Consider the following 57,671-nt stretch of genomic DNA (forward strand, 5'->3'; position numbering starts at 1 on the left):
GCTAAACAAACGCTTCAGGACCAGTATGGGATGCTCGCTACGAGTCTCAACGGAACTAGCGAGATCGAGATCACGAACTACGATTTCCAGAACCAATCGAGCGGCCAGTCCCAGCTCGAGATTTCGTACACCGTTGCGTACACCGGCATCGACAGCGGTATCGAAGAGCAGCTAACCGACCAACTGGTGTCAGATGAGTCAGCCGATCTGACCCGCTCGGAAGCACGGGAGATCGCGACCAGTGTCACTGAAGTCAATCTTGAGACGATCTCGTTCATGGTGGACGTGAACGAGGGCTCGGTTGACGCCGACTGGGATATTGCGATCGCGAACTACGACGAACTGACCCTCTCGATGTTCGATCTGATGAAAGCGACCGATACGACTGGTCAGCTTCCTCAAGAGCAACTCGAGAATGCGCGAAAATCCATCGAGGCTCAGCAGGCGGCGAACCTCGAGTCGACGTTTACCTGGGACGGGTCGGTCGAACAAGCGTCGTCCGGTGATTTGTCGTTTAATGCGACGATGACGGGCGATACCAAAAACTGGAACGCCTACATCGACGAACTCGAGTCCCGCGACATCGAGCCGCCGAACGATGTCACGTTCGATCTCACGGCCGAAACCGACGGTGACGAACTCTCGATGGACGGCGAATTCAAACTCGAGGCAAAAGACCTGGCTGGACAGACGATTAAGAGTTGGGCACAGTCGATCCAAAACAGTCAGTCGTCGACGACGATGTCCCCGAAAACAGAAGAGTTCGTGTCGGCGCTGAACGAATCCGAACTCAAGGTCGCTCGCATCGACGCTGGGCTCAAGGACGGCACGGTGCGCGTCGAAGCCGGAGCACAGTTCGAAAACATGAGCGAGATTACCGACACAGTCAGTGAGAGTCTGTCCGTCAGTGGCGTCGCGACCGAACAGCACAACGAGACGACATCGATGTACGTCTACGTCGACGACATGGACGGGATTGACACCGCCTCGGCAACGAAGGCAGATCTCGAGCAGTTGAGCGTGGTCGGGCCCGAGACGACCGTCCATCAGGCCGGCGAGTGGGAAGACGACTTCCCACGACCCGATACTGACGCGATGAGTGAATTCCTCGAGACTGAGACCGAAGACGCTGCTAAAGACGACGAGAACGCGGATGGCACATCCGGCTTCGGGATCGGTGCTGGACTCGCGTCGATTGCAGGACTACTGACGGCGCTCGTGCTCCGACGGCGAGCATAGGCCGATCGCACGAACGGAAGTACCGCTCGAGAACGTGTTAACACACATACTATTTTAATTTCGAGCGAGAATACTCTCTTGATGCCCTCCAGTATCAACGAAGTCGTGTTTAGTAAGCCGTCTGGCCGCCTTACGGCGTTAGTTCAGTTCGCTGGATCGCTTATCTTCCTGGGGCTTTACGTATACTCTTGGATTGAGGGCAACGCTGACTCAAGCAACTGGTTGCTTATTATGGTGGTCGGGTCCGCGTTGGCTGGTATTGCCGAGGTCCTTCCAGAGAACCGGCGACAGACAGCCGGCGCATTACGTTTAGCAGCAATCCTCGTATTACTGTGTCTCATCGGTGCTATTATCTTCACACCAGAGGCCAGTCATTAGATGACCGTCAAGACTTTCGCTCATCCCGATAGATCGTAACGTCATGCCCGCTTCGTTAATCCACTGATCGCTCACATATACCGCTGAGACGTGGGTTCTGGGCTATTGCTCTGACATCACACGATGTTACAATCTACAGGCGGAGCAGGCCGAGTGCCTCGGGGCTTGACCCCGAGGCGGCTCACCGGGAAGAGCGACTCTGAAAACTGTGCCGAGATAGGCTGAAATACAGGTTCTTATGTCACACCTGAGTGGTTCGTCAACCCTGACTTTGCGAGTCGAACCAGATAATCGCGATCGGTTCGACCCGCACGTCAACGCTTGACGAAGTACTCAGAGAATATATCGTTATATGTTTACACTTGAAGCTACACTGAGTTACCCGTAATTTCATTTGTAGGGTTCCAAACGCCGAATCCCTGGCTCGGGTTTGATAGAATTTTATGTAGCGATATATGGTTTACTCCAATTCAGCTGACTTTCTCGGCTATAGGGTGTATTTTAGTTGTCCCACGACGACAACAGAGTACACGATAGCTTTTAATTACTGTCATGAAAACAGAGACGTACAGAAATGGCAGTCTTAGAATCACCACAACACGGAGCAAACGGGGTTCTCGAGTGGGTGAGCCGATGAGTAACGAACGAATCCGCTGGTCGCACAAGTCGCTCGACGAACTCAGGTCGTTCTGGAACAAGCAAATTGAACCTGACCTCCGACACGCCGGCCATGATCTCGACGAGTGGCCGGCCTATCAGGATCTCCTCGAGATGGGCTACGGCGCCTCGTTGGATTCCTCGAGCCAGTCGTCTAGACCCTCGAAACCATCGTCGACGCCGGCCCCTTGAATCGCTGTCTCGATGCCATCGGCCATATCTGATTCCCGTCGTCATGTCGTTTGTTCTTCGACGGAAGCTCGGGGCCGGTGTAGCGCTTGAGGGCATCGCGATAGTCGTCGGCCTTGTTGCCCGACTCGAGGAAGTCGTCGATAGCGTTCTCGAGGAGATGTTTACAGGTGTCGCCGCCAAGTCGCTTGAGTCCATCTATTCGGTTTCCCGTACAGTGTCGGGGTGTAGAAATTCACTGTGCATTGTTGGTGTTTAACCAAGTAAATCTGAAACACCTCTCGCGGTTGATTTCGGTGGTCTCGGGTACTCGAGACTGTTAAACTCACATCCATAAATCATATTGGGCTATATCTTCTGCGGGCCGTGCTGCTGCGAATACCCCGAAATCCGTGCACGGGATTCGCGTCTGTCGGTTTGAATCGGTCCAGAATACAGGCCGATCAAGGAATCACGACCGCCACTCACCACCCGTGAGTGGCGGTCAGGTGGGCGAGAACGGTATAATCAGTCTATTTAGACAGTGATGCCTCTCGGAAAGGGCAAGCACGGAGCAGGGTCTACAGCAATGCGCTCACCTCTCTCCGGAGGAACGCACGAAACCGCGGGGCGGTCACCCGCGGTTTCGTGCGAAACTGATGACCTCAATCAACGTCTGGACAAGGAAGTCCACGAGCAGCCACAGATCGTACAGCAGGACTGCAAAGCCGAAGTGGAACAACCTCACTGAGAAGTTCGTCGACGTCGTCCACGGTGCGAACTCCTTGATTTTGCTATAAGCCGTTTCAATCCCGCCTCGGCGTCTGTAGCGATTGACCTGCTTTTTCGTCAAGCGCCGGTCAAGACCAATCTCGTCGTTTACGTCGAGATTGGTCGCAAATACCTGCACCTCGTCGCGGTCCTCGTCTGGCGGGAGTCCGACCAGCGTTGTCTCGGCTCTGGTGTTGGGGACACGGTGTTTTACCGGCCCGTACACTGCGTGCTCGGATTTGACTGTCACTTGCTTTTGTCCCTCTACATCCTCGTCCGTGCGCGCGATGAACCGCTTGACGCGGTCATCGCGCAGTGTCGGGATCACGTAGAAAAGGTCTCGCTGTTCGAGCACCGAAAATACGTCCGTGGCGTAGAATTCCCGATCAGCGTAGAGGCGCCGCGTATGAACCCGACAGACGTCGCTGACGTGGTCGACGAGTTGGCGAACAATGTCGCCGACTGAATAACTCTTGTCCTCGCCAGGATAGCTCTCTGGATCGCGATAATCGGCGTGCCCAACTGAAAGCATCGCAGCTGCGAAGTGAACGTTGTCTCCAACAACGTTCGCGGTTGCGAACTTGTAGCACCAGTCGTAGGACTTGTCCTTTGGCGCATCCTGAACACGTACGAGTTCCTCACGCTCCCCGTAGAAAGCGACGTAGGTTATGTCGATCGACAGCATGACAGGCGTCTCGAACTTCAAGTGAGGCTTGGCCCGCGTCAAGACGCGGGCCGCGCTTTGGTTGACCATCTCCGCGATTTGTGTCGGTGAAAGGTCCTTGATCGCCTCCAGAAGCGTCTCTCCACTCGGTCCATCCTCGTAGAAGGGATCGTCGAGATCCGGGTCAGGATTGACGAAATCGCCGTAGGTTTCGGCACCGCCGTTAGCGGCGGTGCCTGTCACCCCGAGACAGGCCTCCAGCATCAGGAGTTCCTCGTCGTCGTAAACCGGGTCATCAGGCCGGTCAAAATCGAAGGCAGGCAACACGACAGTTTGGAGTTCGTCGAGGAGGTCACGTGTTTTCCCCCGAATGAGACGGTTGACTGTGCGCTTCGAGGAGCCTGTCGGCTCCTCCGAAGCGCTGTCTTCGTACGGTGTCCCGATGGGACTGCCGCGTTCGGCGGCCAACGCCTGGATCTGACAAGTAGCGGTCTCGATCGTCGACTGGAGGTCCGCAAACCGGTTAGTCTGTGCCCGAGAAATCGTGCTTCGTGAGGGTGTGTCGTCGGGATTGAAGCCAAGAGCGTCAGCAAGTTGAGGGTCACTGTCGAGCGTCCGATGGAGCCAGCCATCGGACGCGTCTTCGAGTTCTTTCAGAAGGATCGCCCGGAGCATCGGTTCGAACGGTTTAGAGTCGTGCCAGTGTGGAATGGGATCAGCACGGCAGTATCGGCTGACGTCGAGGTGAGTGACTAACTCGACCGCAGAGGTCGTCTTGTCGACGACCTCGGCGGCCTGCTCGGTTAGGGGCAGCCACCCGCCCGAGAGTGGACCGATATCTTGTAGGCGCTCGTCAACTGACCGTTGAGTGCGGTTGTCATCAGCAGCCGCAATACGGTCTGACCAGTTGTTTGTCACAGTGGGGGACGAATCGTCCCCCACCGGTTAGTCAATCGATGTTGAGATTCCGTGCACGGGTTCTATCATTCGTAGCTACAGCTGTGGCCCGGGAGATGAGATTATGAGGCCGTTGGCAGGGCTGAAACGCATTATCTCAGTCGAATCGTTAATCGTATTTGACCCGAAAAGTCACCCCACAGTCCGTAATATGGCTACATTTCTAACTACTTTGGGCTTCACACGTGAAGTAGAATTGCTGCTTGCGCAGAGGCATTCATATGGAAAGTGCAGCGTGCCTTAGCCGATTTCTGTCTGCTTTTTCAGCAGTGTCAGCGCATTTTCTGCCGTTATCAGCGATTCTTCTTCGTATTCTCTAGTGAGCGCAATTTGGACGAGGGGATCAACTGTTCGCCAGATCGAGTACAAGAAGCACACGAAGTAGGAAAAACAGTAGTACGAAGTTCTTCGATGTCGTGTTTTGACCACTATCCGCCTGGCAAGCAAACCGTCGTGGCGTAAAAAATAGACCACGAAACCTGCTTAGATCTCTGTGATCTCGTTGTGAGGTTCTTCAATCGCCTGTGCGTCCTCGTCCAACAGTGCCACGACGAGATACGGGACGTACGATTCGAAGTACTCGACGAGCGCTGCGATCCGTTCAGAGTCGATTGCCTCGAGGGAGTCAAGCAGCATAAATGGAACTGTCTCGTAGACGTCGTGAACCAGATAGCCCGCAAGCGCGAACACAAGGCCAGTCACTTCTCGCTCACTTTCGCTTAGGTGATCGATCGTGTCCTCGTAGGCTGTGCCATCGTCGGTGCTGCGCACGATTTTGAGGTCGAACGACGACTTCGTGACCTTGCGGCGCCCCTCCCGAACCTCACGACGGGTCCGATCGATCCAAATCCGATCGAGATTATCGTATCCGAGCGTCGCACGGAGATTTTCCATGTGTTCATTGAACGCTTCGACGGCGTTCGCCTCGATTTGGTCGATGCGCGTCCGGAGGTCGGTCAGTTCGTCGGTCACGTCTTCACGACGGCCCTTGAGTTCTTCGCGCTCACTGAGACGGTCCTCGATCGTGGCGATTTCGTCTTCGATCTCGTCGCGCTTGCGCTCTTTGCGCTCGAGTTTGAACTCGAGTTGGTTGACCTCTTTGTGCTGGTCGAGGATATCGCCATAGTCCTCGCTTTCGAGGTCATCGATTTCAGCTTCGAGATCGTCAATTTCGTCGGTCAAACGCTCGCGCTTGTCCGTCAAGTCGTCGATTCGGTCGCTCCGCCGCTCAATCTCATCTTCGGTCGACTCGAGGCGCTGCTGTGTCTGTCGGTATTCAGTCCGATTCTCTTTGATCGTCGACAGCGTTTCTCGCCGATCGGTCAGCTCAGAATTGATCTCGGATCGCTCCTTGAGACGCTCCTGGTGTGCCGTTCGGAGTTGTTCGATCGTCGTTTCGATCTGCTCTCGAGCGACCGAGGAGCCACAGGTCCAACACGTGACAGTCTCGGAATCATCGAGCAACTGGTCCGTTATGGGCCCGTCATCGGTTTTGGTTGTCTCGCCAAGAAACGAGTCCGGCTCCTCGAGGAGCCGCTCGTTGAACTGGATCGTACTCTTGAGTTGTGAGACCTCTTCGGAGAGATCCGCTTTCTCCTCTTGGAGCGCGTCGATTTCGGCTTCGATCTGACTCACGTCGGTCTCTTCGCCTGTCGAAAGCGATTCGAGTCGGTCTCGGATTTCGCCCCGTTCTTTTTTCAGGGCCTCGATGCTCTCGCGCTCAGTCTCGATTCGATCACGGACATGTTCGAGTTCGGATCGTGTCTCGCGCAGTTCTTCAAGTTTCGTCTCGAGTTCAGACTGCTCTTCCCGTCGCTTTTCGACGTCAACGTTCGCTTCCTCGAGTTCGACCCGGGCCGTCTCGAGTTCCTCCCGTAGCGTCTCGATCTCGTCTGTCACCCGCGTCCGTTTCGCTTCGAGGTCAGGAAGTCGCTGCTCGAGTGTGTCTAGCTCTTCGAGTTGCTCGTCGATTTCGCGTTTTCGCTGCTCGTACTGTTCGATCTCTGTCTTGATTGCGCCAGTGTCGACCGGGCGCATGATCAGTTCGCGGAGGTCGTCTCCGCGAGCAACAGCCTGGCGTGCCTCGTTCGACTCGAGCAAAAACGCAAATAAATCCGCGAGTTCTGGATCCTCCAAGTACGGATCGCCTTCGGTGGTGATCGTTCCGTTCCGACGGGAGAGGTGCCGGCGGTAGATTTCGTCGCCGAACTCGAGCGCTGCGCTTCCCTCATCGGCATCGGCTTTGAGGCTCACCTGGTCGCTTCCGAGCGCTGCCATAATCGCCTGTAGGAGTGATGTTCGATTGGTCGCATTTCGTCCGGACAGAACAGTTACTCCCTGCTGAAACGAGACCTTCGTCTCATCGATGCCACCAATATTTGTAGCAGATAGCATTGCCTGCGTCGGAACTTCCTGCTTAGCTGTCCCCAATTTAGGTTCCATGCAATGTTATAGTTCCCACTCTTACATAGGTATAACGCTTCATCCCATTGTATGGATCTCTCGCTGTGCGCAACCGATAGGACCTTTACTGTCGAGGCGCTTCTTTTACGATTGGCTTTGGCAGTTACAGGATCGTTCGTTGAGTAACTCCCTGACAGTGTACTCTTGAAGACACTCCTCGCAAGTCACGGTAATGGAGACGGTAACGTTGAACTCACCGATATCGATGAGATCCTTCTGATTGAGTCGGGCAATCGTATCCGATGTAACTGCTGCGGTTCGATTTTGGAGCGCAGCGAGCTTTTCGCCGCTTCGCTCGAGTTGTTCCTCGTCACTCGGTTTCTCGAGTTCTGTCTCGAGGCACTTCGTAAGATGATTGTAAACGGTTTGGTGGGAGACGAAATCAGATTCGACCTCTTCGACCGGAACCCCATCGCGCTGCAATTCGTTTCGCGTTTGGACCTGTGTGCCGCTGCTGACGTCGTCGTCAGTGAGCAATCGGTACGTATTCTCGATTTCGCCCTCTCTCGGCGGAATGTCTGCGTCAGCAAGTGCCGCCGACAGTATTTGCTGATTCACGTATGTCGCGAGTTGCCGTGTGCTGAGCTGTTCGTCGGCATCGCCGGTCCAGTATGCGATCAGGTCGTCGTCGAGACCCGTCAGGTCGTATTTGTCGGCAACCCGTCCGAGCTTACAGCCACATGACGCTCCGTCCGTCTCGGCATCATCGAGATTGGCCATTATATAAGTAAATGAAGAGGGATGTAAAGAGTTTTTCCCTTCCAGAATAAATCACGAGGGCGATTCAGATGTGTTATTCTGTCTCCTGCTGCTGGTTCTGGACCATATCGTTACTCTCTGACAGCATATGAATACATTGCTACGAACTCAAAGTCATCCGGTTCAATCATCTATATACATCTGTTGTCTCTCTCTGGTTTACGGTAGTACAAATGTAATAGAACGTGGATACGAACCGTTCTGGCGGCGACGGCTGATCGAGTAGAACCGATCCTCGAAGCGACCTATTTACTGATACTTATCTGCATTTGAGTACCGTATCCGTTCCATGACCACCCAATTGAACTCGAGACACTGCCGTCGGCGGTAATGAATAAACCAGTCGGTGCCGACGCCCAGGCACTCGTCGTCTCCAATCTCGAGCCCATGTCGATTGTAGCAGGAGCGCTGGCCAGACTATGAGTTGAGCACGTGTTCGTCGAAGAATTACAGAGGTACAATTGTAATACAGATGGGGTGGCATTCCCGTTTTCCCGTCGGTCCAACCGGTCGGAGTAGTTGACCATGATCCTCGATTTCTCCTGATATTGGATACACCAGTTATGTCAGGGAGATCTCCAGTTCGAACTCGTTGGCGGTTGCAAGGATTATTTCGGGGAGTTCATCTTCGAACCACTCTCCTTTCATGCGGTTAGCAGGACTTGCGACGCTGAAGGCCCCGAGGACTTGTCTGTCGGGACCGAAAACCGGAACACCGACTGCCTTAACACCATCAAGCTGTTCCTCGCGGTTGATGGCGTAGCCCTGCTCATCGATAGTGGCCAGTTCCTCGAGTAACACATCCCGTGACGTGATGGTGTTGTCCGTTTTCGGCTCGAGTCCGTGCTGGTCGATGATCTCCTCAACGCGTGCATCGGGGAGCTGAGAGAGGATTGACTTCCCGGCTGCCGTCACATGCAGCGGGAAGCGTTTGCCGACAGAAGAGTACGTCCACACGGCGTGATCTCCGGAGAACGTGTACATGTAGACGCCTCTGCCATGTTCTTCGACAGCGAAGACGGCGCGTGAGTCGGTTTCGGCTGCCAGTTGTTCCGTGTACGACTCCGCGATGGCATACGGTTCCTTACGAGTTCGAACGTGCTCGCCGAGTTCGAGAAATGCAAGTCCTAGTTGATAGATGTCGCCTTCCTGAGTCAGGTACCCCGCCTCGATGAGTGTCGCGAGGTGGCTGTGAACTGTACTTGGGGCCAGATCCAGTTCCCCGGCGAGTTCCGTCACTCGCCCGCCGCCGCGCTCTTTGAGTAACTCGATGATCTCGAATGAGGTCTGCGTCGTTGCGAGCGTGCGTGGTGCCGTGTTCTCTGTCATACCATGACTTCACACAGCAGTAATATAAATAATTCGCGATGCGCGAATCGATCTTCTCGCTGAGGGTGCCATTGTGCCTCTTCTCTTATAAAGTTCGCAGGATAGGAATTCTGTTTTTATTTGAGAAAGAGGTTGGCTAAAAATATCTGCGATCAGCGACATCAGATGGTGCCGACTACGGCGGTTTGACTTCAAAACACCCGGTTTCGGCAGTCTAAGCGGTATTTGCCAGTACTATGGTAAATAATCCTGATAGTTGAATTCGCACATGCCGAATCATGATGTAATGTTAAATATATTATGTTTTCTCCCGTCACTGCTGGATATCTGGTCCTAAAACCTGATCGGCCGAGTTCGGATGGGTTGCTGGCTCTCACGGCAACTCGTCGTATCCGAACTCGAAGATATAATTCGGGACCCGTGAAGGGGAGACTCTGAGCGCTGGACAGACTAGCTGGCGTGCAGCGTTAGCGCGATATCCCTGCGCTTGGTCGTTGCAGTACGGCGCTCAGAGGCCAAGGCGGTCTCGTGCGTCTGCGGGAGTCGCGACCGGCCGGTTGAGTTCGTCGGCGATTCGTGCAGCACGGCGAACCAACTGAGCGTTGCTCTCGGCGAGTTCGCCCTTGCGATAGTAGACGTTGTCCTCCATCCCGACGCGGACGTGCCCCCCCATGGCCATCGCCATTGTCGTCATTGGGAGTTGGTGTTTGCCGACCGCAAGACACTGCCACTCGACCGGATCTGGGAGGTTCTCAACGAAGGTGACGAGATTCCCCGGGCTCGCGGGCATCCCGTTTTGCATCCCGAAGATGACCGTCGCCCAGTAGGGGTCGTCAAGCAGTCCCTCGTCAATCAGGTGTTCGGCCTCTGGGATGTGACCCGGATTAAACAGCTCAAGCTCAGGCTTCACGCCGGCCTCGCGCATCCGTTCTGCGTACTCCTCATTCTGTTCGCGGGTGTTCACTGCGGTTCGCGTCTGGCCGAAGTTGACCGGCCCCAAATCGACCGTCGCCACCTCTGGGCGCGGTTCGGTCTCCAAGCACGGGGCGATACGCTCCTCGCGCGAGTAGATGCCCCCGCCGCCGGTCGTGAAGTTGACGATGATATCATCGCAGTACTCCTCGATCCGATCGCGCAGTTCTTGGTACCGCGTGATGTCTTTCGTGTTCTCGCCATCGTCGTCTCTCGCGTGCAGGTGAACCATTGACGCGCCGGCTTCCTCGCACGCTTGGATGTCCCTGGCGACCTCCTCGGGTTGTGTCGGGAGGTTTGGGTTCGCTTCTTTGCCGTGATGACCGCCAGTCGTTGCGACACTGATGATTACCTCTTTTGAGAAGTAATCCTCGTAGCCACTGTATGCCATACGGCTGCAGAATAAATTGACTGCTATTTAAATATTCGTGTTGGCAAGGAGAAAGATCGGCTGTCGCACAGGATCTGGGACGAATTACTCACTAGATTTATGGTGTTGAACATGAGTTCACAGTATGTGACTCACGATAGCACTGCAATTGTTACCGGCGGTGGTCGCGGTATCGGACAAGCGATCTGTGTAGAGTTAGCCAACCAAGGCTTCGACGTCGTCGTTGCGGACATCGACGACGGCGCGATGGACGAGACCGTAGCCCTAATCGAAGATGAAGGACAGACCGGCCTCCCAGTGTACACGGACCTCGGCGACGAAGCCAGCATTGAGTCGACCATCGATACAGTCGTTGAGAAGCTCGGATCGGTCGACGTTCTGGTGAACAACGCCGGCATCGCCGGCCCGACGACACCTTGTGAGGAAGTTGCGACCGACGAATGGAGACAGACCATCGCGGTTAACCTCACTGGCCCGTTCACGATGTGCCGTGCCGTCCTGCCGTACATGAAAGACGCTGGCTATGGACGAATCGTCAACATCGCATCGGTCACCGGCAAACGCCCGCTCGTTAATCGGACTCCCTACGCGGCGACGAAGATGGGATTGATTGGCTTTACCCGCACGCTCGCGGCTGAAGTGGGTGAACATGATATCAACGTTAACGCCGTCTGTCCAGGCTCGGTCGATGGCCCGCGTATCAGGAGTGTATTCGAGAAACAGGCTGAAGCGAACGGACAAACGTACGAAGAAGTACGGAGCGATGTTGAGTCAGAGAGCGCACGCGGCGAACTCGTCCAGCGCGAGGACGTCGCTGACCTTGTCTCGTTTCTCTGCTCCGACGAGGCAGACCGCATCACGGGTCAGGACATCAATGTCTCCGCCGGCAAAGTGATGTACTGACGTGGGACGACGTACTGCTCCCTGAGCGACTGTTCACGGCGGCGGCTGCACCTTTCTCCCACCACTTGGATCGGCGGGACTGCCGTGTTGGCGAGGGATACTGTCGGGAATACCAGAACGACGGTGTTGCCATCGGCGGTCACACGATCCTCGCGGAGAACGACATAGACGTCCCGATCGTCGGTATCGACGCCAGCGAACCCGGTCTCGCAAAGATCGACGAAGGCGCAATCACTGCTTCGGTCTCTGGGATGAGGCCGTGGCAGGAGGGATGGTCAGTCGCGAAGTGTCACGACTTCCTCAACGGGCACAAACTCACGCCGGCAGAGCGGATGATGTCGTTCAACGCACCAGTCTGCGTGAAAAAACCGAGTGAGTGGCGCGGAACAGTCGGGTGGCTTTCAGTCGTCGACGCCGCCGAGTATAACGAGGCGATTTTCGAAGGGCAGACACCGTACGACTGGAAGACGATGTCCGTCGTCGAAGCCGGCGAAGATAGTTGGGACCCGCAGATCGACCTGCAGCCGATGAACAAAGAGGTGATAAAGACGGTGCTTGCGTGGGATGAATCGGACAAGCCAAATGATTACTCGATACCGGACGTATACACGGACAGCGCCAAACAGCAGGAAATCACTGAACTGCACAAGAACCGCTTCACCAGCAACCCGCTAAAACAATAATTTGTTTGCCTGTTGAGAGAGAAACCATCGTGCTTGTTGGGAGTCTGACCCAGGAATAGAACACTGGCTCACGTTCCCGGATCTCTCGGAATTTCATAGATGTACGAGCGTGACCGCCAAGCGTGAGGAAGTAAGCCGAAAGACGCGGGCTCTATTGTCGGACAGGAAGTGCATGATGGGGATTGCTCAGTGGCCGTAGCCGACCTTCGTCTTGATTCTCTGTTCTGCTCATACAGACCGTATCACAGGCAGTCCTGATCTGTAATATGGGCTAGGGCAGTAATGTCCCTACTGGCACAGTGGCAGACCAACCGGTGCAACAGCAGCGTAAGCCCCTGTGTGGTTGGATGGTTTAGTGAATCTGGATCTATCCTATGAACTCGAACGGATCAATCCTTATTCTGCCCACATGAGTATGGCTGTATGTACCATAATCTATATATAGGGATTGTACAGAAACATAGGTGTGTATTCACATGGTAGGCAATCCCAGTAATCAGTCGAGACGGCGATTCATCAAACAAACAGCAGGTGCCGGGACGATGGCGGGCCTCGCTGGTATCGCAGGCTGTCTTCAGAGCGACTCTAGCGGAGGAAATACGTCGCTGGGTTCGATTGCGAATCTCCAGAACTCCTACTGGCTATCCTGGAAGAAAGGCTACGAAGAGGCTGCAGAGGCGCTCGGCTACGAGACGAACCTCCAGACGAATGACGGGAACGTCACCACCCAGCAGGAGCAGTTTGACACGGCGGTCGCCAGTAACACCGATACGATAATCGGACAGACGTACACGAACGCGGCGGCGATTTCGCTGGCGGAAACGTGTGTGGCAGCAGGTGTGCCGACGATTCTGGCGGTGACCATCGCGGATTGGTACACGCCACAGGACGCGGGCGATGAGTACGTCCAGTTCTTCGCACCCCACTTCGTCAACCACGCCTACACGGCAGCGAAGATCCTTTTCGAAGCGATGGGTGGCGAAGGCCGCTTCGTCCACATCGAAGGGAACCGGGGCACGGCACCGAACATCGGGCGAAACAAAGGTGTCGACCTGGCGCTCCAGGAGTACCCGGACATCGAGATGCTTGGTCCGCGTCTGCAGGGGAACTACATTCGGTCGGACTCACGCGACGCGATGGCAGACAAGGTCTCACAGTTCGGTGACGACATCGACGGCTTCTTCGGACAGAACGACGCCGTCGCCATCGGCGGGAACACGATCCTCGAGGAAAACGGCATCGACGTGCCGACCGTCGGCATTGATGCCAGTGAACCTGGCCTTGCACAGATCGCCGAGGGGAAGATGACCGCCTCGGTCTCTGGGATGGGTCCATGGCAGGCCGGCTGGTCGCTCGTGAAGTGCCACGATTGGCTCAACGGGCATAAGCTCGCGCCAGCGGAGCGGATGATGTCGTTCAACGCGCCGGTTTGTGTGCAAAATCCTGATGAGTGGACTGATGTCGTTGAGCGACTTCCCGTTGTCGACGCTGCCGGGTACAACGAAGCGATTTTCGAGGGGGAGACACCGTACGACTGGGAGAAGATGTCCGTTGTCGAAGCCGGCGAAGACAGCTGGGACCCACAGGTCGACCTGCAGCCGATGAGCCAGGAGGATATCAAGCAGGTGCTCGACTGGAAGGACGCGGACAAGCCGAACAACTACTCGATGCCGGATGCGTACACCGACAGCGGCGCACAGCAGGAGATCGCCCAACTCTACGAAGATCGGTTCACCAACGACCCCCTGAAGCAATGAGAGAGGGTACTTGCACGAATGTCCGAAACTGATATACATACCCTCAACACAAGTGAGGGTGTGAGTGACAGTATAGCATCAGCCGAGAATCCTGTCAAGGGAGAGATTAGCCTCCGTGTTGAGAACGTCTCGAAATCATTCCGGCACGTCCAGGCGCTTTCGGACGTGTCTCTCGACATCCGTCGTGGGGAAGTCATCGGTCTGGTCGGCGAGAACGGCGCGGGAAAAAGCACGCTGTTGAACATCCTAACGGGTGTCCTCGAAGCGGACGAAGGCCAACTACATGTCGATGGGGAGTCCGTCGAGTTCACGGGTCCGCGGGAGGCGGCCGCCCACGGCGTCTCTCTCGTCCATCAAGAACAAGACGTTATTACGAACTTCCGTGGCTACGAGAACCTGTACCTCGGCCGTGAAAAGGGACAGCTCGGCGTCCTCGACCGCGAGGAGATGAGCGAGGAGGCGCAGTCGTTCGTCGACGACCTCGGGATCAATATCGACGTCGACGAGTTTGTCAAGGAATACTCGTTCAATGAGCGCCAGATGCTCGAAATTGCCAAGGCGTTCCACGTTTCGCAGAAGTCCGATAACCCGGTTATCTTGCTTGACGAGCCGACCGCCGGACTTGAAGAGGCCGGTCGGGAACTTCTCTTCGAGTTGATTGACGACCTTAGAGACCGGGCGACATTCGTTTTCGTCTCGCACGAACTCGACGAGGTACTTTACGTCTCGGACCGCGTCTACGTTCTCAAAGATGGGAAACTCGTCGACGAGGTGTCAGCAGCGGAGGCGACGACTGATGACCTCCAGCAGAGCATGGTCGGTCGCGAGACGGCAGACGAGTACTACCGCGTCCCCGACCAGCGAACCGATTCCGAACTCGGTTCAGAGACGTTTGGTGTTGAAAGACTAACGACTGAGGAAATCGGTCCGCTCTCGTTTTCGGTCAAAGAGGGGGAGATATTCGGCATCGTCGGCGTTGAGGGCTCTGGTAAGGAGCGACTTGGACGGGTACTGGCCGGCGACGTCGCGATGACCGACGGGACGATCCGGGTCAACGGCGAGGCCGTTAACGCCACGTCAGTAGCTGACATGGTTGACGCCGGTGTCGGATACATCCCGAAAGACCGGAAATCAGAGGGCGTGTTGCTGTACCAGTCGGTCCGGACAAACACGTCGCTCGCGATGGTGCGGACGATGAACGGGAAACTCCCTCTACTCGATCGTGACGCGGAGCAACAGGCGACGGCTGACGCTATCGAGGAGCTTAGCATTAAGACACCTGGCTCGGACACACTTGTCCACGGGCTGAGTGGTGGCAACCAGCAGAAAGTCGTCATCGCTCGCTGGCTCGCCCAGGACACGCCGATTCTCGTCATGGACAACGTGACGCGCGGTATCGACGTCGGTGCTAAAGAAGAAGTATATCGCCTCTGTCGAGAACTGACCGATAAGGGCGTCTCTATCGTGTTTATCGGTGACGAACTCACGGAAGTCACCGGGATGTCGAACCGGATTGCCGTGATGAACGACGGCCAGTTCGCAGACAAGACGTTCGATGCCTCGGCTGGGAACAAGCCAACCGAAGAAGACCTAATTCAGGAGATGATCTAAATGAGCGCTGACAACACGAATCCCGTTCAAGCATGGCTCAATGAACAACGCGAGCAACGAACACTACACGACTGGATACGGGATATCGGGCCGTTCGCGATGTTGTTTTTCCTCTCTGTACTGTTCGCAGTGGGGACACGCGAGTTTCTGACGTTCCAGAACCTGATCAACAACGTGGCGAAGAACAGTGCCTTCCTGCTGTTGGTCGCACTGGCTGGCACCTTTCCGATCCTCCAACAGAGTATTGACCTCTCGGTCGAGTCCATCGTCACACTGACTGGCGTGTTGACGGTGGTTTTGATCTCCGAGTATCAGCTGGGACTGCTCGCCATCCCAATCGCCATCGGTGCCGGGATGCTCGCGGGGCTGGTCAACGGCGTCGTCTTCACGAAACTGAAGGTCCCGTCGTTCCTCGTTACACTCGGTACGCTGTCGGTCATGATGGGGGTTGCGCTCATCGTTACCGGCGGTTCGACAATCACCTTCCGCAATCAGGCGATCCGGAACATTGCCACCGGGGCGTGGATTCCGGGCATCCCGAACCTCGTGATGTGGGGCCTGCTCATCTACGGTGCGACCGTGTTCCTGGCCTGGCGGACGAAGTTCGGCCGCTACTGTTTCGCCCTCGGTGAGAACGAGCGTGTCGTCGAACTCGCCGGTGCGAAGGTCGACAGGTACAAGATCTACCCGTTCGTCCTCTCGGGGCTGCTCTGTGGGACCGCGGGCGTCCTGCTCACCCTGCGCATTTCGTCGGCGTCGCCAAACATCGCTGGCGGGATGATGCTGCCCAGTATTGCTGCTATCGTCATGGGCGGGACGGCACTGACCGGCGGCGTCGGTGGGCCACACCGGACCATCCTCGGCGTGCTGGTCATCGCTGTCCTGCAGAACGGAATGAACCTCCTGTCGATCAACCCGTTCGTCCAGGAGATCATCCTCGGCGTCGTGGTCGTCAGCGCAGTCGCGATGTCTATCGACCGCGAGAAGATTGACGTGGTCAAGTAGACGGCATCACGCTTTCGACTGCTGCATCGACATCAGCATCGATCGACGTGTGATCCGTTCGAAAAACTCGAGCGTTCGGGCGACCCAATACACGAATTGCCGTGCTGTGCCAGTGAGTTTTTGAGTCGTTTCGCTCAGTCGGGGCGGTTGCTGTATATCCGTTCGTGGCTGTGTGAGTAGATCTCGACGAGGTCCCCGTATGTATCTCGACAGTATGTCTGGGTGTATTGGTCATCGTCCTCGAATATCTGCCACACTTCGGAATAATGGTCACCTCCGGCCTCATCGATACGCGTCGCTAAACCTTCGATGTCTTCGTCGATGACACAGAGGTGGAACAGCCCCGATTGAGTGGGATCAGGGTTCGGTTTGCCCTCGGTCGACTCGAATAGCGGATGAGGTTCGCCTTCATTTGGAGTGAGGTCGGGGCCGGATTCGTACTCGTGGAGATCCGTCCCACAGATCCCACAGGCCACCACGTCGATTCGGACGGCAGTCTCGCGGAGCGTTGGTTCGTCTACTGATTCGACTCGGAGGTCCTCGGGTCCGTGATAGTGTGCAACTCACATCATCCACCACAATCTGGTGTCCTGTATTAAAAACTAGCTTATAACACTCGTACTGGCCGGGTGCGAGGCTCGAGAAAAGTCAGTGGGGTCCGATCACACAGTGAATCCGCCGTCCATCACGAGGTTGTGACCGCTGACGTACGACGACTCATCACTGGCGAGAAACAGCGTTGCGTCGGCGACTTCCTCGGGCTGACCCGCCCGCCCGAGCGGCGTCTGATCGAGGAGATTGTCAGCTGTTTCGCCGTCTTTCGTCGTCATCGCCGTCTCGATGAACCCCGGATTGAGTGCGTTCACGCGGATGTCGTTTTCTCCGTGTTCAACAGCTAGCTCTCGGGTCAGGTTCGTCACGCCCCCTTTCGAGGTGCAGTACAGCGAGGAGTTCTCTAGGCCGCGAATCCCAGCCATCGAGGACATGTTCACGATGACGCCGCCGTCGTCCTGGTCGACCATCTGCTGGATAGCTGCCTGACAGCCGAAATAGACCCCCTTGAGATTGATATCCATCAGCCAGTCGTAGTCATCCTCGTCGGCCTCCTCGATGGGAAGCTGGCGTTCGACGCCTGCGTTGTTCACCATGACATCAAGCGAGCCGTACGCGTCGACCGTTGCCTCGACAACTTCCTGTAGGTCCGCGATCGAACTGACGTCACACTCGAGGAACTGCGCCTCGCCACCCGCATTGGTGATGAGTTCGTGTGTCGGTTCTCCACCCATTCGTGGGTCCTCACGGATGTCCGCGACTGTGATACTGGCACCTTCTTCTGCGAACCGGCGTGCAATAGCACGACCGTTGCCTGACGATGCTCCAGTCACTATCGCAGCCTTACCGCTGAGTCTATCTCCCATATCTATCCGTGGTGATTTTTCACACATAAGTGTTGTCGCTTTACTGGCGGCGAGAAATCGCAGAATCCGGCGGACAGCTGATCAGCGCCGGCCGATATTCGCACAGACGTTCTTCACCTGTGTGTAGTTGTCAATGGCCTGTACGCCGTTCTCGCGACCGATCCCGCTGTCCTTGAACCCGCCAAAGGGCGTCTCGTTGCCGCCGGCGAAGTACTCGTTGATGTAGATTTGGCCGGCGTCGACCTCGCGGGCGAAGCGGTGGGCGCGACCGATGTTCTCGGTGTAGACGCCCGCGACAAGGCCATAGTCCGTCGCGTTGGCCAACTCGATGGCCTCGTCCTCGTCGGCGAAGGGCGTGACTGTCAGCACTGGCCCGAAGATCTCCTCTTGGGCGATGCGCGTGTCAATCGGCACATCGTCGAAGATCGTCGGTTCAACGAAGTAGCCATCGCGGTCCAGCGCACTTCCGCCGGCCACCGGCTCGCCGACCTCTTCGCGGCCGATCTCAACGTAGCTCATGACCTTCTCAAAATGGGCCTCGGAGACGAGCGGGCCCATGTCCGAATCCTCGAGACCGGGACCGATCTCGAGCGACTCTGCACGCTCGACGAGGTCGTCGACGAACTCCTCGTGGATGTCCTCGTGGACGAGCAGGCGCGATCCCGCCGAGCAGACCTGCCCGGCGTTGCTGAAGATGCCCGTCATCGTCCCGTCGAGGGCGGCCTCCCAGTCGGCGTCCGGAAAGACGACGTTTGGGCTCTTTCCGCCGAGCTCGAGGTGCGTCTCGGTGACGTTTTCGACCGCGCTCTTCGCGACTGCCGTCCCGGTCGGACCGGAGCCGGTGAAGGTGATGCCATTCACATCGGGATGGCTAGTGATCGCGGCCCCGGCCTCGTTGCCGTAGCCAGGAACGACGTTGAGGAGGCCGTCGGGGAGGCCGGCCTCTGAGGCGAGTCTGGCGAGTTCGAGTGCGCCCAGCGGCGTCTCTTCGGCGGGCTTGACGACGGCTGCGTTGCCGGCGGCGAGTGCAGGGGCGACGCTCCGTGCGAAGAGGTAGATCGGGACGTTCCAGGGGACGATGTGGGCGGTGACGCCCAGGGGTTCGCGGACGGTGTAGTCGACGTACTCCTCGGAGAGCGGGATCGACTCGCCCTGAATCTTGTCAGCAATGCCGGCATAGTACTCGAAGTGGCGGGCACAGCGTTCGACCTGCTCTCGGGCTTCCGCGAGCGGCTTGCCGTTCTCCAGCGTCTCGATACGAGCCAGCCGGTCGTTCTCCTCGCGGATGGCGGCCGCGATATCCGTGAGAATCCGTGTTCGCTCCTTGGGTGGGCGACGGTGCCACGACTCGAAGGCGTCGCGGGCGTTTTCGACTGCCGCGTCGACGTCGCCGGTTGTTCCCATCGCGACATCGGCAAGCGACTCTTCAGTTGCGGGGTTGACGACTGCTAGCCAGTCGTCGCTCCCGGCCGGCCGCTCATCTCCACCGATCCATAGATCGTACTGGCCACTGACCGCAGCTAGCGCTTTCTTCGACATTGTCACCTGAAGAGAGTCTCTGACCGGTTAAATAGCTTGTGCGTCGACCGGATGCTGGATGAGTCGGGTCCTGGCTGGAGGCCGTAAACTCATTATCAAAAGTTTTATTACGGAATTCACATAACTATATTCCACGCTATGTTAGACAATGGCGCCCTAGTTGTTGATTCAGTATCGCACTGTTTCAACCACGCAGAGGAGAATCTGAAACACCCACACGCACAGCGTTGGAACGACGAGACGTTCGAACTCGGCGAGCAACTCCAGCCCGAGAAGTACGTCCACCCGAAAGAGGTGTTCCACCGTGACCACTCGGTCGAGGAGCTCGAACGGCTGCTCTTCCTGGAGAGTCAAGTCGATTACACGAACTACCACTCGCTGCCACTCGACGACTACTTTCACGACGGACTGGTCTCCCGAGAGAAAGGATTCGAGCTTCGCGACCGCAATCCGAATCGCGTCTCGATGTACGTCGACATCAACCCGCTTGACGACGACGCCGTCGAGCAGGTCGAGTACTACGTCAAAGAAAAAAACGTAGAGGGAATCAAACTCTACCCCGCCCGCTACCAGAACGGCCAGGATCTCTCGCTGCAGCTCAACGAAGACGCGGTCCGCCCCGTCCTAGAGAAATGTGCCGACTTGGACGTGACTTCCGTGGGTATCCACAAGTTCATCCCGTTCGCGACGGCACCGGTCAAATACTTCCGCATGAGTGACGTTGAGGACGCCGCGAACGCCTTCCCCGAACTCAACTTCGAGGTCATCCACGCCGGCTTCTCGTTCCTCGAGGAAACTGTCTTCGCGATGGCGAGCCATGAGAACGTCTACGCGAACCTCGAAAACACGATTCACATGGCCTGCTCGCGGCCACGGAAGTTCGCTCGTTCACTCGGCGAGATGCTCTACTGGGCCGGCCCGGACCGCATCGTCTTCTCCGGCGGTGCAACGGCGCTGCACCCACAGGCGGCCATCGAGTCTTTCTGGGACTTTGAGATTCCCGAAGACATGCGCGCTGGAAACGACTACCCACAGGTCACCGATGAGATCAAAGAAAAGGTTCTCGGGAAGAACGCCTTCCGCCTTCTGGGTAAAGACCCTGAGAAGGTCAGAAAGGACATCAAGGGCGACAAGTGGGAACAGAAGCGCCAGGAGCGCAGAGAGACTGGTGACTTCCCGGCTGAACCGTGGTCGACCTACGACACCCCCGCATAACTATGCGTATAATCGAACACGCCGAGCAAGAGCACATCACGCCCGACACTGAGTTCGACAGCGAGCTCAAGATGGCTATCAAGACACAGCTTCAGGAGGTTCTCGACCCCTGTAGCTGTATCACCGACAACCCAATCGATCTCGTCGATCTCGGCATCATCGACGATATCACGGTCGACGAGCAGACTGGCGAGGCACGGATCGACATCCTGCTGACCTCCCAGCGGTGCATGTACGTCATCGACATCACCGACGAGATCAAAGAGCGCGTCGAGTCTCTCGAGGGGATTGAGACAGCTGAGGTTCACCAGGTAACCAGCGGGAAGGTCTGGACGGCGGAACGTATGTCCGAACAGCAGCAGAGAGAACGCCGCGAGCGCTTCCAGGAGCGCGTCGAGGCTGCGGACATCACGCCCTACGCGGAGCGGTCGGACTGAGCCATGACGTTTCAGATACTCGTACCGCTCGACGACTCGCCGCAGTCGATGGCCGCGGTCAACCACGCGGTCGCACACTACCCAGGCGCCGACATCACGATACTCACTGTCATCGAGTACACCGAGAAGAAAACCAGTCTCACACGCGGTGGCCGTGGTCGAGACGAAGGGTGGTACGCCGCCGAACGAGAGGCAGCAGAGGCCCTACTCGACGAAGCCACCGATATCGCGGCTGACCACGATGGTGACGTCAGCACTGTCGTCAAGGATGGGAGCCCGTCGAGCGAAATCCTTGACTACGTGACCGATTATAATATCGACATTGTCGTGATGGGATTCCGGAAGCGAAGTCCGACCGGGAAGGCCCTTTTCGGGTCGACCGCTCAGGACGTTCTGCTGTCGGTCGAATGCCCCGTGGTCACTGTTCCGAATCCGGAAAGCTGACGCCGGCAGTTCTTACTGCCTCGCCGTCTCGATTCCTCGTCACTTTGTAGCTTAGTCATCCGTCTTTAGCTAAGAGACGAACCGCATGACAGCGACGGCTTATCGGGGCTATTTTTCGAGAGGAATGAGGAGGAGAAGTCTGTGCACAACCCTACCTCCTCACCGCGAATTATGCGTCGGCTCACTACGCTTTTTCCATCTGAGTTCCTCGAAGAGCACGCCGAGGAACTCGGCGTGGTCGAGCGAGAAGGCAAGCTCCAGATTCCTGCCTTCGTCTGGGCATTCGTGTTCGGCTTCGCCGCAGGCGAGAGCCGAACACTCGCTGGCTTCAGACGCAGCTATAACTCCACAGCCGACGAGACGATCTTGCCGGGTGGTTTCTATCAGCGATTGACGCCGGAACTCGCGGAGTACTTCCGCGACCTCGTCGAGTACGGTCTCGACGAGGTCGCTGTTCCTGACGCTGTTGACGCTGATATTGACCGATTCAGCGATGTGATGATCGCTGATGGAACGGTGTTGCGGTTACACGAGTTCCTTGCCGATGAGTATGAAGCTCGCAAGGAGGAGCAGGCTGGAGCAAGGCTCCACCTGCTCCACAATGCCACCGAGCAGACAATAGAACGGCTCGACGTTGCTAACGAGAAAACGCACGACAGCACGTTGTTTAACACAGGATCGTGGCTCGAAGATCGACTGGTTCTTTTCGACCGAGCCTACTTCAAGTACCGCCGCTTCGCGTTGATCGATGAGAACAACGGCTACTTCGTGAGTCGGCTGAAAGAGAGTGCGAACCCGGTTGTAACGGAGGAATTACGGGAATGGCGCGGCCGCGCCATTCCCTTGGAAGGCGAGCAGATCCACGATATTGTGGATGATTTGCACCGTGAGTTCATCGACGTAGAAGTCGAGATAGCGTTTGACCGAAGATCGTACGCAGGTACGCAATCACGCGATACGAAACGGTTCCGCGTCGTCGGCGTCCGCAAGGAGGACGCCGACGACTACCACCTGTATATCACGAATTTGCCAAGAGACGAGTTCCTGCCGTCGGATCTAGCCACGATCTATCGCTGTCGGTGGGAGGTGGAGTTGCTGTTCCGTGAGTTAAAGACGCAGTACGAACTGGACGAATTCGATACGACGAAGAAGCATGTCGTCGAAATTCTGCTGTACGCGGCGTTCCTGTCACTGCTGGTAAGTCGTGATTTGCTCGATCTAGTCACCGAACAGGCGGACGATGAGATCGTGTTTCCGCCAGAACGCTGGGCGGCGACCTTCCGGTCGCACGCCCAGCTCATCCTCCACGAACTTGGCGAATACCTCGGCTACTCACCGCCACCACTGCTCGAACGACTGATCGAAGACGCACAGAAAATCCACAAGCAACGGCCAGTGTTACAAGAGACGCTCGCTACCGCTACACAACCGAGGTGTGAGTCTTAGCTAAAGACGAATGGTAGCTTAGTATTGCTCGAAAAAACGACCTGCGGAACCGTTGTTACCTGGCGTTCTCGACGTTGTCGAGTGCTTCCGGATTCTCGATGCTGCTCATGTCACCGAGGTCCTCGCCGGTGTAGGTCGCCTCGACGGCCCGTCGAATGATCTTCCCAGATTGTGTTTTGGGGAACTCGTCGACAAACAGCACCTCTCGTGGGCGGAACGGCTTGCCGTGCTCTTGGCCGACCATCGCTCGAATCTCTTCGCGCAGCTCATCAGTTTCCTCGAATCCGTCCTCGACGATGACGTAGAGGACCACTGCTGTCCCCGTCGTGTCGTCGGGGACGCCGACGGCCGCAGCCTGGTTTACGCCGTCGTGTTCCATTGCAGCGCCTTCGACCTCTGCCGGGCCGACCTTGCGACCGGCGACGTTGAGGGCGTCGTCGGCGCGCCCGTGGAGGAACCAGAGGCCGTCCTCGTCTTTCTGTGCCCAGTCGCCGTGGTCCCACAGCGGTGGGTCCTCGAACGATGACCAGTACTCCTCGAGGTAGCGATCATCGCCGGACCAGAGTGATTTCGTCATCGACGGACAGGAGTCACGCGCCACCAGATACCCGCGCTCGTGGTCGTCCTTGATGCTGGTACCGTCGCCGTCGACGATGTCGATGTCCATGCCGAGGCCAGGACCACCGAGTGTGCCAGGTTTGAGCGGCTGTGTTGGCATTGGCATAAGGAAACAGCCCATGATTTCGGTGCCCCCGCTGATGTTCACGATGGGCGTGTCGCCGCCGCCGACGTTCTCGTAGAACCAGAGCCAGGACTCGGGGTCCCAGGGTTCGCCCGTCGAACCGAGCATGCGGAGCGAGGAGAGGTCGTAGCCCTTGACCCACTCATCGCCCTGTTTTCGGAGGGCGCGAATCGCCGTGGGTGAGATACCAAACTGGGTAAGCTTATGCCGATCGATCATCTGCCAAAATCGATCCGGCTGGGGGTGATCCGGCGCACCTTCGTACATGAAGACGGTTCCACCGAAGGCGTGGTTGCCGATCAGCGTCCAGGGTCCCATCATCCAGCCGATATCCGACACCCAGAAAAATCGGTCCGAGGGCTTGAGATCGAACCCGAAGTGGAGCTCCTTGGCGGCTTGCATCACTGCACCGGCGTGGGTGTGAACGATGCCTTTGGGTTTGCCGGTGGTGCCCGACGAGTACAGGAGCATCGACTCCTGATCCGACGGAAGCGCCGTGGTGTCGTAGTCGTCATCCTGGGTTTCGACGGTGTCGGTCCAGTGTTCGTCGCGGTCATCATTCCAGGGGATTTCATCGTTGCTGGCGAGACCGAGTCGGTCGAAGACGATAGTGTGCTCAACGTGGCCGGCCTGTTCGATGGCGTCGTCGGCCGTTCCTTTCAGCGTAATCTCCCCTCCCCGTCGCTGGAAGCCGTCACCGGTGAACAGGACGCTACACTCGGAGTCTTCGATGCGTGTCGCAGTGGCGTCGACGCCGAAGCCCGAGAAGATGGGGACCGCGATCGCGCCGACCTTGAAACAGCCGTAGAGGATGGATATGACCTCGGGGACCATCGGCATATACAGGCCAACGGTGTCGCCGGTCTCGACGCCGCGCGCCTCGAGGGTGTTGGCAACCTGGTTGGCCTGGCGATGCAATTCATGATAGGTCACCTCGCGGATCTCGCCGTCTTCGGCTTCCCAGATGCAGGCGACCTTGTTCCGGCGTTCGCTGTCAGGAGCGGCGTGTCTGTCGAGGACGTTGTGAGCGATGTTGAGTTCGCCGCCGGGGTACCAGTCGGTGAACTGCGGTCCCTTGCTATTGTCTCGTACCTGATCGTAGTCCGTGTAGAACTCGATGTCGAGATAGTCGACGAGTTCGTCCCAGAACCACTCGACGCCCGAATCGGGGATGCCGTTGATCTCGGTCGTCGTGCGTTTGATGAGGTCGTCGTAGTCGTCGATTCCGTACTCCTGCATGAACTGCCAGACGTTCGTCGATTCGACGAATTCCCGGCTCGGCTCGTGGACGATACCCGTCTCTGTCAATGACTCTTCTTGCTCCGCCATGTTCGCCTACACGTGTGCGCTCCCATCACCTATAATTGGCGGTCGTCACTGTTTGAACGCTGCCAGTGTGTCGCCCTGTCGCTGAAGGAGTGAACATTATATTGGGGCGAAATTGGCCGATCTACAGGCGGAGCAGGCCGAGTGCCTCGGGGCTTGACCCCGAGGCGGTTCACAGATCAATAAGGCGAGTGCTTCGGGGCTCGACCCCGAGGCGGCTCACGGATCAATTCGACCGGAAAATCTCCCCTCAGTCAGCGACGGTCGCTGTCGGTGTCTGTCGGTCGATGGCTACCTTCGACGCAACGATGACGAGCGCCAAGACGGCCATCGAGACGATGAGCAGCCGCATCGCCGTTGTGATGGTACTCTGGTCACTGACGATGCCCATAATGACCGGGACGACCGATAGGCCGAGAAAGTTTGCACTGATCGCGATAGCGTTAACTGGGCCGCTGTGGTGCGGAACGGCATCGATTCCGAACGCCGAGAGCGTCGGAAAGAAGCCAGAGACAAAAAAGCCCACAAGGAAGACGCCGAGAATCATCCCGCGACCGTCGCTGATGAAGAAGACGTATCCGAGGACCGGAATTGCGGCGAGTGCCAAGGTCAAGAGGAGCGTGAGTGGTTCGACCCGGCCCGAAAGCTGGCTGTAGACGAACCGTCCGGGAATGTACGCGACCAGAAACCCAGACAGGACGACATTTGCGGTCGCTCGCGGGAAGTACTGGTTCGCGTAGTAGGGTAACCAGGTGAAGAAGCCGCCCTCGATGCCACCACTCAACAACAGCGCCACTGCCATCCCGACGATGGCGGGGTTCTGGAGCAACTGCCGGAGTTCAGCCAGCGAGAACGACTCTCCTTTATCGAGATTCGATGGGAGCTCGAGTTGCGTGATGAGTACGAACGCCGGGAGAAAGCCAGCCGCCAACAATAGGAAGGTGACACGCCAGTTGCCGCTCTTGAGGACCTGGTTGACCAACAGTGGCCCTGTCGTGGCACCGATTGCCCACATCAGCGCGTAGATATTGAACAGGCGGCCGCGATTTTTCGGGTAGAGCGTACTCAGTAGTGCTCGATCCAATCCCCGAAAGACCCCAATCGTAAGACTCTGTCCGAGCAGGAACACTAGTAGTAGCGCGTACGTGGGGACCTGACTCAACAACGCCAGGAACAGCGCCGTCCCACCCGCCCCGATCAGGAGGAATCGACGGGTATCGAGCTGACTTGCTGCGAAGCCAACGGCTACTGCGGCGAAGAGGTACCCGAGTGTACCAGCTGGTGCAACCAGACCCAGCAGAGTGTCTGAAACAGTGAAAGACTCCTTGATACTCGGCAGTAGTGCACCGCGAACCTGCGAGGTGATTCCGTCGCTGATGATAAACAGAAATACCGCCGCTGTCCAGAGCTTTCGCTTTACCATGTCACTATCACACATCTACACGCCAGGGATAAAAAGTGGTACCCTATACCTTCACGAGCAGTCGGAATGAATACGAGTGAATTGCTATCGGAGTAGACGTACCACGAGCGTGTGCCTCGGCAGCGGGCTGTCGCCTTCTCTTCGACAATCATCATGCCTCACAGAACTTCGGTCAGGAAGCACCGATCTATTCATTCCAATACCTGAGCGTGTCATAGAATCCAACTCATAGCTTGAGCTTCTCACGTCCTGGATCGTGTCCTCGCTCGTAGTTGGTGATTGCAATGACGATCCGAAGACACAGCGCAACAAACACTTCTGTTCGTGCGTGGACGCGGCCTCGGGCGCGGACGTGCCCGAGGCCGCAGTCCTTGACTGCATCGTTGGTTCGTTCGACTCCTGTCCGGTTGTTGTACGTCTCTTCCAAGATGGATTGTTTCAGCTGAACGTCCTCGCTGTGTTTCTCGATCCGGTCTTCGACTCTGTACTCGATGTCTTTCGGGTCGTCAGTGTTTCGCGGGTTGTATGGAGCGATTGGCACGACTCCTGCGGCCAGCAGGTAGTCGTGCCAATCGAGGATGTCGTAGGCGCTGTCTCCAAGCATCCAGATCGGTGTGTCGACGGCGAGCGCGTCACGTGTGACGCGCATCGCCGTCTCTTGGTCTGCTTGTTTGGCCGGTGTGAACTCCGCTACTATCGGGATCTTTGCGCCGGTTGAAACGATCGTACAGCCGAAGCCGTAGTAGTACTCCTCGGCGGTTGGATCGTAGTTCCATGAGGCAGCGTCGTTGTACTGGATCGCCTCGATGTGCGTCGAATCGATGGAGTACGTCGAGTCGAGCAGGCCGCGGGCAGCGGCCTGCTCGACAAGTCTCTCGAAGATATCGTCGATGACGTGTTCGAGGTCGGTAAGAAACCGGTCAATCGTGTCTCTGGACGGTGGTTTGTCGAGTCCACAGTAGTACCAGACGAGGCCGTGCTGGAGTTCTCGTGTAACTGGGCGTGTGCCGTAGGTGTCCTTGTAGTAGCAGTGCAGAAAGCCGCGAAAGAGGTCTGGTGGCTGGTGAACTCGTGTTCGCCCCCGCTTCGAGGGGGCGAACACGTCGTATTCCAGCAGAAACTCGAACTCAAGGTGCTCGAACAGCGGTACTGTCTCGGTAGCCGCGACATTCAAGAAGTCGTCTACCGAAGCTATGTCTTGCAGGGTTGCGCTTGTGTTGGACACACTTCGCGCACCCTGCTGCTTCGCACGTGACGCTTTCTATGACACGCTCATACCTTTGTATCCTCGTACTCCTAAAGCCTGAATATGGCAGTGAATGTCATCGTACTTGGTGCCGGATACGCTAGTACCGGCGCGATCACTAAACTTCAGTCAGAACTGAGCGACAATGCACAGCTTACGTGGATCGCTGATGTCGACTACCACCTCGTTTTGCATGAGTCTCACCGTGTGATTCGAGATCCGTCAGTCCGGTCGGACATCACGTTCCCTGTCGATGAGATCGCGGACCCGTCGACCCGGTTCATTCAGGACAAGGTCGTTGGACTCAATGTCGAGGATCAGGTTGTCGAACTCGAAGCAAGCGACGACGTCGAATACGACTACGTCCTCGTTGCACTCGGCAGCCAGACCGCCTACTACGGCATCCCCGGTCTCGAGGAACACTCTCTGACGCTCAAAAGCCTCGATGACGCCCTCGAGATCCACGAAACTGTCAACGAAGCAAGCCAGGCCGCGTCCCGCAGCGAGCCTGCACAGGTCGTCATCGGCGGTGCCGGCCTCTCTGGCATCCAGACCGCGGGTGAAATCGCCGAGCTCCGCGACCAACACCACGCACCCATCGAGGTCCATCTGGTCGAAGCCCTCGAGGAAATCTTCCCGGGTAACGATCCGGAGTGTCAGCAGGCTCTGCGCGATCGACTCGAAGACGCTGGCGTCCAGATCCACACAGACGACCCGATTACCAAAGCTACCGACGAGCATATCGAGTTCGAGAAGGGTGACCCCCTCGGTCACGACGTCCTCATCTGGACCGGTGGAATCACCGGTCGCGACACGCTTGCAGATGCCGACCTCGGGAAAGAACACAACCGCGTCAACGCGGGTGCGAACTTCCAGACCTCCGATGACCGAGTCTTCGCTATCGGGGACTCGGCGATCATCGATCAGGGTGACCAGCCTGCCCCACCGACGGCACAGGCCGCCTGGCAGGCTGCGGAGGTCGCTGGCGAGAACATTGCTCGTGCGATCGAGAACCGACCGCTCCAGACCTGGGAACACGAGGACAAAGGGACCGTCATCTCCGTCGGGGAAGAAGCTGTCGCCCACAAGGTCAAGCCGGCCTTCGGCGTCTCCCTCCCCGTCGATACCTTCAGCGGCGTGCCAGCACAGATGCTCAAAAAACTGATCGCCGCCCGCTGGATTGCGGATATCACATCCTGGAACGAAGCCCGCAAGTCCTGGTCCTCGCTGTGAACCGCCTCGGGATCGAGCCGCGAGGCACTTGCCTTGCTCATCTGTAGACGGTACTGATGATCGTTCTCGGCCCGTCAGTTATTAACTATATTCTGTCAACCACCAGGGGTGAAGAGCTGGTCGAAAGTTTACTCGTGCACGGGTCCATCGTCGTTCAAGACGCATGCCCATCGCCGTGTCGGAATCTCCCGGCCCCACGACATGAGCATCTGCTTCCTTGCGTGTATCACGCCAATCGTATCCGCCTCTTGATTTGGGAGAGTTAGTGATGGTATCCGTTCACGGGGAAGGGCTTCTCGGTATCTGGAGAACCAACTCCTTCAGCGGTGGTCGATATTCGCACAGATGTTCTTGACTTGCGTGTAGTTGTCGATGGCCTGTACGCCGTTATCGCGGCCGATTCCACTCTGTTTGAAGCCGCCGAACGGCGTCTCATTGCCGCCCGCAAAGAATTCGTTGATGTAGATCTGGCCAGCGTCAACCTCGCGGGCGAAGCGGTGGGCGCGACCGGCATTCTCGGTATAGATCCCCGCGACCAGGCCGTAGTCAGTCGCATTGGCGAGTTCGATGGCCTCTTCTTCATCAGCGAACGTTGAGACGGTGAGAACAGGTCCGAAAATCTCCTCTTGGGCGATACGCATGTCGTGGGTCACCGAATCAAAGATTGTCGGTTCGACGAAGTACCCGTCACGGTCGAGTCTACCCCCTCCAATGACGGGGTCGCCAGCTTCTTGACGGCCAATATCGATGTACTCGAGCACCTCTTCGAGATGATCGCTCGAAGTTAGCGGCCCCATGTCGTCGTCGTCGATGCCCGGGCCAACGTCCAGAGCGGTCGCGCGGTCGGCGAGATCTGCAAGGAACTCGTCGTGGATCTCTTCGTGGACGAGCAACCGGGATCCAGCAGAACAGACCTGTCCGGCGTTGCTGAAGATTCCCGTCATCACCCCCTCGAGCGCTGCTTCCCAGTCAGCATCAGGGAAAACAACGTTCGGGCTCTTCCCACCCAGTTCGAGGACCACCTCTGAGACATTCTCGATGGCACTCTTCCCGACTCTGACCCCAGTCGCGTCTGATCCAGTAAAAGTGACATTGTTCACTTCTGGATGGCCGGTGAGAGCGGCGCCTGCCTCGCTACCGTGACCAGAGACGACATTCAAGAGACCGTCAGGCAATCCGACATCGGTCGCAAGCTGGGCGAGTTCGAGGGCGCCAAGCGGCGTTTCCCTGGCTGGTTTAACGACGGCCGCGTTCCCAGCGGCGAGTGCGGGTGCAACGCTCCGAGCGAACAGGTAGATCGGAACGTTCCACGGAACGATATGGGCGGTAACTCCGAGTGGTTCGCGAACGGTGTAATCGACGTACGTCTCGGAGAGTGGAATGCTCTCGCCCTGGATCTTATCCGCGATACCAGCATAGTACTCGAAATGGCGAGCTGCACGTTCGACCTGACCACGCGCTTCTGTCAGTGGTTTCCCGTTTTCCAGCGTCTCGATCTGCGCAAGTCGTTTCTTCTCATTGCGGATTGCAGCTGCAATATCCGTGAGAATGCGTCCACGTTCGGCCGGCGTCTGACGATTCCACGTCTCGAACGCGTCACGAGCGACGCGGACCGCCTCGTCAACGTCGTTTTCGGTACCTATCGCAACGGTGGCAAGTTCACCTTCCGTCGCAGGATTGAGAACCGATAGTTGCTCGTCTGTCTCGGCTGGCTGTTCTTCTCCGTCGATCCACAGGCCATACTGGTTGCTAACTGCAGCAAGTGCTTCTCTGGACATCAGCACACGAATAGTCGAATCCATCATGCAAATAACTTGGTGAACTTGCAAGCGCCTCGGACGACCTCTCAAAGGCGAGAATATCTGGCGACTTGCGATAGGTTTGGACATCTGCTGTAAGCAGTTCGAAGGTGAGAACCCAGACCGATTGCAATCGCTATTATCTGGCGTTCTCGATGTTATCGAGCGTGTCGGGATAACTCCGATCCTCGCCAGTGTATGTCGCTTCGACGCCTCGGAGGACGATCTTCTCGGACTATGATATTGAATCGGCTCCCAGGATTTCGTGAGTCGGTGTCTTACGCAGCAACTATCGATGTCCTATCTGTTCTTGAGAACACTCCGTTCCTTGAGCCTACTCCAACCCGGCCTTCCTTATACGTCTCGGCGTGCTCCACGTACAGTTCCTGCACCCGAACGAGCTCCTCGAGATGGGAGTCCTTGATCGGCCGCGTCTCAGCCGGGGCGCCGTACGCGAGGTGGCCTTCCGGAATCGTCTGCCCCTCGGTCACCAGACTACCCGCGGCGACGAGACAGTTTGATTCGATGACGGCGTCTCTCTGGACGGTACTGGACATCCCAATGAGCGAATCATCTTCGACGGTTGCGTAGTCGATGACAACATTGTGCCCGATTGTCACTCTGTCGCCAATGGTTGCGCCGTGCAACATCGAGAACTCCTGAACGTTGGTTTCACTACCGACGACGGTCGGTCCACCGTCGCCACGAAGGCAGACAAATGGCCAAAGGCTCGATTGCTCGCCCACGGTGACGTCTCCTACTGCGTATGCCAGTTCCGAAACGAACGCCGAGTCCGCGATCTCTGGGATTGAGCCCAGTACTGATCGTTCCATGCGACACCCGTATGCCGGGGCGTGATTTAGTGATACCGGAGTTTAGATCTTCTGCGAAGCGCTCGACTGTTCAACTGAGCATCCTCGATATGCTCTGGTGGCCTCGGAGTGGGTACCGTCGATTCCCGAGAGACGAATACCGATCCGAGACGGATATTTACAGATATGGTATCGTGCGTTGCCCACTATCGGTACTTCCCGACTGGTGTGAGAACTGGAGCTAAATCGTTGGTCTCATGAGGAAGATGTCTGGTTGAGTGAATGTGTTCAATATACCTCAGCCAGACGGTGTTCTTTCGGATTCGGACGTGAAAGATTTAGCGGAAGACGTCATCTGTCAGCTCCCATTGCCGGGGATCGAGGGCTCGCCCCTCGATCCCGGCGATATCTGGGCTGTTGTCATTCTTGCAGCAGTTAATCAGACATCCATCTGGGAGACGTGCAAGGAAAACGACAACGCTCCCTGTGATGACACTGTCATGGACTGGTTCCATACGCTCGACCGAGAATGGCTTGAGCGTATTGCTAACCGCCTTCTCATGGGGTTGGCAATGACGATCCTCGACCCTGACCGGTCGAGGATCGTCTCCATTGACTTCGTCGATAACCCCTATCACGGAACGTACGCTGATGAAGAAGGTGAACTCTGCCGTATGCACGCGAAAGACGGAACAACGACGTGTCACCGGTACTGTACCGCGTATCTCGTCTCGAACGGGAAGCCGGTGACGTTGGCCATGACGTACGTCCGGAGCGATGAGAAGGAAGCCGACGCGGTCGAGCGCGTTCTCGACCGCGTCGAGGCCTATCCCTTCGAGATAGACCTTCTCTTGGCTGATCGTGGCTTCTACAACGAACGTATCCTGCGTCGTTCGCGGGAGATTGCTGCGACTGTCGTACCCGTCCAAAAGAAGGGCAAGCGCATGAAGAAGAAGCTGGATACGCACTGCTCGTACATGACGACCTATCGGATGTACAAAGGCCGCGAGCGGGAACTGGAATTCCCGCTCGCGGTCGCTGTCTCCTATCACGCCGGAGATCGCGGGAAAAGCGGCGAAGTCGTTCGAGGCTATGTGGCGTGCGATCTGGCCGATCGCACGCCGAAACAAGTCGAACGACTCTATCGGAAACGGTCAGCGATCGAAACGAGCTACCGTGTATTTCGCCAAGCACGAGTGGTAACGACGACACAAGACCCAATCATCCGCTTCGCGTTCGTCCTAGTTGGATTCCTGTTGGAGAACCTCTGGCTTGTGCTTCGATGGGCGGTCGTCGCCCGCCCCCAGCGGGGCGGGCGCGACCTGCCCGAGGAATTCACGTTCAAGACCTTCTCTGACTGGATCAGACATGCATTAGAGGAAGAGCTAGAGCGGAGTTGGGAGATCGAGATGAACGGAACAGGTGTGCCAGAAGCATACGCGCCGGCCGCGGGCTGACGCCAGCCCGCGGCCTTGGGCAAGCACCTGGTGAGCAACAGCATTCGCCTAGAACAGCGTATCTCAGCCTTCTTACTTCACTTCTCCTCATGCGTGGATTCTACTTCCTGTTCACTCAGTTACCACACCGGCATTCACTCCGTTCGTCCATGACTCAGCACAGTTCACGAAGCGACGTTCGGGAAGTACCGACTATTGGTTCGCCACTTGAGGCAGTACAGAATCGGATTATCCAGTATTGGAACCCAATCTCGAGGAAAAGGTCCAGTGAAACCGTATGAGCCATGATCATCTAAAAATTTCATGCAAAATTCTCGGATTTTCTCGAACGAAGAATTTTATACGTAGTGTTCGTATAGTAATGCCATGGGTGACAAAACCGGGCGAAAGCTACAGACAACAGCTACTTCGCTTGAGGTCATAGAGGCGCTTCAAGAACGTGACGGCGGGCGAGTCACGGAAGTAGCCGATGCGCTTGAGCTGGCTCCAAGTACGGTCCATTCACATCTGACAACGCTACTGGCGAATGGTTACGCCGTCAAAGAGGGCGACGAGTACCATCTCAGTCTTCGATTTCTCGAACACGGAGAGTACGTTCGCAATAGGAAAAACGCCTACAGAACTGCAAAGTCATATACGAAGCAACTCGCCGAAGAAACCGACTGCAGAGTTGTGTTTACGATCGAAGAAAACGGACGCGGGGTCTATATGTACACGTCCTCCGGAAAACACGCGGTCTGGACGTATTCGACCATCGGCAAGCGATTCTACTTGCACCAAACTGCCGCCGGAAAGGCCATTCTATCGGAGTTTTCTCGAGCGTCTGTCGAGGAAATAATTGACCAATGGGGGCTTCCTTCGGCGACGGAGAACACGATAACCGACACCGAAACGCTTCTTGATCAACTCGAGACGGTTCGCGAGAGGGGAATCTCGTTCAACTACGAGGAACAACTCGAAGGTATCAAAGCCATCGGTATTCCCGTAAACGGATCCGACGGCCGTGTCATCGGGGCGTTCAGCGTCGCCAGTCCAGCCAAACGGCTCACCGACGAACAGTTTGAAGAGGACATTCCGGACATCTTGTCCGGTGTCGCCAACGAATTCGAACTCGAGTTATCTCTTTCATGAATTTTGAAAGTCGTCGATGTACACCGTGAAGATGTAAATCGAATTTATAAGTTACATCTGTACGTCTGTAAAACAGTCTAACCTGCGTCAGTGCGAATTCTATTTTGGCATCGTCGAAATGCTTGTAGTACGAGGAATTATAATGAGTGTTGCAGTTGTACCTGACTTGGGAATGGAATAGCCACCCTGAGATGAACTCCATCATTGTATTTCGACAGGGTCGAAATAAGGGTGGGGTGAAATAACGCTCTATCCAGCATCTGTCTGGATCATAAATTGGGTCAGTAACTGCTGAGGATACCAGAATACGCGCCACAAGTACCTCATCAACCGGGTAAACAGAGCTACTGACGATCCATGTCGGCGATCGTCCGCTATGATTACATTCGTATGTCTGTAAAACACCAAACCTGTGTCAAGGAGGATTCTATTTCGCTATTGTCGAAATAGCCGTAGTGTCTGGGATCACAAGGAATGTCGAAGTTATACTGTCAGCTGTAACTGAGCCTATGATCCGTTACGGCTGGTCCAGTAACCTGTCACAGGATCATTGATGGTGCCAGTCGAACAACTATGGAAAATGGTAATGTTTATCAGGGGCTGTTGAAAATAGGCAAGTGATGAGTTCGCAATCAACAGAACCAGCTGCTGTTCGGTCACTAGATGATTTAGACGTCATCGTCGACACTGACTTTCACCTTACAGAGCGACAGGAAGACATATTTCCGTATCTCGAGGATCCGTTCTACAGCCTGCTAAACAGCCAGAGTGACGGTGACGACTACGGCTATCTGGGACGGGTGTACCCGTCACACGGAATGTTGTACTCGGTGACGGTCGGGAAGGCCGACTCACCGACGGTGCGGACATCGGAAGACATCCAGAAGGGCAAAGACCTCATCGGGTGGGATAAAGCAATTGCCACCCCAACCCAGAATCTCTATCTCGGTGCCGTCCACCACGACGACCTTGCGGCTGCACTTGCGAAGGCGTACAACAGGTGGCTGCTCGACAATATTATCGACACGGATAACGGTGTCTACGGTGCCGCTCTCGTCGCACCACAGAAACCGCTCAAGGCTGCCGAAGAGGTCGACGACCTCGCCGACGAGCCGGGTATCGCCGCCGTGATGATCCCGAGCGGATCGGTCGATCCGACTCTGGGCAACGAGATCTACTATCCACTCTACGAGGCGTGTGAGCGTGCTGGACTGCCTATCAAGATGCACAACGCAGCTGGGACGATGATGACCCGGTTCCCAACGCAGTGGCGGTCGCTGAATCGGGCACTCCCCGTTCACGCCACCTCGCATAATATGATGCATCAGGTGAACCTGGCAGACATGCTGACGCAGGGCGTTCCCGTTCGCTTCCCTGACCTCGACTTTGTTGTCCAGGAGTCCGGTCTCGGCTGGTATCCGTACTTCATGCGTCGGTTCGATCACGACTATATGGGTGCGAAGTTCGACGCACCAATGCTGGAGAAGAAGCCAAGCGAATATCTCCGTGATCAGTTCTACCTGACCAGCCAACCCGTCGAAGGTGCAGACGACCCAGAGTACCTCAATCAGATCATCCGCCTCTTCGAAGGCGAGAACAGTTTGATGTTCTCGTCGGACTACCCCCACTTCGACTTCGACTACACTGACGCGCTGATGAAGATCATGCGCTCGGAGTTCAACGGTGACGAGATCAAGAACATCTACGGCGAGACCGCAGACCAACTCTACCAATTCTAACGAACATGGCAACAAACACAGACCCACAGAACGCCGACGCTGATAACCTACACCACGTCACAGCGGCCGACGACATCGAAGACGGAGAACGAGTCGTCGTCGACATCAAAGGCCGTGAGATTGCCGTCTTCTACTCGAACGACGAGTATCACGCACTCTCGAACTACTGTACACACCAGGGCGGACCAGCCTGTGAGGGGCTCCTGTCCGGAACGATCGACGTTGACGAGGACGACGAGCTGGTCTGGGCGTGTGATGACGAAATCGTCTCCTGTCCGTGGCACGGCTGGGAGTTCGATATCACGTCCGGAGAACACCTCGCAAGCGACGAGTACCGCCTTCCGTCCTACGACGTACACGTTATCGACGGCGACCTCTACGTCGAGTTCTGATGGCCATCGCACCCGACGATGGTGATTGCGGCCAGCGCCGGGTGTGGCCAGTTACCGACGTTTTCATGCGGGAGACGTCCCAAGACGCCTGTAACGGATTTTGTCAGTACAACACACGCAACTCATGACGAATACACGAGACGATCACGAGTCCAACGCTGTGGAACAACACTGTGACCTCGAAACGGAAGCGCCGTACGAGGAAACCGCCGTCGAACAGCTTCCAGTCTGGTGGTCTGACGCTGTCGAAGAGTTCCAGGAGCACGACCTGCCTGCCTATCGGCCGCCGCGGTTCGCCGATGATGTCATCACCCCTCCAGTTGTCGACCGGTTACAATCGGAGTACAACGCCGAGATTCGCTTCATGGGCGTTGGTGTCGAATACCGCGATTCTTGGGGTGTCTACGTCGATGACGAACAGATATTCACCGTCGACCGTGAGCGCGAACCCGCAGGATACACCCGTTATCAGGTGACAAGCGATGCGTTCGAACAAAACGTTCGAAACCACTTTGCAGACACAGGAGATGAAACTACGTGAGTCCGCTACATCCGAATCGTAACCGGCCAGAGAACAGTATCGTGCCCTCGAGTCGTCCGACCCGCACGAACGACCGGATGGGAGACAGTCCAGTCGCGGTCGAGTGCGAACCGAAGACCAGAGAGCAAACGAATGCCCACCATCGCCTGATCTGTACTGATCATGAGTACTGACACCCCCCAAACCGCGTCGCCGTCGCTCAGAGAACTGCTCGACGGCGAGATTGACTTCGGCGAGACCACACGCACCCTCTACTCGACGGATGCAAGTATCTATCAGCAACGACCTGCGGGTGTCGCCTTCCCGCGAAATAGCGAGGACGTCCGGCGAGTTGTCGACTTCGCCCGTCGACAGGGGACGAGCGTCACAGCACGCGGTGCAGGCTCGAGTCTGACCGGCAATGCCATCGGTGAAGGGATCGTTCTGGACTGTTCACGGCACATGGACAAGTTCGTCGATGTCGATCCCGACGCGAAGACTGTGACCGTCCAGCCGGGTGTCGTTCTCGACGAGTTGAACGACTTCCTCGAGAAAGACGGTCTTTACCTCGCCCCCGATCCGTCGACTTCGAGTACGTGTACCATCGGCGGCATGATCGCCAACAACGCCGCAGGTCCGCATTCGGTCAAACACGGTACAACCCGAGAGTACGTTCAGCGACTCGAGTGTGTGCTTGCAGACGGGTCTCTCGTTGAGTTTCACCGGCGGGACGGCGGGGAACTCGAGGCGGTCTGTGAACACGACGACCGGGTCGGGGAGGTCCATCGCGTGGTCCGCAGGCTTGCACGTGAACACGCCGACGAAATCGAGACGCAGTATCCGGACGTCGATCGAAACTCCAGCGGGTACGATCTCGAAACGAGCGTTGCGCGGGACGGTTCGTGGGTCGACCTCTCGCGGCTCGTCTCCGGGAGCGAGGGGACGCTTGCGATCATCACCGAGGCGACACTACAACTGACCGATCGTCCCGAGACGCGTGCCGTCTCGCTCGTCTTCTACGACGATCTGATCGCCGCTGCCGACGCTGTGACCGCCGTTCTCGAGACGGACCCGAGTGCAGTCGAACTCATCGACGACGCCGTCCTCGGCTACGCTCGAGACGCCTGGGGGTTCGATATCGTGCCCGAGAATGCTGAAGCCGCACTTCTACTGGAAATCGAGACCACCCATGCAGACCAGCGCGACGACCTCGAGACGGTCGTATCGGCTGCTCGGACGAACGGGACGATCGACATCGAACGTGCGTTCGGTGGGGAGGAGATGGCCGATCTCTGGAAGGTGCGAAAAGCTTCTAACCCGCTTTTGAACCGACAGCCCGGTGACGAACAGGCGCTGTCGTTCATCGAAGATGCGGCGGTCCCACCCGCCCGTCTCCCGACGTATCTCGAGCGCGTGGGTGATGTTCTCCGAGAGCACGACCTTCAAGCGAGCGTCTTCGGTCACGCTGGACAGGGGGTGCTCCACATCAAACCGTTCCTGAATCTGAAGACGGAACATGACCGTGAGCGACTCCGATCCGTTTCGGAGGCCGTTCACGAGATTGTCCTCGAGGTCGGCGGCTCCGTCTCCGGGGAACACGGTGACGGACGGCTTCGTTCCGAGCATCTCCCAGAGATGTACGGTGACGAACTCTACAGTGCGTTCTGTGAGATCAAACGCGCCTTCGATCCTGACGATGTGTTCAATCCGGCGAAGGTCGTCCCTGCTTCGGACGGCGACCTCGCAAAAGTCGACGAAAACCTGCGGTATGAAGGATACGACCCGGAGACCGTCGATACGGCGCTCGATTTCAGTGCAGAAGAGGGATTCGGATCGCTCGTCGAGCAGTGCAATGGCTGCTCGAAGTGTCGCACGTCGGACGGCGGCGTTATGTGTCCAACCTTCCGTGGAACGGACGACGAGATTGCCAGCACACGAGGGCGGGCGAACATGCTCAGAGCAGCAATAAACGGTGATCTCGACGAGGAGACGCTCACGAGTGATCACTTCCAAGAGGAAGTGCTCGATCTGTGTATCTCCTGTAAAGCCTGCGAGACGGAGTGTCCAACCGGCGTCGACATGGCCAAACTGAAAACGGAGGCAAAACACCAACAGCACCGGACAAGCGGCGTTCCGCTTCGCGCACGCCTGTTCGGGAACGTCCGCACGCTCAACCGCCTCGGGTCCACGTTTTCGCCGATCGCAAACCGGCTCAAGGAGTTCGGCCCCGGCCGTCGCATCGCCGAGGCTGTACTGGGAATCGATCGACGACGGACGCTGCCGGATTTCGCAGCCGAGCCCTTCCCCGACTGGTTCGTCAGTCATGAACCACATCTGAACGCCGGCGAGAACGGAACGGTCGCGCTCTTTCCGGACTGCTATATGGGATACAACCACCCAGCAGTCGGTAAAGCGGCCGTTCACCTTCTCGAGTCGCTTGGATACGCTGTCGAGGTGCCCGACGTGGCCTGTTGTGGGCGAGCGCCGCTCTCACAGGGACTTGTGGAAAAAGCCCGCGGCTATGCACGACAGAACGTCGAGGTACTTGCCGAGTACGTCGAGCGAGACGTGCCGATCATCGGCGTCGAACCATCCTGTGTGAGCGCGTTCAAAGAGTACGACGACCTGCTTGAGGACACCGTGAACATCCCTGAGACAACGGAAACGGTGCCCGCGTTCCTCGCCGATCGCATCCGCGCCGGCGAGATCGAACTCCCTGACAGCGGTGAGGCCACCGTCGCCTTCCACGGACACTGCCACTCGAAGGCCAAAGGCTGGGATAGTACCCCGGTCGAACTGCTCCGTGAAGCTGGCTACGACGTCCAGCCGCTGGACACGACCTGCTGTGGAATGGCCGGCGCGTTTGGCTATGAGACCGAACACTACGACCTCTCGATGGCGATCGGCGACGACCTCGAGTCGAAAATCGATGCCGCTGAGGCGGATCTCATCGTCACGACTGGTGCCTCCTGTAGCCAGCAGCTTGCAGACAGGGACATCGATACACACCATCCCCTCGAGGTGCTGGCAGCGTTACTCGAGCGGTCCAACAGAAACGATTAAGGCCTTCCATTCAGCGAAGAAACTGATACCAGTATTGACTCAATCGCAGATCGTTCGCCTCATCGATTCGTTGGCAGCATTCTACCGTGAGTGGATGGGCGACCTATCTGTGTGGGTGTCCTGGGTGCGTCTCGATCAAATGGGGCCGCTCCGTTCAAGAAGCCGGATTCAGTTATCAGTATAGGCTAATTTGAGCTCGATTTCGTTGACCGCTCCAAGTAGTAAGTTGGGTATCTCAGATCTGAAATACTCTCCAGTCAATCGTTTGGCCGGGCCAGCGACCGACACTGCTCCATAGACCTCCTCGTTGAGAATGATCGGAGCGCCCACAGCCCGAATGCTCTCATGAGACTCACAATTATTAAATGCGACTCCGCGATCTCGAATTTCCTCGAACTCGGACTTGAGTTCCTCGCGAGTCGTGATCGTCTCTGCTGTTACACCATCAAGACCAGTCTGACTAATGATTTCGTCGACCTGGTTCTCTGGCATGTGCGCTAGAATCGCCTTCCCAGCTGAAAGAGTGTGTATCTGTTTATGCTTCCCCACCCAGGAGTTCGTTGGGACGCCACGATCTCCGGTAAGGCGACCGATGTAGACCGCCTGATTGTCCTCTTCGACAACCAGATTGACTGCCTCGTCGGTTTCGCTGACGAGCTGTTCGAGAACCGGCTTGGAAGCATCAAGAAGTTCTCGGTAGTGATACTTCGCTTGTATCCCGTGGTCGAGAAGTCTCAGACCTAGTCGGTAACCATCTGGCTCTTTCACTACATAACCGAGTTCCTCGAGTGTTGTGAGGTGGCTGAACGCGGTACTATTGGCGATTCCAACCGTGTCAGCAAGTTCAACGAGACGGATGTGCCCCGCTTCGTGAATCGTTTTTATAATATCGAAGGCGGTTTCCGTGGCCTTGATTCCCTGTCGTTCCCCGGGTTCGTTTGTCATTGATACGTATTTCAGCGGGCTCGAATCATGTAGTCCTTACTATCGCCATTTTCAACACCTATACCGACAGAACAAATCTCTGGCTTGTGGCTGAAACCATCAAACATGGACTTCAGCAAAATATTTAATACGATAAATAAAAACAAAACATCGAGAAAATGCGAAGAGATCTGGTCATTTATCCATTCGTGCCTCTTTTACACACCCTGTTTCGCCACTGCCGAAACAGTCTTGTTGGAAAACTCCATGATATGGAACAGATATTAGTAGGTGGGTATGAATTTTCTGCTGATTCTGCAAGTATTAGAGTGAATATCGACACGGGACCACCGTGGTGTACCTATCTGTCATTCAGCAGAGCCAGATGACAGAGGTTTCTTTTTCCCATTGTCGAAATCCAGTCTCCTTCCATTCGTGCAATCTGATCAGGACGTCTCGGATAGCGTGACCATGTTGGTGAAAGGCTCAAAGCTGCGTTCTCAACGAACGAGACGACGGACGAGCGCATTCCTTAACGGATTAACACAGACATTGAGATCTAGTTACGCAAAGCGATTGAGTCAATCAAATCTCATATAAAATATAATAATGTATGGGAAATTGGTAGATATACTACCAGCGTCCTACTGTCAATGCTGTTTTCTTCTCCGGATACGGAACATATATCCACCTGTAAAATCAAAGACCAAACGATGAAAGTTCTCGCTACGGTCAAAGAAGTGGCGACCGTCGAAGACGAGTTCGAAATCGAGGGAACCGAAATCGCAGGCCAGTACCTCGGTGCCGACTTGAACGAGTGGGACGACTACGCGATCGAAGAGGCCGTCCAACTCCAAGAAGACGGGATTGCCGACGAAGTCGTCGCGGTCACCATCGGTCCGGAAGACTGTGAACAGACCATCCGGCAGGCACTCGCGAAGGGTGCCGACCGCGCCGTCCGCGTCTGGGACGACGCCTTAGCGGACGTCGACCTGCTCGACGTCAACGCCAAAACGGAGATCCTGAGCGCCGTCATCGAAGCTGAAGAACCCGACCTCGTGCTGACAGGCGTTCAGGCCGGCGACGACAGCTTCGGCGCGACCGGCGTCTCGGTCGCCGAAGAGATCGGCTTCCAGTGGGGTGCCGTCGTCAACCACCTCGAGCACGATCTCGAGGACGGCGTCGCTTCTGTCCGCCGCGAACTCGAGGGCGGCGTCGAGGAGTTGACCGACATCGAACTGCCAGCGGTGCTGACGATCCAGACGGGGATCAACGAGCCACGGTATGCGAGCCTGCGCGGCATCCGGCAGGCCCAGCGCAAGGAACTCGACGTCCAGACGCTCGCCGATATCGGTGTCGACGAGAGCGCGATCGAAACCGAACTCGAGCTAACCGACATGTACGAGCCCGAAAGCGAAAGCGACGCGACCGTCTGGGAAGGCAGTGCCGACGAGAAGGCCGGGGAGCTCGGTGAGCTGCTCCGTGACAAGGGGGTGGCACAATGAGCGACGTCCTCGCAGTCGCGGACCACCGTCGCGGTGACCTCCGCGACGTCAGTTACGAGATCATCACCGCCGGCCGCGAACTCGCCGACGAAACCGGCGGCGACCTCCACCTCGTGGTCATCAGCGGCACCGTCGACGACTTCGCAGACAAACTCAACCGCGACGGCGTCGACGCCATTCACATCGTCGACCACGGCGAAGAGTTCAACCACGACGTCTATGCACAAGCTGTCACGCAGCTTTACAACGAGCTCGCGCCGCAGTACGTCCTGACACCCAACAGCGTCAACGGACTCGATTACGCGCCCGCCGTCGCGAACGAGCTCGACCTGCCGGTCGTCACTGACACCGTCGATCTCGAGGCCGACGGCGAGACGCTCGTCGCCACCCGCGAGATGTACGGCGGCAAGGTCGAGACGACCACCGAACTTGAGGGCGACGCCGTCGTGACGATCCGCGGTGCCGAGTGGCCCGCCGCCGAGGGCACCGGCAACGCCGCGATCGAGGCCTTCGACGCTAACATCGATGAGGAGACAGTCGGCTCGACCGTCACCGGCTTCGAGGAGGTCGGCGGCGGCGACGTCGACATCAGCGAGGCTGACCTGCTGGTCTCGGTCGGTCGTGGGATCGAAGAAGAGGAGAACCTCGAAATGATCCGCGACCTGGCCGACGCGTTGGACGCGACGCTGTCGTCCTCACGCCCGATCGTGGACAACGGCTGGCTACCCAAGAACCGCCAAGTCGGTCAGTCCGGGAAGGTTGTCACGCCCGACGTCTACATCGCGATCGGTATCTCCGGCGCCGTTCAGCACGTCGCCGGCATGAAAGGCTCCGATACGATCGTCGCGATCAACACCGACCCCAACGCGCCGATCATGGACATCGCCGACTACGCGATCGTCGACGACCTCTTCGACGTCGTCCCCGAACTCATCGACGAGTTCAAATAAGGGGATTGATGACTGGGTGAGCAATTCTTAAACCCTTATCGGCAATTCGGTTGAAGTCGAGGATATCGGCGCGTTCCTCTCGTTACCGGGTTTTGGCTACGTTAGCAGCATTGTTATTACGATCGACAAAGGATCAGTAGGTGGATCTATGAAACCAGTTGACTTTGATGGCGCGGAAACATACGAGCCCGATGAAGGTTGGCAGCGCGTTGCGATGGCCGGCAGCAACGCGTTCACGTTCGAGTGGTTCGAGAAACCACCGGGACACAGCTCACCGATGCACGATCACGAAAACGAACAGGTTTGTATCTGTCTCGAAGGGACACTCACCGTAACAACTGAAGACGACAAAGTGACCCTCGAGAAATATGACTCCGTCTGGCTGGATGCGTGGGAGAGCCACCGTGTCGAAAACACGGGCGACGTTCGAGCCGTCGGCCTCGACGTGTTCGCACCTGGACGGTCGTTCGACTTCTGGACCGATCGAGAAGAGTGACATCTACGCACGTGTGAGAATATTCCGTTAAGGGAATATCACGTGTAATATTCATCGGTATTCTTGAAGGAAAGAGCTTATCGGTGAAGGGTGAGTTCAGGACTATTGGAATGTCACTCACTTTCAGTTGAGGTCGTCAGCCATATCGCTGAATAGTGCTATGACATTCCATACCGTTCCTGCATAACGGACAGCCTCGTCCTTCTTTGGCCGTCCACGGGTATTCAGCTCTACGCTGTTTTCGAAATTGCAATTCTATACTCACAATAGCTGGATAAATTTGATTATTATATCTTATTTTTATAAAATGAGTGTGGTGGAGTTATTGACCTCTGGATCGATATTGTAGAGCAAACGTACTATCTTGGTTACTGTCGGCCGCAGCGCGGTGGCAGCTATCATAGCCATTGACGGTCACTGGACACCCGATCGCACGACGGTTGTGCGATCGGTGCGTCAATCGGTTCAGTTGTTACTAGAGGGCGCGTGCCGTTCGATGGCGTCGCAGATGATGTCCATTCCTGCGGTGGCCTGTTCCTGTGTGAGCACGAGCGGTGGAATCAGTCGGAGCACGTTGCCATGTCGGCCAGCAGACCACACGAGGACGCCACGTTTGTAACAGTCTTCCTGTATGTCTTTGACGAGTTCCTTGCCGGTCTGGTCTTCGCTGTCTGCGAACTCAGCGCCGATGAACAGGCCGCGACCGCGCACGTCGACAAGACGTTCGTTCACGCCGGCAGACTCGCGAAGTCGGTCGCGGATGTAGCTGCCGACCTCGCGGGCGTGGGCGAGCAGGTCGTTGTCACGGATGTACTCGATGGCGCGGACGCCGCCGACCATTGCCGGGGCGTTGCCGCGGTAGGTACCGACGTGACCGCCGGCCTCCCAGGTGTCTAGGTCCTCGTGGTACATCGTTCCAGACAGCGGGAGTCCGATGCCGCCGATCGCCTTAGCCATTGGCATGGCGTCCGGTGTGACATCGTAGTGGTCGCTGGCGAACCACTCGCCAGTGCGGCCGAACCCGGTCTGGATCTCGTCGACAATCAGTGGGATATCGTTGTTCTCGGCGATCTCTTTCAGACCTGGCAGGAAGCCCTCCGGCGGGGTGACGATACCGCCTTCGCCTTGGATCGGCTCGACCCAGATGCCTGCGGGGTTCGCAAACCCACTATAGGGGTCTTCAAGGAGTTCCCTGACGTTAGCCAGTGCTCGGTCGCTAGCTTCCTGGGGATCTAGCCCCTGCTCGTGTGCGAAGGGATATGGCACATGGTGGACGTTCGGGAGCATCGGCGCATAATCTTCCTTGTACTTCTTGCCTGCTGTGAGGCTGAGTGCGCCGGCGCTGCCGCCGTGATACGCACCGCGGAACGCGATGAGGCCGTCACCGCCAGTGTTGTACTTGGCTAGCTTGATGGTCCCCTCGATGGCGTCACTGCCGGTTGGACCGCCGAAGATGACGCGATTGTTGTCAGGGAGCGCGCCCGGTGCGATATCGTTCAGTGCCTCGATGAGGTCCAGCCGTGCCTCGGTCGGGAAGTCGATAGTGTGTGCAACCTTTTCGGTCTGTTCCTGAACTGCCTCCATCACGTATGGGTTCGAATGGCCGACGTTCAGGACGCCGATACCGGCGAAGAAATCGAGGAACGTATTTCCGTCGACGTCGCGGATCGTCGCGCCTTTCGCTTCCTCGATCGCGATGGGGACGACCTTTGGATACGCGACTGCACTGCTGTCGATGTGTCGCTGCCGCTCGAGGAGTTTTTTCGACTCCGGCCCTGGAATTGACGTCTCGATTTCCGGCTCCTGTGTGAAGTGGAGGTCGTCGAACGTCTGTTCTATAGCCATGGTGGAACGTAGTTCTACTGTGTACTAAAAGTTTGCATTGGGTCCGATATATCTATTATCTCCCCACATTATGTTTCACTAGGTGGTCTAGCCGGTTCGAGTCGAGCGTCTCACTAACTGCTGATCCCGATTTTGATGGGTGACAAACTCGTCGTCCGTGTCTCGATAGGTCGACCCCGTTCCAGTTTCGCTTCTGCGTCCGCCAGAGCCGTATGCGTTCGGTCATAGCTCGGTACGGTAATCAGTTTGACTCCCTCGTGACGTATTATATAGCACTGTAAACCCCCCTCTTTTTCTACTGTTCATTGTTTACCATTCCCTTCGTTTTCGACACCGTTGTTGAATTACTTGTACTTCGCACGTGGAACTATTTGGACTGAATCCTAGAATTGGGCTACATTTTCGAACTCAGTAAGATATAAGTAGATGTGCCTAAATGGATGAGTATGGCTAACACAGAGCCAGATGGAAAATTCTCGCGCGTCCTTACGAGGCGCGACGTGTTCGTATTAGCATTTGGTGCAATGGTCGGCTGGGGCTGGATCATTCAGTCAGGGTACTGGATCAACGAGGGGGGAGTTACGGGATCAATCCTGGCATTCGTCCTTGGGTCGTTCATGGTCGCCGTCGTCGGACTCATCTACGGTGAACTCGCGTCATCGATGCCGTTCGTCGGTGGCGAACACGTTTACAGCATGCGTGCGCTGGGGCCCATCGGATCGTTCATATGTACCTGGTCGCTGATCCTCGGATACGTCGGCGTCGTCGTCTTCGAGGTTGTCGCGTTCCCGTCGGCGCTCGCGTACGTCGTGCCTGGTTTCAACGCGATTCCACTCTGGTCGATCGCCGGCCAGACCGTCTACGGGACGTGGGTCCTCGTCGGCGGCGTCGGTGCGATCGTCATGACGTACTTGAACTACAAGGGAGTCCAGCCAGCAGCACAGTTCCAGACGATCCTGACACTGGTCATCGGGCTCGCGGGCCTCACGCTGGCCATCGGTGCGGTGGCTAACGGTCACTCGACATCGACGCCGCCCTTTGCCGACTCGGGGATGGCCGGTGTGCTCACCGTCGCGATCATGACGCCGTTCATGTTCGTCGGGTTCGACGTTATTCCCCAAGCCGCCGGGGAAGCCGACGTCTCCGAACGGACGCTCGGTCTGCTGATTGTCGCCTCCGTGTCGGTTGCCGCGCTGTTTTACATCCTCGTCATCTGGGCGTCCGGGCGAGCGCTGGCGGGTTCGGTGCTCGTCGAGAGCCCCCTTCCCGCAGCCGCCGCGATGGAGGCACTGTTCAGTAGCGCCACCATCGGGAAGATCATGGCACTGGCAGGCATCGCCGGGATCCTCACCAGCTGGAACTCGTTCCTGCTCGGTGGAAGCCGCGCCATCTACGCGCTGGCCGAATCCGGTATGCTGCCGGAGACGCTCGCGACGGTTAATCCCGAAACCAACACTCCCTCGCGGGCACTTGCACTCATCGGCGGCCTGTCGGCGCTTTCGCCGCTGTTCGGAAAGCAGATGCTCATCTGGATCGTCAACGCTGGCGGGTTCGGTATCGTCATCGCGTGGGTGATGGTCGTCATCTCCTTCCTCGTGTTGCGCGTCCGCGAACCCGAAATGAACCGGCCTCTGAAGATTCCGGGCGGGAAAGCGGTTGGTGTCCTCGGTCTCGGACTGACACTCGGGTTCACCGCAATGTACTTACCGGGAGCTCCCTCTGCGCTTCAGTGGCCCTTCGAGTGGGGGATCATCCTTCTGTGGGTCGTCCTCGGCATCGGTCTGGTTTCACAGTCGCACCTCTCGAGCGGGGCATCACAAGTTGAAAGCCACGGGTTTGACGGTGACTGATAGGGATCAGCGTGGATATTCGGAGGTTCTCACGAGAAAAACAGCCTACTGAAAAACTGCACGACGAGAAAAACTATGAACTAGTCTGCTGATCCCTATGAATACCTACCGTCGTTCGCCTCTGACGTCAATTACTGACGTTACATCACTGTCCCCTTGATGCTAGAGTTCGCTCTTGGGAGAGGACTGGTGATTCATCGCGGTAGCTGTGCGTCACAGCGAGTGTAGGTGGCGCGGATGCATCACCGGATAATCGATGATCCACCTCAAGACGTTTGCCCCGGAGCGCCGCGAACCTGCAGGTAGTGAGTCAGCAGGTGTCCCTCACCGTCCTATACCGGGGGCTCCAGACCGACAACTACTGAACGAGTACGAGACAGTTGATTGAATATACGTCGATGGCTCTCAGAGCATCGACGCGTTTCTAGAGATGAGCTCCCGTCGAAGCCTCAAGTGTTCCAGCTACGTCGCCGCGTCTATCGAAAACCGGTGAAAGGAAGCACTCAAACCCGTCTTGAAGTTGTAATGACTTACCGCCAATCTACGCTGCAAGGGTGTGATTGATATCTACCGTCTCCACTGAACGTCACTGCACATCGATTGCACGACGGCTGTGCGATCAGTATGTAACTCGTTTCGGTTGTTACTGTAGTATAATTGAATTGACTTCTTCGAATGCTGTTAATCATAATTTAAAGGTGCATCTTCTAACGTTGGAATATTATGTCCTAAGATAGTGAAAGGCCGTATTACATCTATACACTTGTAAACTACCACTATATTACAGACAGAGCTTTTTAATTTGGTCGATAAATACCATTATTGATGATTATTGTTCCCAGGCGTTGTTAAACCGCATTCACTGACTTGGCGTGTTTAATCGACGGTTCGTTATCGAGTGCGTGGTAATTCGGGAGTGATCGTAGTAGGCGGTGTAGGCAGTCAGCCAGGGCTGCATGCTGGCTTGACTGCCGTTCCAAGTCTGGTGAAATTGGCCAATACGCATCGTGAAGCCTGAAACAGATTTCACGATATTTCGCTCAGAGTAATCGAAATCGCCGCTTCGATCAGTTCTTGCGAAGTCAGTTAGGGCCCATCTCATTGACGAGAGACTCCGTGTCTGTGACGCGATGTCTCTCTTTGAGTTCCCGAAGGAACTACGTCGGTGCTTTCGTCGCACGTTGGGGAGAAAAAGTTCTTGATAGAAGGGCTTCTTACTCATCAGCCTCGATTTACCAGTGGCATCACGAACTCTTTCCAAACATCTAAGATAGTTCGTAGCGAAATATTGTCTGTATGTCGGACACGTACAGAAACTACTGTAACGGTGAGTGGGTTGAATCGGAATCTGGCAATACGTTCTCTGTCAATAACCCTGCAGACGTAGAGGATATCATCGGTCATTTCCAACTGTCCACTGCGGCAGACGCAAATCAGGCTATCGATGCAGCCTCAGCAGCACAACCAGAATGGGCGGCAACACCTGGTGTTGACCGAGGAAAAATTCTACTCGAGACCGCATCACTGCTTGAAGACCGGATGGATGAACTCACTAAAACGCTCTCCCGCGAGGAGGGGAAAACAAGAAGTGAGGCCGCTGGAGAGGTACAACGAGCGGTTGATATTTTCTACTACTATGCCGGGAAGGCCCGTGATTTCGGGGGTACCATCAAATCCCCGAGTGAGCCAAACATGGAACTGTACACAAAAAGTGAACCACTTGGAACAGTAGGGCTCATTACACCCTGGAACTATCCAATCGCAATTCCAGCATGGAAGCTTGCGCCTGCGCTCGCAGCCGGGAACACAGTTGTTCTAAAACCAGCATCAGAGGCACCTCGTGTTTCACAAGCGATTTTCGAGTGCCTTGACGAGGCAGGGCTCCCTGAAGGTGTCGCTAACTACGTAACCGGTTCCGGGAGCGAAGTTGGATCTGCGTTATATCAGCATGATAGTATTGATGGTGTTTCGTTCACGGGTAGCACAACGGTTGGAACAATGGTCGCACAGTCTGCGGCAGACGATCTGAAGCGTGTTCAATGTGAGATGGGCGGGAAAAACCCGACAATCGTCATGCCGAGTGCTGACCTTGATGAGGCCGTCACTATTGTCGGTTCTGGGACGTTCGGAACTACGGGACAGTCCTGCACTGCTACCTCGCGTGCAATCGTCCATGAAGATATCTATAACGAGTTTACTCAGTTACTTACCGAGTACGCTGAATCGCTCGATATTGGGCCCGGACTTGAGGACCCTGATATGGGGCCTCACGTCTCGCAAGACGAAGTTGAATCAACCCTATATTATGTCGATGTCGGTGAGAAGGAAGGCGCAACGCTCGAAACCGGTGGTAGCCGGCCTACTGATCAACAGTACGATGACGGACATTTTGTCGAACCGACTGTCTTCTCTGATGTGACCAGCGACATGCAGATCGCTCAAGAAGAGATCTTTGGACCGGTACTATCGATAATTGAAGTCGCTGATTTCGAGGAGGCGCTTGCAGTCGCAAATGATGTTCAGTTCGGCCTCTCTTCAAGTATCGTCACGCAGGATCTCACAGAAGCAAACCAGTTTATTGACGACATCGAGGCAGGTGTCGCTAAAGTCAACGAGAAAACGACCGGACTGGAACTGCATGTTCCATTCGGTGGCTACAAGAACTCTTCCACCAATACGTATCGGGAACAGGGCGACGCTGGCCTCGATTTCTTCACAACTACTAAAACAGTTTATCTAAATTACTAACTACATTAGTACATCGTGTTCAGATGAACTGATTCCATGCGAAGCTGAACAATTCGAGCCACTCGTCAGCGGTTTCGACTTCCGCGTTGCTGAAACAGTTTGAGGACCGAGAGTTCCGTGTTTTATTACTCTGAAGATACGTTCATCAGCCTTCTTATTTCCGTATTATCCGTATCTGAAATCAAAACCGTGACCGATGACACGCATTCTGTAACGAGTACAAGCCGTTGACGAGAAATACAACATCGTTGATGTCGTGTTTCTCGCTGCGTCCGATGAGAAACGACTGAGCCAGAATCTTCGTTCTGGTCGTCTCAGGCTTTGTGTGCAGCAAAGCATTCGTTTGCGGGTCGACAGCGGCGTACAGCCAACACCTCTCAGCACTCAGTTGAATTATGGTTTTATTAGCCGCAATGAGATCTGATGATCGCCCATCCTTCGACTGTAGATCGGCCTTGTGAACACCACTTCTGTACCGTCGATCGAGCACGTACGACACAAATATCTCAAGAAAAGATATAGTATTCGAAAGTGAGAGTCCAGCTGGATACGGCTATACACTCGACTTCATTAGCAGCCGTGATATCATAACTCGTTGATGCGGTAACGTAAGTCGCTCTTGATTTTATCGTTCGACTATGTTAAAAGAAATCGACACAGATCTCTGTGAGCGGATCGCCCGCCGAAACGCGGTCGATCTTCGAATCATATGACCACGCACACGACGCCCGTATTGACGACAATCGGTACGCTCAGCAGTCAATGACCGAAACCGCGAACTCAGGGATAAGGCGCTCGCTCGACTACGCCGTGCGAACGCCTGCATAGTATCGAGGATGTGGAATTCCGTGAAGGTTATAATATATGATTTATACCATCAGGGGCCATGCCACAATGAAATACAATACCGTGTGGCGATTCAACAGAGCCGAATTGGGACAGCGGCAGGGCGGATACTCAAGGAACGGAATACAGCGAACGACGAGTGATAGTTACTGTGAGAACGCTCAATAGTCGGCTAGTCTGATCTATTCTACCCAGACCGTTTTTCTGTTCACGAACTCTTGGATACCAATCGCTGATAATTCTCGACCATAACCGGAATCACCGATACCGCCGAACGGGACGCGAGGGTCCGACTTGACGAGTTGATTGACATAGACACATCCCGCATTGACATCACGAGCCAATCGTTCACCACGTTCTCGGTCAGCGGTCCAGATACTCGCTCCTAGTCCAAACCGCGTGTCGTTGGCAATCTCGAGCGCTTCGGCTTCGTCGCTAGCATGATAGACTGTCGCGACGGGACCGAACAACTCTTCGGAATCCGCCGGACAGTCTGCTGGGACATCTTTCAGGACGGTCGGCTTGTAGTATGCTCCTGGTCGATCGAGCGGTTCACCACCGGTTAGGACCGTTGCTCCGGCATCGACGCTGGCAGTCACCTGCTCGTGAAGATTATTACAGAAGTCGGCTCGAGCTTGCGGACCGATATCCGTCTCTTCGTCCAGAGGGTTGCCAATGGTCAACGCTTCGACTTCCTCAACCAACAGGTCTACAAATTCATCATAGACGGCGTCGTGGACGACGAACCGCTTCGCAGCGATACACGATTGGCCGCCGTTCTGATTGCGCGCCCACGCACCCTTCTCGGCCACGCGTTTGATATCAGCATCGTCAAGGACAATGAACGGGTCACTCCCACCGAGCTCAAGGACGGTCTTTTTCAGGTTTTCACCTGCTGTCGACGCAACGGCTCGTCCTGCTGGTCCACTCCCGGTGAGTGTTGCAGCACGTATACGTTCGTCGGCGATGATATCGTCGACATACTCCACCGGTGCTAGCAGGGACTGAAAAACACCGTCGGGGTAGCCGGCCGTACGGAAGATGTCCTCAATCGCCCGTGCACAGCCTGGGACGTTCGTAGCATGCTTTAAAATTCCAACATTCCCTGCGGTAAGATACGGTGCGGCAAACCGAAATACCTGCCAGAACGGGAAGTTCCATGGCATGATCGCAAGGACGGCGCCAAGTGGGTCATACGCCGTCTTAACGCTTGACCCGGCTGGGCTTGGGTGATGTTCGTCGGCGAGATAGACGCTCGCGTGCTGAGCGTAATGCTCACACCCCCAAATACATTTCTCGATTTCTGCAGTCGCCTGCGAAATCGGTTTGCCCATTTCTTGTGTTATCAATTCGGCGTACTCGGCCTTTCGTTCCCGAAGTACGTCCGCAACACTCGAAAGGAGATTTTCCCGCTCCCGTAGTGGTCGATCTCGCCAGTCGTTGAAGGCTTCCGATGCTTGGGTGAGCGTCGCTTCCACGTCGCGCGTATCGGCTTGTTCATATGTCTCGATGTGCTCACCGGTTGCCGGATTGATCACTTCAATCTCGCTCATGGAATTCTTCTCTACTACACAGACACACTCTATCGGAATGAATCTAGCTTATCTAGCCAACATCGGATCTAGTACAATATATTAGAGAGATATCGAACGGCATGAGTTATTAGTATACTACTACATCTTTCACAGCGTACATGGCGAATTCAGACCATGCCAAATCTAGATTCTAGTGAGGGGTGAAATGAGCGTGCAAGCAGTGCGTCCGACAGGTACACGCCAGGGAATCCGAACGTCACTGTTAATGTCGGTAATACGATGGTTCTCCGATAGGGTCTTCAGTAGTCAGTCTGTCCTTGGTCGCGGACGTGTAACACGAGGAGACGATGACCATCATCCACGCGAGGACAACGCCGATCCACTGGCGATCTAGCCGAGCACCTGTCTATCAAACAGTGGTGAGAACACCGAGAAGCTGTCACTACGCGCTTCGGTCAGTAACGACAGAGATGTCTCGTCTGCACTACGGCCTCGGTCTCCCAGTGGCCTAACCAATATTCCTATATACGTGATGCTACTATTGGATAGTATTCAGGATTCGCCCATGGATGAGAAAGATATTCGGATTTTATCGGCGATTGCCAGAGAGGGAACGGCGAGCCCGGAAAAGCTTGAGGATGCGACTGGAATACCGAAATCGACGGTTCACTATCGGTTGAACCAGCTCCGCGAATCTGATGTCATCACTAACGATCTCTATGATCTCGATCTAGAGAAAGTCGGTATCTCTATCACGCTCATTTCGGAAATCTGGGCGGAGTTCGAAGAAGGATATCACGAAACTGTCGGCGATAAACTCGCCTCGGTCGAGGGTGTTAATCAGGTGTACTTTACCATGGGAGATACCGACTTCATCGCAATCGCTCACGTGACGAGTCGCGAGATGGTCGAGTCGCTCGTTGAGGACTACGAAGCCATTGGAGAAATTGAGCGAACGTCCTCAAAGTTTGCCATCAAGACGGTCAAGGATGAACAGAACCCGCTCAACGACTTCGACGTCGAGACGCTCATTGAGGAGCTCGCCGACTGATTCAACCACGGCTCGCCCGCGTCCTCGTCTTCGCTGACCGAGTGCACAACCACTGGTTAGGTGATCCGTGGAACTCTCGTCTTTCTTTAGATAACGTCACGGTCGGCGAGTTCTGCGATCATCTCGTCGTCGTACCCGAACTCGTTGAGGATTTCTTCGGTGTGTTCGCCGAGCAGCGGTGGATGCCGCTCAATCACGGTTGGTGTCCGTGAGAAGTGCATCGGACTCCCTGCCATTTCCACGGACCCGATAGTCGGGTGATCGACGGTCTGGTGCATGTTCCGTGCCTGCACCTGTGGACTTTCGAATACGTCTTCCATATCGCGGACGCGACTAGCGGGGACGCCAGCGTCCTCCATCCGCGCGACAGCCTCGGCAGTCGAATACTGTGAGAACTCCTCGTCGAGAATTTGATCGAGTTCCGAACGGTTCGCGACGCGATCAGCGTTGACTGAGAAGCGCTCATCATCGATCAGGTCCTCACGGTCGAGTGCGTGGCAGAATTTCGGCCAGATATTCTCGGAAGCTGTCGCGACTACGACATAGCCATCGCGAGTCTCGAACGCCTGATAGGGCGCAATCGTCGGATGTTTGCTTCCCATGCGCCCCGGCGGGTCGCCCGTCGCGAAATAGTACGATGCCATGTAACTCATCCATGCGACCTGTCCATCGAGTAGGCTGACGTCGATCTTCTGGCCGTTACCGTCGCCAAGTTCCCGATAGAGCAGGGCTGCGAGGATGGCCTGCGTAGCGTACATGCCTGCCCCGATATCAGCGATCGCGACGCCGACACGCACCGGGGGTCCGTTTTCTTCGCCGGTGATACTCATCAGACCACCTTCGGCCTGCATCATGATGTCATAAGCTGGTCGGTCCTTTTGTGGTCCCCACTCACCGTAGCCCGACAGCGAACAGTAAATCAGTTCAGGATTGACCTCACTGAGCGTCGAGTAGTCCAATCCCCACTCTTCCATCTTCCCGACCCGGAAATTCTCGACGAGAACATCAGCCTCCGATGCCAAGTCGCAGAACACCTCGCGCCCCTCTTCGCTGGCGAGGTTTAGCGTTAGCGAGCGCTTGTTGCGGTTGACACTGACATAGTAGGCGCTCTCCTCGCCGTAGGTCGGCGGGTGCCAGCCACGAGTCTGGTCGCCACCGTCCGGCCGTTCAATTTTGATGACTTCCGCGCCCAAGTCACCCAGTTGCATCGTACAGAATGGCCCGACGAGGACCCGCGAGGCATCAAGGATGGTCAGTCCGTCGAGGGGCTGGTCGTCGCCATCTGGAGTGCGTGCCTCGCCAGTCATGGATCACTCGTAGGCAGCAATACCGGTTAGGTCCTCGCCGAGGATGAGGGTGTGGATATCGTGAGTTCCCTCGTAGGTGTAGACCGTCTCGAGGTTGGCCATGTGACGCATCGGCGAGTAGTCCGCCGTAATCCCGTTGCCGCCAAGCATCTCGCGGGCAATACGTGACTGGTCACGGGCCATCCGGACGTTGTTGCGCTTGGCCATCGAGACGTGCTGAGGGCGCATGTCTCCCCGTTCCTTGAGATCCGCGAGTCGGTGGGCGAGTAGCTGGGCGAGCGTGATCTGGGTCGCCATCTCGGCGAGTTTGTCCTGCTGGAGCTGGAAGCGGGCGATCGGACCGCCGAACTGCTCGCGATCGGTGGCGTACTGGCGTGCAGTCTCGAAGGCGTCCTGGGCGGCTCCGATGGCACCCCAAGCAATACCGTAGCGGGCCTGGGTGAGACAGGACAGTGGTCCCTTCATGCCAGAGACGCCGGGAAGAACGTTCTCCTCGGGGACAACCACGTCGTTGAGGCCGATCTCGCCGGTGATCGAGGCCCGCAGGGAGAGCTTCTCGTCAATCTTGTTCGTACTGACGCCGTCGCGGTCGGTCTCGACTAAAAAGCCTCGGACGGGCGTGTCAGGGTCGGTCTGGTCACGGGCCCAGACGATAGCCACGTCGGCGATGGGGGAGTTGGTGATCCAGGTTTTCGAGCCGTTCAGCAGGTATCCCTCGTCGGCTTCCTCAGCGCGAGTCTCCATTGCGGTGGGGTTCGAGCCGTGTTCAGGCTCAGTGAGGCCGAAACAACCGACGGCCTCGCCGGAGCCCAGTTTGGGGAGCCAGTGTTCTTTCTGCTCCTCGCTGCCATAGGCGTGGATCGGGTACATGACGAGTGCGCCCTGAACGCTCGCCATCGAGCGCAGGCCCGAGTCACACGCCTCCAGTTCCTGCATTAACAGGCCGTAGGCCTTCTCACTGACGTTGGGCGAGCCATAGCCTTCGAGATTGGGCGCATAAAACCCCATCTCGCCCATTTTCTCGATGAGATCCGTGGGAAAAGTTCCTTCAATCCAGTGCTCGCCGATGTCGGGCCGTACCTCCTCGTCGACGAACTCCCGCGCCGACTCCTGGATCATCTTCTCTTCTGCTGAAAGATCCGCTTCCACTTCGTAGTAATCGAGCATGAGTCTACACATGGTTCTAATATATAATAAAATTTTGGATTAGGTACATCCTAGAGCCATATAGTTGGAAATACTATAGCAGGGGTAGATTCCTTCTTGATCGCCAACTATCTATCTGTGCAATCGACGGGGAACTGTATAGCGGAGTGTCGGATTTGTCCTGGTCCTACTGATCAGGCGTCTCGTTGAATCGCTGTGATCACGGCCAGAGACCGCGATTAGCATGGGCGTCAACCAACCGCGAGAGTGCGACGATGTATGCCGCATCTCGCCACGTCACATCTCTCTTTTCAACCTCTGCCCGAACGTCATTCCACGCAGACATCATTTCTTGGTCTAGTTCGTCCTGTACTTCCTCGAGCGACCACGACCGTCGGTTGATATCTTGGAGCCACTCGAAGTAGGAGACTGTGACCCCTCCGGCATTGGCGAGGATATCCGGGACGACCGGAATATCGCGTTCGGCTAGGATCGCATCCGCCGCGAACGTCGTCGGGCCGTTTGCACCTTCGACGATGAGATGGGCTTGAATACTGTCGGCGTTGGCTTCGGTAATCACGTCACCGATCGCTGCCGGAATGAGAAGATCGACGTCCAACGTGAGCAGTTCGTCGTTCCCGATCGTCTCGTCAGCGTAGTCGGTAACAGCCTCGGGTTCCTCGTCGTGTGACGGGATCGTATGTGGATCGAGCCCTGCTGGATCGTAGGCTGCTCCGTTAACGTCACTGACCGCGACAATGGTTGCGCCCCACTCATCGAGCAGGCGGGCTGCGTTCGCCCCGACGCTTCCGAACCCCTGGACGGCGACGGTCGTCTCCGTGAGAGGATAGTCGTAGTAGTTGCAGGCTTCGCGAGCAATAAGTGCGACGCTCCGTCCTGGCGCTTCTTCTCGGCCATAACTACCTCCGATGACAGGCGGTTTACCAGTCACAACACCCGGGAGCGTCTCTGCCTCTTGCATGCTGTAGGCATCCATGATCCACGACATCGTCTGAGAATCGGTCCCCATGTCGGGTGCAGGAATGTCTTTGTTTGGCCCGATGGTGTCTCGAATTTCGTCTGTGAATCGTCTAGTAAGGCGTTCTTTTTCTGACGTGCTCAGCTCTTTCGGGTCAACGACGATACCGCCTTTTGCGCCGCCGAACGGCAGGTCCATCACAGCACACTTCCATGTCATCCACATCGAGAGACCAATACACTCCTCGCGAGTGACTCCTGGGTGATATCGTAATCCGCCCTTGTATGGACCGCGAACGCTGTCGTGATGAGCACGATAGCCAGTGAAAACGTCAACCGTGCCATCATCGCGTTCAACTGGTACTGTTACCTCATGTACCGCTGCTGGATATTTGAGGCGT

At 56.3% G+C, this 57,671-nt stretch carries 43 protein-coding genes and 2 pseudogenes (2 of these 45 cut by a window edge); 25 read left to right on the top strand and 20 right to left on the bottom strand.

The features are described 5' to 3' along the window. Both BDK88_RS19565 and BDK88_RS19575 read left to right on the top strand, forming a co-directional pair. Window positions 1–1,239: the 3' portion of a hypothetical protein gene (locus BDK88_RS19565; RefSeq protein ID WP_165397016.1), read on the top strand. Its footprint begins 765 nt before the window's first position; only the last 1,239 of its 2,004 coding nucleotides appear in the window; its start codon lies beyond the left edge, outside the window; the stop codon is at window positions 1,237–1,239. Between the two features lie 1,011 nt (window positions 1,240–2,250). Continuing rightward, on the top strand, window positions 2,251–2,466 hold the full coding sequence (locus tag BDK88_RS19575; protein WP_207225345.1) for a hypothetical protein: 216 nt from the start codon (window positions 2,251–2,253) through the stop codon (window positions 2,464–2,466). Window positions 2,467–3,076: 610 nt separating this feature from the next. Here BDK88_RS19575 and BDK88_RS19580 read toward each other — a convergent pair. From BDK88_RS19580 to BDK88_RS19605, 5 genes are all read right to left on the bottom strand, one after another. After that, window positions 3,077–4,795 (bottom strand): transposase, encoded by a 1,719-nt coding sequence (locus BDK88_RS19580; RefSeq protein ID WP_207225346.1) that lies wholly within the window; start codon window positions 4,793–4,795, stop codon window positions 3,077–3,079. 522 nt (window positions 4,796–5,317) lie between these two features. After that, window positions 5,318–7,276, bottom strand: a complete 1,959-nt coding sequence (locus BDK88_RS19590) for an archaea-specific SMC-related protein (protein WP_130501829.1) — start codon at window positions 7,274–7,276, stop codon at window positions 5,318–5,320. A 105-nt stretch (window positions 7,277–7,381) separates the two neighbouring features. Next, window positions 7,382–8,017 (bottom strand): rod-determining factor RdfA, encoded by a 636-nt coding sequence (gene rdfA, locus BDK88_RS19595; protein ID WP_130501830.1) that lies wholly within the window; start codon window positions 8,015–8,017, stop codon window positions 7,382–7,384. A 600-nt stretch (window positions 8,018–8,617) separates the two neighbouring features. Then, entirely contained in the window at window positions 8,618–9,385 is a 768-nt protein-coding gene (locus tag BDK88_RS19600; RefSeq protein ID WP_130501831.1) for an IclR family transcriptional regulator, read from the bottom strand. A gap of 508 nt (window positions 9,386–9,893) precedes the next feature. After that, window positions 9,894–10,748, bottom strand: coding sequence for a BKACE family enzyme (locus BDK88_RS19605; RefSeq protein ID WP_130501832.1), 855 nt, complete (start codon window positions 10,746–10,748; stop codon window positions 9,894–9,896). 126 nt (window positions 10,749–10,874) lie between these two features. Between BDK88_RS19605 and BDK88_RS19610 the strand changes: the two genes are divergently transcribed. From BDK88_RS19610 to BDK88_RS19630, 5 genes are all read left to right on the top strand, one after another. Further along, entirely contained in the window at window positions 10,875–11,651 is a 777-nt protein-coding gene (locus BDK88_RS19610) for an SDR family NAD(P)-dependent oxidoreductase (RefSeq protein WP_207225347.1), read from the top strand. A gap of 65 nt (window positions 11,652–11,716) precedes the next feature. Beyond that, on the top strand, window positions 11,717–12,334 hold the full coding sequence (locus BDK88_RS19615; RefSeq protein ID WP_207225348.1) for a type 1 periplasmic-binding domain-containing protein: 618 nt from the start codon (window positions 11,717–11,719) through the stop codon (window positions 12,332–12,334). 476 nt (window positions 12,335–12,810) lie between these two features. Beyond that, on the top strand, window positions 12,811–14,091 hold the full coding sequence (locus BDK88_RS19620) for a substrate-binding domain-containing protein (RefSeq protein ID WP_130501833.1): 1,281 nt from the start codon (window positions 12,811–12,813) through the stop codon (window positions 14,089–14,091). Window positions 14,092–14,109: 18 nt separating this feature from the next. Beyond that, window positions 14,110–15,702, top strand: coding sequence for a sugar ABC transporter ATP-binding protein (locus BDK88_RS19625; RefSeq protein WP_130501834.1), 1,593 nt, complete (start codon window positions 14,110–14,112; stop codon window positions 15,700–15,702). Window positions 15,703–15,801: 99 nt separating this feature from the next. Next, window positions 15,802–16,707 (top strand): ABC transporter permease, encoded by a 906-nt coding sequence (locus BDK88_RS19630; RefSeq protein ID WP_130501893.1) that lies wholly within the window; start codon window positions 15,802–15,804, stop codon window positions 16,705–16,707. Between the two features lie 134 nt (window positions 16,708–16,841). Here BDK88_RS19630 and BDK88_RS22175 read toward each other — a convergent pair whose 3' ends face one another. The 3 genes from BDK88_RS22175 to BDK88_RS19645 all read right to left on the bottom strand — a co-directional run bounded on the left by BDK88_RS22175 (window position 16,842) and on the right by BDK88_RS19645 (window position 19,664). Then, entirely contained in the window at window positions 16,842–17,183 is a 342-nt protein-coding gene (locus tag BDK88_RS22175) for a VOC family protein (RefSeq protein ID WP_277613494.1), read from the bottom strand. Between the two features lie 186 nt (window positions 17,184–17,369). Then, a complete protein-coding gene (locus BDK88_RS19640; protein WP_130501835.1) occupies window positions 17,370–18,125 on the bottom strand; it encodes an SDR family NAD(P)-dependent oxidoreductase in 756 nt (251 codons plus the stop codon). 81 nt (window positions 18,126–18,206) lie between these two features. After that, window positions 18,207–19,664, bottom strand: coding sequence for an aldehyde dehydrogenase family protein (locus BDK88_RS19645; protein ID WP_130501836.1), 1,458 nt, complete (start codon window positions 19,662–19,664; stop codon window positions 18,207–18,209). 138 nt (window positions 19,665–19,802) lie between these two features. Here BDK88_RS19645 and BDK88_RS19650 point away from each other — a divergent pair, with 138 nt between their 5' ends. The 4 genes from BDK88_RS19650 to BDK88_RS19665 all read left to right on the top strand — a co-directional run bounded on the left by BDK88_RS19650 (window position 19,803) and on the right by BDK88_RS19665 (window position 23,206). Continuing rightward, window positions 19,803–20,879 (top strand): amidohydrolase family protein, encoded by a 1,077-nt coding sequence (locus BDK88_RS19650; RefSeq protein WP_130501837.1) that lies wholly within the window; start codon window positions 19,803–19,805, stop codon window positions 20,877–20,879. A 2-nt stretch (window positions 20,880–20,881) separates the two neighbouring features. Further along, window positions 20,882–21,316: a metal-sulfur cluster assembly factor gene (locus BDK88_RS19655; protein ID WP_130501838.1), complete on the top strand. Its 435-nt coding sequence runs from the start codon at window positions 20,882–20,884 to the stop codon at window positions 21,314–21,316. Window positions 21,317–21,319: 3 nt separating this feature from the next. Continuing rightward, a complete protein-coding gene (locus BDK88_RS19660; RefSeq protein ID WP_130501839.1) occupies window positions 21,320–21,760 on the top strand; it encodes a universal stress protein in 441 nt (146 codons plus the stop codon). Between the two features lie 171 nt (window positions 21,761–21,931). Continuing rightward, window positions 21,932–23,206: an IS4 family transposase gene (locus BDK88_RS19665; protein ID WP_130501840.1), complete on the top strand. Its 1,275-nt coding sequence runs from the start codon at window positions 21,932–21,934 to the stop codon at window positions 23,204–23,206. 55 nt (window positions 23,207–23,261) lie between these two features. Here BDK88_RS19665 and BDK88_RS19670 read toward each other — a convergent pair whose 3' ends face one another. The 3 genes from BDK88_RS19670 to BDK88_RS19680 all read right to left on the bottom strand — a co-directional run bounded on the left by BDK88_RS19670 (window position 23,262) and on the right by BDK88_RS19680 (window position 27,922). Beyond that, window positions 23,262–25,277 carry an AMP-binding protein gene (locus tag BDK88_RS19670; RefSeq protein ID WP_130501841.1) on the bottom strand — a complete coding sequence of 672 codons (2,016 nt, stop codon included), beginning with the start codon at window positions 25,275–25,277 and terminating at the stop codon, window positions 23,262–23,264. 247 nt (window positions 25,278–25,524) lie between these two features. Next, a complete protein-coding gene (locus BDK88_RS19675) occupies window positions 25,525–26,697 on the bottom strand; it encodes an MFS transporter (protein WP_165397017.1) in 1,173 nt (390 codons plus the stop codon). A gap of 226 nt (window positions 26,698–26,923) precedes the next feature. After that, window positions 26,924–27,922 carry a transposase gene (locus BDK88_RS19680; protein ID WP_130501843.1) on the bottom strand — a complete coding sequence of 333 codons (999 nt, stop codon included), beginning with the start codon at window positions 27,920–27,922 and terminating at the stop codon, window positions 26,924–26,926. Between the two features lie 84 nt (window positions 27,923–28,006). Between BDK88_RS19680 and BDK88_RS19685 the strand changes: the two genes are divergently transcribed. Beyond that, window positions 28,007–29,176: an NAD(P)/FAD-dependent oxidoreductase gene (locus tag BDK88_RS19685; RefSeq protein WP_130501844.1), complete on the top strand. Its 1,170-nt coding sequence runs from the start codon at window positions 28,007–28,009 to the stop codon at window positions 29,174–29,176. Between the two features lie 320 nt (window positions 29,177–29,496). Here BDK88_RS19685 and BDK88_RS19690 read toward each other — a convergent pair whose 3' ends face one another. Both BDK88_RS19690 and BDK88_RS19695 read right to left on the bottom strand, forming a co-directional pair. Beyond that, window positions 29,497–30,954 (bottom strand): aldehyde dehydrogenase family protein, encoded by a 1,458-nt coding sequence (locus tag BDK88_RS19690; RefSeq protein ID WP_130501845.1) that lies wholly within the window; start codon window positions 30,952–30,954, stop codon window positions 29,497–29,499. A gap of 299 nt (window positions 30,955–31,253) precedes the next feature. Then, entirely contained in the window at window positions 31,254–31,808 is a 555-nt protein-coding gene (locus BDK88_RS19695; protein WP_130501846.1) for a gamma carbonic anhydrase family protein, read from the bottom strand. A 263-nt stretch (window positions 31,809–32,071) separates the two neighbouring features. Between BDK88_RS19695 and BDK88_RS19700 the strand changes: the two genes are divergently transcribed. From BDK88_RS19700 to BDK88_RS19725, 6 genes are all read left to right on the top strand, one after another. Next, on the top strand, window positions 32,072–33,244 hold the full coding sequence (locus BDK88_RS19700) for an ISH3 family transposase (protein WP_130501847.1): 1,173 nt from the start codon (window positions 32,072–32,074) through the stop codon (window positions 33,242–33,244). Window positions 33,245–33,610: 366 nt separating this feature from the next. Then, complete coding sequence (locus BDK88_RS19705) at window positions 33,611–34,375, top strand: IclR family transcriptional regulator (protein ID WP_130501848.1); 765 nt, start codon at window positions 33,611–33,613, stop codon at window positions 34,373–34,375. 620 nt (window positions 34,376–34,995) lie between these two features. Further along, a complete protein-coding gene (locus tag BDK88_RS19710) occupies window positions 34,996–36,114 on the top strand; it encodes an amidohydrolase family protein (RefSeq protein WP_130501849.1) in 1,119 nt (372 codons plus the stop codon). A 5-nt stretch (window positions 36,115–36,119) separates the two neighbouring features. After that, window positions 36,120–36,506 carry a Rieske (2Fe-2S) protein gene (locus tag BDK88_RS19715; RefSeq protein WP_130501850.1) on the top strand — a complete coding sequence of 129 codons (387 nt, stop codon included), beginning with the start codon at window positions 36,120–36,122 and terminating at the stop codon, window positions 36,504–36,506. A gap of 124 nt (window positions 36,507–36,630) precedes the next feature. After that, window positions 36,631–37,047 carry a hypothetical protein gene (locus tag BDK88_RS19720; protein ID WP_130501851.1) on the top strand — a complete coding sequence of 139 codons (417 nt, stop codon included), beginning with the start codon at window positions 36,631–36,633 and terminating at the stop codon, window positions 37,045–37,047. Window positions 37,048–37,209: 162 nt separating this feature from the next. Continuing rightward, on the top strand, window positions 37,210–40,089 hold the full coding sequence (locus BDK88_RS19725; RefSeq protein ID WP_130501852.1) for an FAD-binding and (Fe-S)-binding domain-containing protein: 2,880 nt from the start codon (window positions 37,210–37,212) through the stop codon (window positions 40,087–40,089). Window positions 40,090–40,257: 168 nt separating this feature from the next. Here BDK88_RS19725 and BDK88_RS19730 read toward each other — a convergent pair whose 3' ends face one another. Continuing rightward, window positions 40,258–41,034, bottom strand: a complete 777-nt coding sequence (locus BDK88_RS19730; RefSeq protein WP_130501853.1) for an IclR family transcriptional regulator — start codon at window positions 41,032–41,034, stop codon at window positions 40,258–40,260. A gap of 692 nt (window positions 41,035–41,726) precedes the next feature. Between BDK88_RS19730 and BDK88_RS19735 the strand changes: the two genes are divergently transcribed. From BDK88_RS19735 to BDK88_RS19745, 3 genes are all read left to right on the top strand, one after another. Further along, window positions 41,727–42,518, top strand: a complete 792-nt coding sequence (locus BDK88_RS19735) for an electron transfer flavoprotein subunit beta/FixA family protein (protein ID WP_130501854.1) — start codon at window positions 41,727–41,729, stop codon at window positions 42,516–42,518. Beyond that, the gene (locus BDK88_RS19740; RefSeq protein ID WP_130501855.1) at window positions 42,515–43,468 is read left to right on the top strand and encodes an electron transfer flavoprotein subunit alpha/FixB family protein; all 954 of its coding nucleotides are present in this window, start codon (window positions 42,515–42,517) and stop codon (window positions 43,466–43,468) included. Before BDK88_RS19735 ends, BDK88_RS19740 begins: the two co-directional genes overlap by 4 nt. Window positions 43,469–43,616: 148 nt before the next feature. Further along, window positions 43,617–43,964: a cupin domain-containing protein gene (locus tag BDK88_RS19745; RefSeq protein WP_130501856.1), complete on the top strand. Its 348-nt coding sequence runs from the start codon at window positions 43,617–43,619 to the stop codon at window positions 43,962–43,964. A 465-nt stretch (window positions 43,965–44,429) separates the two neighbouring features. On the opposite strand, the gene BDK88_RS19750 is transcribed toward BDK88_RS19745, so the two are convergent. Further along, on the bottom strand, window positions 44,430–45,809 hold the full coding sequence (locus BDK88_RS19750; RefSeq protein ID WP_130501857.1) for an aspartate aminotransferase family protein: 1,380 nt from the start codon (window positions 45,807–45,809) through the stop codon (window positions 44,430–44,432). 446 nt (window positions 45,810–46,255) lie between these two features. On the opposite strand from BDK88_RS19750, the gene BDK88_RS19755 reads away from it, so the two are divergent. Next, entirely contained in the window at window positions 46,256–47,659 is a 1,404-nt protein-coding gene (locus tag BDK88_RS19755) for an APC family permease (RefSeq protein WP_130501858.1), read from the top strand. Window positions 47,660–48,955: 1,296 nt separating this feature from the next. Then, window positions 48,956–50,407 (top strand): 2,5-dioxovalerate dehydrogenase, encoded by a 1,452-nt coding sequence (gene xacF, locus BDK88_RS19760; protein ID WP_130501859.1) that lies wholly within the window; start codon window positions 48,956–48,958, stop codon window positions 50,405–50,407. A gap of 19 nt (window positions 50,408–50,426) precedes the next feature. Here xacF and BDK88_RS21970 read toward each other — a convergent pair. Then, a pseudogene (locus BDK88_RS21970) lies at window positions 50,427–50,951 on the bottom strand (IS6 family transposase); the annotation flags it as partial. 152 nt (window positions 50,952–51,103) lie between these two features. Here BDK88_RS21970 and BDK88_RS21975 point away from each other — a divergent pair. After that, window positions 51,104–51,223, top strand: a pseudogene (locus BDK88_RS21975) (IS5/IS1182 family transposase); the annotation flags it as partial. A 212-nt stretch (window positions 51,224–51,435) separates the two neighbouring features. Here the strand turns inward: BDK88_RS21975 and BDK88_RS19770 are convergent. Further along, entirely contained in the window at window positions 51,436–52,806 is a 1,371-nt protein-coding gene (locus BDK88_RS19770) for an NAD-dependent succinate-semialdehyde dehydrogenase (protein WP_130501860.1), read from the bottom strand. A gap of 547 nt (window positions 52,807–53,353) precedes the next feature. On the opposite strand from BDK88_RS19770, the gene BDK88_RS19775 reads away from it, so the two are divergent. Further along, window positions 53,354–53,839 carry an Lrp/AsnC family transcriptional regulator gene (locus BDK88_RS19775; RefSeq protein WP_130501894.1) on the top strand — a complete coding sequence of 162 codons (486 nt, stop codon included), beginning with the start codon at window positions 53,354–53,356 and terminating at the stop codon, window positions 53,837–53,839. 86 nt (window positions 53,840–53,925) lie between these two features. Here BDK88_RS19775 and BDK88_RS19780 read toward each other — a convergent pair whose 3' ends face one another. The 3 genes from BDK88_RS19780 to gdhB all read right to left on the bottom strand — a co-directional run. Beyond that, window positions 53,926–55,146 carry a CaiB/BaiF CoA transferase family protein gene (locus tag BDK88_RS19780; RefSeq protein WP_130501861.1) on the bottom strand — a complete coding sequence of 407 codons (1,221 nt, stop codon included), beginning with the start codon at window positions 55,144–55,146 and terminating at the stop codon, window positions 53,926–53,928. 3 nt (window positions 55,147–55,149) lie between these two features. Further along, window positions 55,150–56,313, bottom strand: coding sequence for an acyl-CoA dehydrogenase family protein (locus tag BDK88_RS19785; protein WP_130501862.1), 1,164 nt, complete (start codon window positions 56,311–56,313; stop codon window positions 55,150–55,152). 199 nt (window positions 56,314–56,512) lie between these two features. After that, window positions 56,513–57,671: the 3' portion of a glutamate dehydrogenase GdhB gene (gene gdhB, locus BDK88_RS19790; protein ID WP_130501863.1), read on the bottom strand. 146 nt of this gene lie beyond the right edge of the window; the window shows 1,159 of its 1,305 coding nt (coding positions 147–1,305); its start codon lies off the right edge, out of view; its stop codon occupies window positions 56,513–56,515.

This window comes from Natrinema hispanicum (assembly GCF_004217335.1).
Classification (GTDB): Archaea; Halobacteriota; Halobacteria; order Halobacteriales; family Natrialbaceae; genus Natrinema; species Natrinema hispanicum.

Bases quoted from the DNA above. Each gene is read 5' to 3' on its own strand.
- BDK88_RS19575 (WP_207225345.1), top strand. From the start codon at position 2,251: ATGAGTAACGAACGAATCCGCTGGTCGCACAAGTCGCTCGACGAACTC.
- BDK88_RS19590 (WP_130501829.1), bottom strand. From the start codon at position 7,276: ATGGAACCTAAATTGGGGACAGCTAAGCAGGAAGTTCCGACGCAGGCA.
- rdfA (WP_130501830.1), bottom strand. From the start codon at position 8,017: ATGGCCAATCTCGATGATGCCGAGACGGACGGAGCGTCATGTGGCTGT.
- BDK88_RS19600 (WP_130501831.1), bottom strand. From the start codon at position 9,385: ATGACAGAGAACACGGCACCACGCACGCTCGCAACGACGCAGACCTCA.
- BDK88_RS19605 (WP_130501832.1), bottom strand. From the start codon at position 10,748: ATGGCATACAGTGGCTACGAGGATTACTTCTCAAAAGAGGTAATCATC.
- BDK88_RS19620 (WP_130501833.1), top strand. From the start codon at position 12,811: ATGGTAGGCAATCCCAGTAATCAGTCGAGACGGCGATTCATCAAACAA.
- BDK88_RS19625 (WP_130501834.1), top strand. From the start codon at position 14,110: ATGTCCGAAACTGATATACATACCCTCAACACAAGTGAGGGTGTGAGT.
- BDK88_RS19630 (WP_130501893.1), top strand. From the start codon at position 15,802: ATGTTGTTTTTCCTCTCTGTACTGTTCGCAGTGGGGACACGCGAGTTT.
- BDK88_RS19640 (WP_130501835.1), bottom strand. From the start codon at position 18,125: ATGGGAGATAGACTCAGCGGTAAGGCTGCGATAGTGACTGGAGCATCG.
- BDK88_RS19645 (WP_130501836.1), bottom strand. From the start codon at position 19,664: ATGTCGAAGAAAGCGCTAGCTGCGGTCAGTGGCCAGTACGATCTATGG.
- BDK88_RS19650 (WP_130501837.1), top strand. From the start codon at position 19,803: ATGTTAGACAATGGCGCCCTAGTTGTTGATTCAGTATCGCACTGTTTC.
- BDK88_RS19655 (WP_130501838.1), top strand. From the start codon at position 20,882: ATGCGTATAATCGAACACGCCGAGCAAGAGCACATCACGCCCGACACT.
- BDK88_RS19660 (WP_130501839.1), top strand. From the start codon at position 21,320: ATGACGTTTCAGATACTCGTACCGCTCGACGACTCGCCGCAGTCGATG.
- BDK88_RS19665 (WP_130501840.1), top strand. From the start codon at position 21,932: ATGCGTCGGCTCACTACGCTTTTTCCATCTGAGTTCCTCGAAGAGCAC.
- BDK88_RS19670 (WP_130501841.1), bottom strand. From the start codon at position 25,277: ATGGCGGAGCAAGAAGAGTCATTGACAGAGACGGGTATCGTCCACGAG.
- BDK88_RS19675 (WP_165397017.1), bottom strand. From the start codon at position 26,697: ATGGTAAAGCGAAAGCTCTGGACAGCGGCGGTATTTCTGTTTATCATC.
- BDK88_RS19685 (WP_130501844.1), top strand. From the start codon at position 28,007: ATGGCAGTGAATGTCATCGTACTTGGTGCCGGATACGCTAGTACCGGC.
- BDK88_RS19690 (WP_130501845.1), bottom strand. From the start codon at position 30,954: ATGTCCAGAGAAGCACTTGCTGCAGTTAGCAACCAGTATGGCCTGTGG.
- BDK88_RS19695 (WP_130501846.1), bottom strand. From the start codon at position 31,808: ATGGAACGATCAGTACTGGGCTCAATCCCAGAGATCGCGGACTCGGCG.
- BDK88_RS19705 (WP_130501848.1), top strand. From the start codon at position 33,611: ATGGGTGACAAAACCGGGCGAAAGCTACAGACAACAGCTACTTCGCTT.
- BDK88_RS19710 (WP_130501849.1), top strand. From the start codon at position 34,996: ATGAGTTCGCAATCAACAGAACCAGCTGCTGTTCGGTCACTAGATGAT.
- BDK88_RS19715 (WP_130501850.1), top strand. From the start codon at position 36,120: ATGGCAACAAACACAGACCCACAGAACGCCGACGCTGATAACCTACAC.
- BDK88_RS19720 (WP_130501851.1), top strand. From the start codon at position 36,631: ATGACGAATACACGAGACGATCACGAGTCCAACGCTGTGGAACAACAC.
- BDK88_RS19725 (WP_130501852.1), top strand. From the start codon at position 37,210: ATGAGTACTGACACCCCCCAAACCGCGTCGCCGTCGCTCAGAGAACTG.
- BDK88_RS19730 (WP_130501853.1), bottom strand. From the start codon at position 41,034: ATGACAAACGAACCCGGGGAACGACAGGGAATCAAGGCCACGGAAACC.
- BDK88_RS19735 (WP_130501854.1), top strand. From the start codon at position 41,727: ATGAAAGTTCTCGCTACGGTCAAAGAAGTGGCGACCGTCGAAGACGAG.
- BDK88_RS19740 (WP_130501855.1), top strand. From the start codon at position 42,515: ATGAGCGACGTCCTCGCAGTCGCGGACCACCGTCGCGGTGACCTCCGC.
- BDK88_RS19745 (WP_130501856.1), top strand. From the start codon at position 43,617: ATGAAACCAGTTGACTTTGATGGCGCGGAAACATACGAGCCCGATGAA.
- BDK88_RS19750 (WP_130501857.1), bottom strand. From the start codon at position 45,809: ATGGCTATAGAACAGACGTTCGACGACCTCCACTTCACACAGGAGCCG.
- BDK88_RS19755 (WP_130501858.1), top strand. From the start codon at position 46,256: ATGGCTAACACAGAGCCAGATGGAAAATTCTCGCGCGTCCTTACGAGG.
- xacF (WP_130501859.1), top strand. From the start codon at position 48,956: ATGTCGGACACGTACAGAAACTACTGTAACGGTGAGTGGGTTGAATCG.
- BDK88_RS19770 (WP_130501860.1), bottom strand. From the start codon at position 52,806: ATGAGCGAGATTGAAGTGATCAATCCGGCAACCGGTGAGCACATCGAG.
- BDK88_RS19775 (WP_130501894.1), top strand. From the start codon at position 53,354: ATGGATGAGAAAGATATTCGGATTTTATCGGCGATTGCCAGAGAGGGA.
- BDK88_RS19780 (WP_130501861.1), bottom strand. From the start codon at position 55,146: ATGACTGGCGAGGCACGCACTCCAGATGGCGACGACCAGCCCCTCGAC.
- BDK88_RS19785 (WP_130501862.1), bottom strand. From the start codon at position 56,313: ATGCTCGATTACTACGAAGTGGAAGCGGATCTTTCAGCAGAAGAGAAG.